Origin of the sequence: Accumulibacter sp. (assembly GCF_023806625.1) — a bacterium.
Lineage (GTDB): Bacteria > Pseudomonadota > Gammaproteobacteria > Burkholderiales > Rhodocyclaceae > Accumulibacter.
This window is the reverse complement of sequence record NZ_JAMTDX010000041.1, coordinates 57,672-107,322: the sequence shown is the minus strand read 5'-3', so window position 1 is coordinate 107,322 and position 49,651 is coordinate 57,672. Positions and strand designations below refer to the sequence as shown.

Sequence of the window (49,651 nt, the reverse complement as noted above, 5' to 3'; positions counted from 1 at the left end):
GCGCAGCTTCATGCCGATCCACGCCGGGTCGAGGACGCGCATGTCGAACGAGAGCAGCTTGGTCAACCCGTCGAGCGCACGCGGATAGTTGCCCGAGAGCCACACCGAATAGGGACGAGTCACGCCGTCCGGGAGGGTGATCTCCTTGAGCCCGAGGACGAAGTCTTCGCCGGTCGCCGGGTTGAAGACGTCGACGGTCCACGACAGCGTGCCGTCGGTGCCGGTCTTCGGCTCCTTGAGGCTGAACATCGCGTCGAGCACTGGCGTCGGGCCCTCGCGGCGGAAGGCCCCGAGGCGTTCGACGCGGTACTGGATCAGCTGAGCCATCGCAGCGACGACCGAGGGCATGCGCTTCTCCTCGCCGTGCGGCGGGAAGGGCATCGCAAAGCCGTCTTCACCGGGTGTCCGGGCCAGCGATTCGAGCTTGAGCGCGAGCCAGCCGTGGTCGTTGGCACGCATGTCCATCGACAGCGTCTTGGCCACGGCGCCGAGGCCGCGCGGCTGCTCGGGGCCGTTGACCCAGGCTTCGAAGGGCCAGTAGCGCCCTTCCTGTTCGATGTGCCCGACGAACAGGGCGAACTTGCCGTGTGTGCCTTCGATCATGTAGGTCCACGCCATGTTGCCTTCCGGCAGACTGGGCCGGTTCGGCCAGCGCAGGCTGGCGAGCACCGGCGCGGGCAGCGTCTTGATCGTCAGCCGGCGATTGGCGTCGCCGAGGACGAAGTCCTGCGGTTGCTTCCGGTCCTCGGCCTGCTTCTGTGAGTCGACCGAGAGCACGGCGCCGAGCACGGCGTTCGGCCGGTACGTCGCGAGACCCTTGAGGCCTGATTTCCAGGCACTCAGGTAGAGGTCCTGGAAGTCGTCGTAGGGATAGTCCGCGGGCACATTGACGGTCTTCGAGATCGACGTGTCGATGTACGGGGCGACTGCGGCGACCATGTCCTTGTGCGCTTTCGCCGAGATTTCGAGGGCGGTGACGAAATATTCGGGCAGCTTGTCGACGTCGCCGCCGAGGTGCCGGAACAGCCGCCAGGCGTGATCCTCGACGGCGTATTCCTTGAGCGTGCCGTCGGCCATCCGCTTCTTGCGGTTGTAGGTCCAGGAGTACGGCGGCTCGATGCCGTTCGAGGCGTTGTCGGCGAAGGCCAGCGAGATCGTCCCGGTCGGCGCGATCGACAGCAGGTGTGAGTTGCGCACGCCGTGCCTGCGGATTTCGCTCTTGATGTCCGGCGGCAGGCGTGAGGCGAAGTTGCCGCCCGAGAGGTAGAGTTCGGCGTTGAACAATGGGAAAGCCCCGCGCTCGCGGGCCAGTTCGACCGACGCGAGGTAGGCGGCGTCGCGCATGAATTCGGCGATCCGGGCGCCCATGGCCAGCGCTTCGGGGCGGTCGTAGCGCAGGCGCAGCATGCACAGCGTGTCGCCGAGGCCGGTGAAGCCGAGCCCGATTCGCCGTTTGCTGGCCGCTTCCTCGCGCTGCCGTGCCAGCGGCCAGGCGGTGACCTCGAGGACGTTGTCGAGCATCCGCGTCGCCACCTGGACGACTTCGGCGAAGGCGGTGAAATCGAACTCGGCGTCTGCCGAGAAAGGCGCGCGGACGAACAGCGTCAGGTTGATCGAGCCGAGGCAGCAGCATCCGTACGGCGGCAGCGGCTGCTCGGCGCAGGGATTGGTCGCCTCGATGACTTCGCAATAGTAGAGGTTGTTGTCGCGGTTCATCCGGTCGAGGAAGAGGATTCCTGGCTCGGCGTGGTCGTAGGTCGACTTCATGACCTGGTCCCAGAGGTCGCGAGCACGCACGCGCCTGTAGACCCAGACGCCGTCGTCGCGCAGGTAGGCACCCGCGCGCTTCATGTCGGCACCCGGCTCGGCGCGGTGCGTCAGTTCGACCTCCTGGTCGGCCTCGACGGCGCGCATGAACGCGTCGGTGACGGCGATCGAGACGTTGAAATTGCTCAGGTCGCCGTGGTCCTTGGCGTGGATGAACACTTCGATGTCCGGGTGGTCGCAGCGCAGCACGCCCATTTGCGCGCCCCGGCGGGCGCCGGCTGATTCGACGGTTTCGCAGGAGCGGTCGAAGACGCGCATGTACGACACGGGCCCGGAGGCGCGCGACTGCGTGCCCTTGACCAGCGCGCCGATCGGCCGTATCGACGAGAAGTCGTAGCCGACGCCGCCGCCGCGGCGCATCGTCTCGGCGGCTTCGGCGAGCGCGCTGTAGATTCCCGGCTTGCCGTCGACGACCTCGACGACCGAGTCGCCGATTGGCTGCACGAAGCAGTTGATCAGCGTCGCAGCGAGCGTCGTTCCGGCCGCCGAGTTGATCCGCCCGGCGGGGACGAAACCGTTCTCCTGTGCCCAGAGGAAGCGCGCCTCCCAGTGGGCGCGCTGCTTCTCGTCCTCGGTGGCGGCTAGCGCGCGAGCGACGCGGCGGCGCACGTCATGCACCGAGGTCTCGTTGCCCTTGGCGTACTTCTCGACGAGCACCTCGGTCGAGATCTCCTGTTCGGCGAGCGGTGCAATTCCCGAAGCTTCGGCAATCTCCGACAGGGGCAACTGCTGGACGAGCTGACTCATTTTTTCTTTTCCTCCGCGACTGGTTTCAGGGGACGCCCGGCCTGGCTGCTCGCGAGACTGCTGGCGTATGCGGCGTCGAACAAGGCGCAGACTACTATATCTAGTGGTCAGATGCAACACGATCACTAGATATAGTTATCCTCAGCCGCGCGAGGCGAGTCCTCGAAGGTTTGGAGTCACCGCTGGGCGCTGCCCGGGGGCGGCGCTACGCCACCGGCCCGACAGGCGCATGGCAACGCCGTCTCAGACAGCCGTCTGGCGCTGGCGCGCGTCGTGGGCGATCAGCGCGGCGATGACGCACGAGGCGATGCGCGTCTCGGCAGTGTCGGCCCGGCTGGTCAGGACGATCGGCACTCGGGCGCCGAGGACGATCCCCGAGCTGAGCGCGTTGGCCAGGTACTCGAGCTGTTTGGCGATCATGTTGCCCGATTCGAGGTCGGGAACGACGAGAATGTCGGCGCGGCCAGCGACCGCCGAGTTGATCCCCTTGGTCTTCGCGGCGACCATCGATACCGCGTTGTCGAAAGCCAGCGGGCCGTCGAGCAGGCCGCCCTTGATCTGCCCGCGGTCGGCCATCTTGCACAACGCCGCGGCGTCGAGCGTCGACTGGATCTTCGGGCTGACCGTTTCGACCGCCGAAAGGATGGCCACCTTGGGCTCGGGAGTGCCGATCACATGCGCCAGGTCGATCGCGTTCTGAATGATGTCGACCTTCTCGGGCAGCGTCGGGGCGATGTTGATCGCCGCGTCGGTGATCATGATCGGCCGCGGGTAGGTCGGCACGTCCATCAGGAAGACGTGGCTGATCCGCCGCTCGGTGCGCAGCCCGGCGCTGCGCGAGATGACCTCGGCCATCAGTTCGTCGGTGTGCAGGCTGCCCTTCATCAGCGCTTCCGCGTCGCCGCTGCGGACCAGCGTGACGGCCATCGCCGCCGCCTCGTGGCTGTGCCGGACACTGACGATCCGGTGCTGCCCGAGGTCGAAGCCGTTCTCTTCGGCGACGCTGCAGATCTTCTGCTCGGGCCCGACGAGGATCGGCCGGATCAGGCCGGCCTCGGCCGCGAGCAGCGCACCCTTCAGCGATTCGCGATCACAGGGATGGACGACGGCCATGTCGATCGGCTCGAGCCCGGCGGCGCGTTGGACGAGTGCCTGAAGACGCGCGTATTTGTCGGAAATGGTGATCTCCGGCATCGCCCCGCGCTTGGCGCGGATCTTCTCGACCGGGGCAAGGACTTCGGCGCTACCCGAGACGACCAGCAACTGATCCTGATTGTGACAGGCGCAGTCGAGGATGATGTGGTGGTTGTGGTCGAACTTCTGGCGAACGGTGATCGTCACGGTGACCGTGTCGCCGATCGAGATCGGCCGGGCAAAGTGCAGCGTTGACTCGATGAGCACGGTTCCCGGCCCGGGGAACTGGGTGCCGAGTGTCGTCGACAACAGCGACGCGGTCCACATCCCGTGGGCGATGAAGTCCTGGAACAGGCCGCTGCGCTGGAACTCGGCGTTGGCCAGAGCGGGGTTCATGTCGCCGGACATCAGCGCGAACAGCTTGACGTCCTCGGGACGCAGCGTGCGCATCAGCGACGAGGTGTCGCCGACGCTGATCTCTTCGTAGGTCCGACTTTCGAGATATTCGAGAGGGGTCTCAAAGCGCATGGTCGTTCTCCGAAGTATGCTGCTCCTCTTCGCCGGGATCTCCAGCCGCCTAATCGCACGGAGATCGATCGCACGAAGGGAGCAGCGCGCATTATGCTGCAATGCACCAGAAATGCCTACGCCCGGCAAGGGCGGTCCGGCGCGAAGCGACAGGCGAGGCGTCAACGCCGCACGCGGCAACGGCGGAGGTTGACCTGCGTCAGCACACGCTGCCCAAGAGACGCTAAGCTTGACTTGCGATGGCCGGTGGCCCGTGGCAGACGGGCAACCGCCCCATGCGCTGTGGATGACGATCGTGGACACTCTGGAAGACGGGCCGACGTGCGACCAGGACAGGCTGGCCGACCTGCTGCAGCCGGTCCTCGCGCGTCACGGGTCCGACCCGCTACGGCTGCTGCAGATCCTCCGCGATGTTCAGGACGATCTCGGCTACCTCCCGCCGGCCGCCCTGACCTCGATCGCCCGGGCCGTCGGGCTGCCTCGGGCACGCGTCGAAGGGGTCGCCGGATTCTACGCCTTTCTGCATCTCGTCCCGGCTGGCCGATACCGGGTGCTCTTTTCAGACAACATCATCGACCGGATGCTCGGCAGCGAGGAACTGCTCGACCGGCTCTGCAACCGGCTGTGGATCGAACCCGGCAAGGTCTCCGAGGACGGTCTGGTCAGCGTCGACCGGACTTCGTGCACCGGGATGGGCGACCAGGGACCGGCGCTGCTGGTCAATGGGCGGCCGCTGACCCGGATGTCGGCGGAACGCATCGACCGGCTGGCCGAACTGATCCGCGCGCAGGCGCCGCTCGAAGACTGGCCGGCCGAGTACTTCGCCGTCGAAGACAACATCCGCCGCCGCGACGTCCTGCTCGGCACGCGCTGGCCGGCCGGGGAAGCGATCGGCGCGGCGATCGCCCGCGGCGAGGAGGCGCTGCTCGCGGAGATGAGCGCGTCGAACCTGCGTGGCCGGGGCGGTGCGGGGTTCACGACCCACGTCAAGTGGGAGTCGGCAAGACGAGCACCCTGCCGCGAAGGCTCGCGCGCGCGCTACGTCGTGTGCAATGCCGACGAGGGCGAACCTGGCACGTTCAAGGACCGCGTGCTGCTGACCGCCCATCCCGACCTGCTCTTTGACGGGATGACCGTGGCCGCGCTGGCGATCGGCGCGTGTCGCGGCCTCGTCTATCTGCGCGGAGAGTACGCCTACCTGCTGCCGGAGCTGCGTGCGACGCTCGAGGCACGAAGGCGCAGCGGCCTGCTCGGCGAAGCGATCTGCGGCAGGCCGGACTTCACCTTCGACATCGACATCCATCTCGGCGCCGGCGCCTACGTCTGCGGCGAGGAGACGGCGCTGCTCGAATCGCTCGAAGGGAAGCGCGGCGTACCGCGGAACCGCCCGCCGTTCCCGGTCAGCGAAGGCTATCTCCGACAGCCGACGGTAGTGAACAACGTCGAGACGCTGTGCAAGGCGGCTGTGATCGCCATCCGCGGCGGCGACTGGTTCGCCGGCCTGGGGACCCGGCAATCGACCGGCAGCAAGCTGCTGTCGGTCTCCGGTGACGTGGACAGACCGGGGATCTACGAGTATCCGTTCGGCGTTCCGGTCAACCAGGTTCTCAAAGACTGCGGCGCCAGCGATGCGCAGGCGGTTCAGGTCAGCGGGCCTTCCGGGACGTGTCTCGCGAGACACGAGTTCTCGCGGCGCATCGCTTTCGAGGACGTGCCGACGGCCGGCGCGATCATGGTCTTCGCCGGGCATCGCGACATGTTCGAGGTGGCGCGGAACTTCGCGCACTTCTTCGCGCACGAAAGCTGCGGCTTCTGCACGCCGTGCCGCGTCGGCACGGCGCTGGTGGCCCGGTGCATGGACAAGATCGCCAACGGCCACGGGTCGCAGTACGAGATCAACGAGATCTTCAGAATCCACCGCCTGCTCCACGCTGCGAGCCACTGTGGCCTCGGACAGACGGCGTGCAACGCCTTGTTTGACACGCTGCACAAGTTCCGACCCGCGTACGAGCGGCGGCTCCGCTCGCTGGATTTCGAACCGGGTTTCGACCTCGACCGCGCACTCGCCGCCGCCCGCCAGATGACCGGCCGCGACGACCCGGCCGCGCACTTCGAGCCGACACCGGCCGGGGGCCGGTGATGGATGCACGAAGTCTGTCGATCGACGGCCTGCCAGTGCCTTTCGACGACGGGCAGACGATCATGGATGCGTCATTGGCCGCGGGAATCTTCATTCCGCACCTCTGCCATCATCCCCAGTTCACGCCGCAGGGCAGCTGCAAGCTGTGTACCGTGCGCGCCAACGGCCGTTACGTCTCGGCATGCACGATGCCGGCCAGCGAGGGCATGGAAGTCGAGAGCAACACGCCGGAGCTCAACGACAAGCGACGGACGATGCTGCAGATGCTCTTCGTCGAGGGCAATCACTTCTGCCCGTCGTGCGAGAAGAGCGGCGACTGCCTGCTCCAGGCACTGGCCTACGAGCTCGAGATGCTCGGCCCGCACTTCCCGCAGTTCTATCCCGACCGGCCGGTCGACGCCTCGCACCCCGACGTACTGCTCGACTTCAACCGCTGCATCCTCTGCGAACTCTGCGTGCGCGCCAGCCGCGACGTCGACGGCAAGAGCGTCTTCGCGCTGTCCGGGCGGGGAATCGGCAAGCACCTGATCGTCAATGCTGAATCCGGGCGGCTCGCGGATACGGACTTCTCGCTGGCCGACAAGGCGGCGCACGTCTGCCCGGTTGGCGTGATCATCGCCAAGCGGCGCGGATTCGCGGTGCCGATCGGCCAGCGGCGCTTCGACGGCGAACCGATCAGCCGACGAGTGGACTGGCTGGCACGGCGCCGCGCCGACGACGAGGAAGAACAATGAGCAACAGCGAGCCGAGCGTCCGGCCAGCCACCCGCCGATGCCTGGCGACGACCTCGCTGGCCGGCTGCTTCGGTTGTCACATGGCGCTTCTGGACATCGACGAGCGCCTCTTCGAGCTGATCGAGCGGGTCGACATCGATCGCTCGCCGCTGACCGACATCAAGCGTTGCGGCCGCTGCGACATCGGCCTGGTCGAGGGCGGCATCTGCAACGCCGAGAACGTGCATGTACTGCGCGAGTTTCGTCGTCAGTGCAAGCTGCTCGTCGCCGTCGGCGCCTGCGCGATCAACGGCGGGTTGCCCGCCCAGCGCAACCACCTCGACCTCGGGCAGTGCCTCCAGGAAGTCTATCTGACCGGCCCGGGAATCGTCCATGGGCAGGTTCCAGACGACCCCGAGCTGCCGCTGCCGCTCGACAAGGTCCATCCGGTCCACGAGGTCGTGCGCGTCGATTACTTCATTCCCGGCTGCCCGCCCTCGGGTGACGCGTTGTGGAAGTTCATCACCGACCTGCTCGACGGCAGAACGCCCCGGCTCGGCCACCCGCTGCTGCACTTCGACTGAAGCGCGTGCTCATGGACGCCACTTCTCCGAGGACCCTCGAAACCGCTCCGCCGGGCGACACCGAGCTGCGCCGCGTGTCGATAGACCCGCTGTCGCGCGTCGAAGGGCACGGCAAGATCACCCTCCTGCTCGACGCCGACGACCGGGTCCAGCAGGTGCGCCTGCACATCGTCGAGTTTCGTGGCTTCGAGAAGTTCATCCAGGGCCGACCGTACTGGGAAGTACCGGTGATGGTCCAGCGGCTATGCGGAATCTGCCCGGTGTCTCACCATCTGGCGGCAGCCAAGGCACTCGACCACGTCGTCGGCGCCGAACGCCTGACGCCAACTGCAGAGAAGGTCCGCCGGCTGATGCACTATGGTCAGATCCTCCAGTCGCACGCACTGCATTTCTTCCACCTCGCTTCGCCCGACCTGCTTTTCGGCTTCGCCAGCGACGCGACGCGGCGCAACATCGTGGGCATCGCCGCAGCGTATCCCGAGGTCGCCCGTCAGGGCGTGCTGCTGCGCCGCTTCGGACAGGAAATCATCCGCCTGACCGCGGGCAAGCGGATCCACGGCACCGGCGCGATCCCGGGTGGCGTCAACCGCGCCCTCGGTGACGAGGAGCGCGCTGCCCTGCTCGCCGAGATCTACACGATCATCGGCTGGAGCCGGCAGTCCGTGCACCTCGTCAAGCGACTGCACACGGCCGACCCCGAGCTCTACGACGGCTTCGGGACGACACCTTCGAACCTGTTGTCGCTGGTCGGCGCCGGTGGCGCCCTCGATTTCTACGACGGGCGGCTGCGCGCCCGCGATGCCGGAGGGAAGCTCCTCGTCGACGGCTGTGCGGTCCGGAACTATCCCGAACTGATCGGAGAGGAGGTCAAGCCGTGGAGTTACATGAAGTTTCCCTTCCTCGCCGCGCTCGGCCCGGAGCGCGGATGGTACAAGGTCGGACCGCTGGCCCGTGTGCAGAATTGCGATTCGATCGCCACGCCACTGGCCGAGGCCGAGCGACGCGAGTTCGTCGACCACGGCCAGGGCCGGCCGATTCATGCGCCACTGGCCTACCACTGGGCGCGAATGATCGAGATGCTGCACGCGGCGGAAGCGATCAAGAATCTGCTTCACGACGACGAACTGTCGGGCAGCGAGTTGCTGACCGCCGGCCCGCGCCACCATGAAGGAATCGGGGTCATCGAGGCCCCGCGCGGCACGCTGATCCACCACTACCAGGTCGACGACGACGATCTGGTGACCATGTGCAACCTGATCGTGTCCACGACGCACAACAACCAGCCGATGAACGAGGCGATCCGCGAGGTCGCGCGCCGCCACCTCGACGGCCGCAGGCTCGGTGAGGGCCTGCTCAATCACATCGAGGTGGCCATCCGCGCCTTCGACCCCTGCCTGTCCTGCGCGACTCATGCCCTCGGCCGCATGCCACTCGAAGTCGAGCTCGTCGATTGTCTCGGGCAACGGATCGCGCAACTGCGCTCGTCAGGCTGAGAGGTTGTGAAGAAATCGTCGCGAGCAGGCCTAGATGCAAGGCGCGAGCGAGCGAACGACGAGACATATCAGATGGATAGGCGAGGAGTGAGCGAGTGAGCAACGCCGCAGATCGGTCGCGCAGCAGATTTATTCACAACCTCTGAGCGCCGCCCGAGACGCAGATGGCACGTGCGCCGGTCGTCGTTCTCGCCTGCGGCAACCCCGGCCGCGGCGACGATGCACTCGGTCCACTGCTGCTCGACCGGCTGCAGAACTGGCTCGACGAGCGCGGATTGGCCGGGGCTTTCGAGTTGATCGCCGACGTCCAATGGCAGATCGACAACGCGCTCGACCTCGCGGAGCGCAGTCTTGCGCTGTTCATCGACGCCGGACACGAGACGCCCGCGCCGTTCGTCTTTGCACCGGTTCGCGAATGCGCCTCGACGACACCGCTGACGCACGCTCTCTCGCCCGGCGCGCTGCTCGGTGTCCTGCGTCAGATCGGCGAGGTGGCGCCCCCTGCGTTCGTCGTGTGCGTCGCCGGCCAATGCTTCGCGCTCGGCGCGGGACTCGGCGCAGCGGCGGCAGACAACGCAAACCAGGCCTTCGCCCTGCTCGTCGACCTCTGTGCCGATCCGTGCCATGCACGCTGGCAGGCACTGGCGCTTCGTTACTCGGCAGCGTCCGGGGGGTGACCACGCTTCTGCTGCCAACGCCGGATCAGCATCTGCAGGCGACCGAAGGTCCACTGGTCGTTCACCAGAAAATTGGCCACGCTGGCGATGATGATGGCCAGCACGTTGGCCAGCAGATAGTGGAAGTGCCGCGCAAACAGATGGGTCAGCACGAACTGCAGACCGATCCCGAGCCAGCAGGCGATCGAGTACTGCCCGAACTGGAGGAGGATCGACGTCGTGACGTGCTGGCGGCGGTCGAACCAGGTCCACCGGCGGTTGAGCAGGAAGTTGTTGGCCGTCGAGAAGAAGATCGCCGTCGCCAGCGAGAGATTCAGGCGCAGCACCGGCGATTCGATCTTCCGAAAGACGAACTCCTGGGCAATGTACAGGACGACGACGTTGACCAGCGTGCCCGTCGCGCCGACGATTCCGAACTGGACGAAGCGGTGCTGGACCAGGTAGCCGATCACCGGCAGGCGGCGCAGCCGCTCGAAACGACGAGTCATCCGTTCCACCTAGCCCGCCACGCCGGATCGGCTGACGACGACGCGCGCCTCCGACAACACCTGCTCCGGAGTGATCCGCCTGAGGCACTGATTGTCGCCATCGCAGGGCGAGTTGCGATGGTTGTACGCGGTCAGGCACGGAGAACAGGCGAGAGTCAGGTGAAGACAGCTTGCATGGTCCCCGAGCGGCCCGTAGAGCAGCGGCGTCTCGGGCCCGAACAGGGCGACCGTCGGCACCCCGGTGAGAGCCGAGAACTGTGCCGGTCCGCCGTCGTTGGTCACCAGCAACGCAGCGTAACCCAACAGTACGACGAGTTCGCGCAGCGATCGAGTGTATCCGGTCAGGTCGATGCAGTCGGCTTCGCCGACTGCGCCGGCCAGCGATTCACCGAGCGCCTTGTCCGCGGGCAGTCCGATGATCGCGACGACGTAGCCATCGGCGAGCAGCCCGACGATGACTGCACGCCAGCTGGCCTCCGGCCACGCCCGGATTGGCAGGATACCGCCACTCGGATAGACGAGCGCGAGACGACGCTCCGAAATTCGCGGAAAATCGCCGAGCAGCCGCGTGAAGAACGCCTCGGCTTCGCCCGGCGCGAACATCGGCCGCGGCGCCTGAAGCTCACGCTGATCGAGGCTTTCCTTGTCCAGCGGGTGCGTTTCCGACTCCAGGGCTCTGGCCAGGGTCAGGAACTGGAACGACAGGTGACGGTACGGGTTGTAGAGGACCGGCCGGCTGATGAACGATCCGCGATAGAGCCCCTCCTGCGTGTGCCGGTGAAAACCGGCGTGGAGCGGAGCGCCCGAAGCCCAGGCCAGCAGGCTGCTGATCCGTGCGAACAGTTCGCAGTCGATCACCGCATCGGGTCTGAGTCGGCGCACCTGGCGGATCGCTTCGCCAAGAGTGCGGGCGAGACCGGCAAGCGAACGGTCGTCGATGGTGATCACGTTCCCGGGCGGAACGGTGCCCATCAGGTCAAGAATCTGGCGGTTCTTCCCGAACAACATCACGTGCACTGATGCTTCGGGGTAACGCGCCCGCAACAGTGCGAACATCGGCTGGGCAAGCACCAGGCTGCCCATCTCCGAGAGCAGGATGACGACGATCGCGCGCAAGGGACGCTGCGCCGCCCTTCGCCCGAGCAACCGGGTGACGAGCGAAGCCGCCGCGCAAAGTGGTACGCCGACATAGCGATCGATCGCGCGCTGCAAATCGATGTTCATGGCCTTTGCTCCGGAAGCCGATAGCCATAGACGACACGAGCGTAATAGGTCCCGACGACGACGCCCCCTCTCTTTGCGGTCAGGACCTGCACTGGACCGAGGCGCGTCGCGGCAGCCACGACACGCGGATCCTCCACGTCTTCGCGCCTGGGCGAGACGGCGATCAGGTCCTGCCCCGCAAACGCCTCTCGCGAGAACCAGAATTCGTACATCACCGCGTTGTCGTCAAAGAAAAGGTGACGGCTCGCCGTATCGCGGCTACCGTCACCTCGCGGATCATAATACGCGAGTTCGTCGGCCGTGTTGTGCCGATCCAGGCCGACGACGGCGGGGTGACGCCCGGTCTCCTGAAACACCGCCTCCTCGATGGCCAGCACCTGCGCGCGCAACTCGCGCCAGTCCACCTTGAGGTAATGATTGAGGACCCGTACACCGGCAACTCCCCAGACAGGGTAGTAGAAGAAGCCATAGGCGTAGACGACGATCAGTACACCGAGCAGCGGTGGCCAGCAGCGGATCAGCAGGCGGTCGAGCGCCTGGGCAGCGAGCCCTGGGAGAGCCGTCGTCGCCGCCAGCACCGGCAACAGGGCGAGCCAGATCGGCCCGGTCCAGTGGAATTTCGTTTCGGCACGCAGGCTCGCGACGGCGAAGACACTCAGCGGAATGATCGTCATCGACAAGAGGAATCGCCGTTCGCGCGCGTCGATCGCCGCGACGGGAGCGCCCCGGCCACGTCCTGGTCCATCAGCAGCCTGAGTGGCGACCGGATGCAGAAGTCTCCAGAAGGCCAGCACACCCAGCGGAGTCAGCAGAAGCAGCACGTAGGCGAGGAACTCCGGGAGGCTGAATTCGACGGTCCGCTCGGCCAGACGGCGCGAGCCCTGGAAACTGAACGACGCCCAGTCGTGCTGCAGGTTCCAGATGATCACCGGCGAGAAAGCGAGCAGCGCGACGAGCACCCCGCACCAGGGCCAGCGCGAGCGCAGCAGGGGTCGCGACTGGGGATCAACGAGAATGAACACGAAAGCGGCAGCCGGAACGAGGACCATCGAGTACTTCGAAAGCATGCCGATGCCGATTGCCGCCCCGGCTCCGATCCACGCCCGCTGGCTACCCGAAAACAGTGCGCGGTGCAGCCCATAGAGGGCAGCCGCCCAGGCAGCGGCCAACGGTGAGTCGGGCGTCACGAACACCCCGACGATGAAGAAATAGGGAAGTGTGGCGGCGAGCAAGGCGGTCGCCGGGACAGACGTGCGGCCGGCCACGTCGCGCGCAAGCGCGACGGCGAAGCCGAGCATGACCGCCCAGCAGATCACCGCTGGCAGGCGAACGAGGAATTCGCTCTTGCCCAGGGCAAGCGAGGCGGCGATCAGCCAGGCGACCATCGGCGGATGGTCGAGGTAACCGATGTCGAGATGCCGCGAGTAGTTCCAGTAATAGGCTTCCTGCGGAAGCAGATTGATCTGCCCGATGAACACCAGCCGCAGCACCAGCAGGTAGGCGATCGCCAATACCGCAGCCCGTGTCCAGACGACGGCACCCCGTCCGTCGGACATCGTGGCGACGGCGAGCACCAGACCCAGCGAGCCGAGCAATGCGCCGGGAACGATTGCCAAGGCCGCCGGCAGATGAGGCCCGGTGAGCGACAGGACGCCAGCGCGCAGCGGATAGGCCAGCACAACGGCCAGGAGCATCAGCAGACGCGGACGGGGAAAAGGCACCCCGCGGAGCACAATCAGCCCGGCCAGCAGAGATAGCGCAAAGGCAACCGCCTGCGACAGTTCCAGCGACCCGACAACGAACTGCAAGATGCCGAATGTCGTGCTGTCGACGGCAGCCGAGACGACGCCAGCGACCAGCCAGCGCCGATCGACGCCTAGGAGAGCCCCGGGAACGCCCATCGCCGCTCAGCGCCCGCCCGAACCGGCCTGGCCGCGGCTTTCACGCGCATCGCAACAGAAGGCTTCGTCCTTCCCCCGAATCACTCCGGCTTTCTCTCGGCAGGCGACCGAGGCGAGAAGCAGGCCCAAGCCAGTGATCTCGGTGGGCGATTCTGGCTGCTCGTCTGGGCCCGACAGACCGGCATCGGACCGGCCTAGTCGGGCCTGCCCGACACGCGCGATTTGAATCCCGCACCTGCTGCAAACTTGGGCACGATCGTCTGCGGAATGACGATCCTGGCGCCGGTCTTGGGGTTCTTGCCCTCACGCGAAGCACGCGCGCTGGACTTGAATGAGCCGAAGCCAACCAACGTCACGGTCTCTCCCTGGGCGACGGTGTCCATGATGGTCTCGATCATCGCATCCAGCGCCTTGGCGGACGCCGCCTTGGAGAGTTCGCTGCGCGCGGCGATAGCTTCGATCATTTCAGACTTGTTCATGGCTTCTCCTCAGGTCGATGAATGGCCTTCCCCGGATGCGAATTCTGGCATTTCGCGGCCGCCAAGGGAAGAGGGCTGGCGCGGAATCCGGAGCACGGAATTCTGGCACGCTTTTCTCCCGGGCCAAACAAGTATCTGAGCGAATAAACGGATTTTTAGTGCGCGTCGACCATCGAACAGCCTAGCAGGCGGCCCGCCCAGCGTCGGCGAGCAACGAGCGCAGGAATCGCCCGGTGTGGCTGGCATCGATAGCCGCCAGCTGTTCGGGGGTCCCACTGGCCAGGATGCGCCCCCCGCCAGCGCCGCCTTCCGGACCCAGGTCGATCAACCAGTCGGCAGTCTTGATCACATCCAGATTGTGTTCGATGACCACGACGGTGTTGCCGTGATCGGCCAACCGCTGGAGGACACCAAGGAGCATCTCGATGTCCTGGAAATGCAGGCCGGTGGTCGGTTCGTCAAGGATGTACAGAGTTCTCCCGGTATCGCGCCGCGACAGTTCGAGCGCCAGCTTGACGCGCTGCGCCTCTCCGCCGGAGAGGGTCGTCGCCGACTGACCGAGCGTGATGTAGCTCAGCCCGACATCGACCAGCGTCTGCAGCTTGCGCGCGACGACCGGGACGGCATCGAAGAACTCTCTCGCCAGCTCGACGGTCATCTGCAGGACATCGTGGATGTTTCGGCCCTTGTACCCGATCTCCAGCGTCTCGCGGTTGTAGCGCCGCCCGTGACAGATGTCGCAGTTGACGTAGATGTCGGGCAGGAAGTGCATCTCGACCTTGATCACGCCATCGCCTTGACACGCCTCGCAGCGCCCTCCCCGGACATTGAACGAAAAACGCCCGGGGCCGTAGCCACGCGAGCGCGCCTCGGGAACTCCGGCAAACAGTTCGCGGATCGGTGTCAACAGCCCCGTGTAGGTCGCCGGATTCGATCGCGGCGTACGGCCTATCGGGCTCTGGTCGACGTTGATGACCTTGTCGAAATGCTCGAGGCCGGCGATTCGCTCGTGCCCCGCCGGTTCGGCGTTCGCCGAGTAGAGGTGCCGGGCAGCCGCGAGGTACAGCGTGTCGTTGATCAGCGTCGACTTCCCGGAACCCGAGACACCGGTTATGCAGGTGAACAAGCCCACGGGAATCGTCGCCGTCACGTCCCGGAGGTTGTTGCCGCATGCCCCGACGATCTGTACCACTCGACTGGAATCGACCCGCCGGCGAACGGCGGGGATAGCGATGCGCCGCCGCCCGGCGAGATAGTCGCCGGTCACCGAGGCGGGATTCGCGGCGATCGTCGCCGGTCTGCCCTCGGCAACCACGGCCCCGCCATGCGCGCCGGCGCCGGGACCCATGTCGACGACGAAGTCCGCGCTGCGGATCGCCTCCTCGTCGTGCTCGACGACGATCACCGTGTTGCCAATGTCACGCAACTGCCCGAGTGTGCGCAACAGGCGTTCGTTGTCGCGCTGGTGCAAACCGATCGACGGCTCGTCGAGCACGTACATCACTCCGGTCAATCCCGACCCGATCTGCGAAGCCAGGCGAATGCGTTGCGCTTCCCCGCCGGAGAGGGTCTCGGCCGAGCGATCGAGCGACAGGTAGTCCAGACCCACGTCGATCAGGAACTGAAGACGGTTGACGATCTCCTTGAGCACCCTCTCGGCGACCAGCGCCCTGTTGCCGGGGAGCTGCAGCGCCAGGAAATGGGCACGCAGAGCAGCGATCGGCTGACGACTGATTTCGTGCAGCGTTCGCGCATCGTCTCGCGTGCCGACGCGCACGTTGCGCGCTTCCTCGCGTAGCCGGCTGCCACCACACGAGGGACAGGTCCGGGTGCTGATCAGCCGGGAAAGTTCCTCGCGGACAGCTGGCGAGTCGGTCTCGCGATAGCGCCGTTCGAGGTTGACGACCACTCCCTCGAAAGGGTACTCGCGCAGCGTCGGCCGGCCGCGCTCATCGACATGACTGAACGCCACCGTCTCGCGACCGGATCCATAGAGAATCGCCCGCTGCACGTTTTCCGGCAGTTCGCGAAACGGCGTCTCGAGCGTGAAGCCATGGTGCGCGGCCAGCGATCCGAGCATCTGGAGGTAGAAGGGATTGCGGCGGTCCCAGCCGCGGATCGCGCCTCCGGCCAGCGACTGCGCCGGGTCGCTGACGATGCGCTGCGGATCGAAGAACTGGATGACTCCCAGACCGTCGCACTGCGGACACGCGCCCATCGGGCTGTTGAACGAGAAGATCCTCGGCTCGAGTTCCTGGATCGAATACGCGCATGCAGGACAGGCGAAGCGGGCTGAGAAACGGTGCTCGCGTGAATCGTCGATTTCGAGCGCGCTGGCCCGGCCGTCTGCGTGGCGCAGCGCGGTCTCGAACGATTCGGCTAGGCGCTGACGAACATCCTGCCGAACCCTCAGCCGGTCGACGACCACATCGACGGAGTGCTTCTGGGTTCGGGCGAGCTTGGGCAAGGCGTCGATCTCGTGGACCTGTCCGTCCACCCGCAGGCGCGCGAATCCCTGCGCACGCAACTCCGCGAACAGCTCGACCTGTTCGCCCTTGCGATTGGCCACCACGGGCGCGAGGATCATCAGGCGGGTGCCTTCCGGGAGGGCGAGCACGTGGTCGACCATCTGCGACACGGTCTGAGCGTCGAGGGGCAACTGATGCTCTGGGCAGTAAGGTGTGCCGGCTCGGGCAAAGAGCAGGCGCAGGTAGTCGTGGATTTCGGTAACCGTGCCTACGGTCGAGCGAGGGTTGTGACTCGTCGCCTTCTGCTCGATCGCGATCGCCGGCGACAGTCCATCGATCAGGTCGACGTCGGGCTTTTCCATCCGTGCCAGGAACTGGCGCGCGTAGGCCGACAACGACTCGACATAGCGCCGTTGCCCTTCGGCATAGAGGGTATCGAAAGCCAGCGACGACTTCCCCGAACCGGACAGGCCGGTGACCACGATCAGCTGGTTGCGCGGCAGATCGAGGCTGATGTTCTTGAGGTTGTGCGTGCGGGCACCGCGGATCCTGATCGTACCCGTTTCGTCCATGAGCAGCTCGCCGGGAAGCATGAGCAAACCTGCTAATATACGGAATCTCGCAGCTGCGCAGCAAATTCCATGACCGCCCTGATCACCGACCGCATGAGCCGTGAAGAAAGGCGCGCCGGCATCAGCCTGGCGGCGGTCTTCGCCCTGCGCATGCTCGGCCTGTTCCTGATCCTGCCGGTCTTCGCGATCCATGCCCGCGAGCTGCCTTCGGGCGACGACGCCGCTCTCGTCGGCATGGCCCTGGGAGCCTATGGGCTGACCCAGGCCTGCCTGCAGATCGCCTACGGCGCCGCGTCCGATCGCTTCGGTCGCAAGCCGGTGATCGTCGTCGGGCTGCTGCTCTTTGCGGCGGGGAGCTTCGTTGCCGCCGGCGCCAGCGACATCTATCTGGTGATCGTCGGCCGCGTGTTGCAGGGAAGCGGAGCCATTTCCGCCGCGGTGACCGCACTGGCGGCTGATCTCACGCGCGAACAGCACCTCACCAAGGTGATGGCGATGATCGGTTCGTCGATCGGTCTGATGTTCGCGCTATCGATGGTCGCCGCGCCACTGCTCTACTCGCTGGTCGGCATGTCCGGGATATTTGCCCTGACCGGCGTCCTCGCCCTGCTGGCCATCGCCCTCGTCCTGAAGGTCATCCCTGCAGCGCCCATGGTTCCGCGCCAGCCCGCCTGGCCGAGTTTCATCGAGGTGCTCACCGACGGCCGGCTGCAGCGCCTCAACTTCGGCGTCCTGGCGCTGCACCTGATGCTCACCGCGATGTGGGTCGTGTTGCCGGCTGAGCTGGTCCAGGCAGGCGGCCTGCCGGTCAGCGACCACTGGCAGGTCTACCTGCCCGCGCTGCTGCTCTCCTTCTTGGTCATGGTTCCGGCGATCGTCCTGGCCGAGCGCTTCGCCCACGTCAAACTGGTCTTCAATCTGGCCATCGGGATGCTGATCGTCGTCGAGGCCGGATTCGGGCTGTTCGCCAACGGACTCCACAGCCTGTTCGTCTGCCTGACGCTGTTCTTCACTGCATTCAACGTGCTCGAAGCGATGCAGCCTTCACTGATCTCGCGCATCGCCCCGTCCCACGCCAAGGGCGCGGCACTCGGGATATACAATACGACGCAGGCAATCGGGCTCTTCCTCGGCGGCGTCATCGGTGGCACTCTCGCCAAGAACGCCGGAGCACTCGCCGTCTGGACGGTTGGAGCGGCGCTGGCAGCGGTCTGGCTGATCCTCGGATTGACCCTACCGGCAAGCGCCCTGCGCAGGCCCGAAGCAGCCGGACAAAAGCACCTATAATTTGATCGCTCTCTTCCAGCCCACCAGTACAGGGGGAACACAGCATGGCTTCGGTAAACAAGGTGATTCTCGTCGGCAATCTCGGAGCCGACCCGGAAACGCGTTATCTGTCCAGCGGTGACGCGGTGTGCAACATCAGGATCGCCACCACTGACCGGATTCGCGACAAGAATTCGGGGGAATACCGCGAGAACACCGAATGGCACCGGATCGTCTTCTTCGGCAAGCTGGCCGAAACGGCCGGCCAGTACCTCAAGAAGGGTCGCCAGGTCTATGTGGAAGGACGGATCCGGACCAACAAGTGGCAGGACAAGGATGGCAACGAGCGGTACACGACCGAGATCATCGCCAATGACATGAAGATGCTCGGCAGCCGGGAAGGACTTGGCGCGCCGGCGTCCGCGGAGAGCGAATATGGCGGCGCAATGCCCTCGTCAAGCGCCGGCGGGGCCGGCTCTTCGCGCCCGACGCCGGCGAAGAAGACGCCGAGCTTCGAGGACATGGACGACGACATTCCCTTCTGAGGCGCCGAAGCGCGCGCCGCACCACGCCTGATCCGAGGCTCGGCTGCTGCCGACCGTCAGTCTGCGAAGTTGCTTTCGGCGAAGCGCCAGTTCACCAGGCTGTTGAGAAAGGTTTCGACGAACTTCGGACGAAGGTTCCGGTAGTCGATGTAGTAGGCGTGCTCCCACACGTCGATGCACAGCAGTGCCTTGTCGCCGGTGGTCAGCGGCGTTCCCGCGGCGCCCATATTGACGATGTCGACGGCACCATCGGGCTTGCGGACCAGCCAGGTCCAGCCCGAACCGAAATTGCCGACGGCCGAGGCCTGAAAGGCTTTCGCGAACTCGGCATAAGAACCCCATCGCGTATTGATCGCAGCGCCCAGCCCACCGGCCGGCGCGCCCCCGCCGTCGGGCGTCAGGCAGTTCCAGAAGAAGCTGTGGTTCCAGACCTGCGCGGCGTTGTTGTAGATGCCGCCCGGCGGCGCTTTCCTGACGATTTCTTCGAGCCCGAGGGCCTCGTAGTCGGTACCCTTGATCAGGTTGTTGAGATTCGTGACATAGGCCTGGTGGTGCTTTCCGTGATGGTATTCGAGCGTCTCCTGGGACATGTGCGGAGCGAGCGCACCGATCGCGAAGGGCAGTTGAGGCAGCTGATGTTCCATCTGAGGTTCTCCGTGAGACTGTCTGGTGAAGGGACTGAAAAAGGCGCTGGACATGCCGGAAATCCCGTCTCGCGCATGGACGGGATTCTATTCGCCGCTCGTCGCAGTGACAACGCTGGCACCGCTTCCGAGGATAGTCTCGTCATCGGAAACGGCGAGCACCGACACATCGGCGCGACCACGCTGGAAGAAGACAGCGATCGGCTGTCGAGGTTCCAGAACCCGGCTCTCGCGAACGATCCGTCCCTGAGCGTCGAAGACCAGGCAATAGCCGCGATCGAGGACTGCCCGCGGGTTGAGGTGAGCGAGCCCAGCGGCCAGCCGGGTCACCTGCGACGACTTGCCGAGCAGCGTCTGCTGCCTCGCGCCGCGCAGTCGCAGCGCGAGTCCGTCGAGCACGCCGACGAATCGGTCCGGGTCGGGACGCACGCGGAGCAGGCGTTGGCCGAGATCGACGAGCCGGCCACGCGCGCTGACCCCGGTCTGGAGCAACCCGGCGCGCAGGCGAAGCCTGAGGCCGTCGAGACCGTCCCGACGTCGGGCAAGGTACTGCGCTGGCGCCTGCAGGCGATGCGCCAACCAGTCGAGCTGCTGGCCGCGCGAAATCAGCTGCTGCTCGAACTGGCGGCGTAGGGCGAGCCGGCCAGCGGCCACACGGGCCAGCAACACGGCCCGTTCCGGAGCGGCCAGCTCGGCTGCAGCAGTCGGCGTCGGCGCCCGCCGGTCGGCCGCGAAATCGGCGATCGTGAAGTCCGTTTCGTGCCCGATCCCGCTGATCACCGGAATCGGGCAAGCGCGGATCGCGCGCGCGACAGCCTCGTCGTTGAACGCCCACAGATCCTCGACGCTACCCCCACCCCGACAGAGAATCAGAACCTCGCACTCGGCCCGTTGGCCAGCCCGGCGGATCGCCTGGGCGATCTGCTCGCCGGCTCCGTCGCCCTGAACCAGCGTCGGATAGACGACGATGCTCACCTGCGCCGCCCGCCGCTCGAGCGTACTCAGCACGTCTCGCAACGCTGCCGCCTGGGGCGAAGTGACCACACCGACACGGCGCGGGAAAGCAGGCACGGCGCGCTTGGCCGCGGCGTCGAACAGTCCCTCACGTTCGAGCCGCTCCTTGAGGCGGAGAAACTGCTCGTAAAGGTTGCCGATCCCCGCCCGGCGCAGCGTCTCGACGTTGAGCTGGAAATCCCCTCGTGCCTCATAGAGGGTGACCAGCACGCGCGCTTCGACGTGCTGTCCGTTCTCGAGCCTCCAGCCGAGCAGGTCGGCGCGGCTGCGGAACATCACGCAGCGGACCTGCGCCGCACTGTCTTTCAGAGAAAAATAGACATGGCCCGAAGCCGCGCGAGCCAGACCGGAGATCTCTCCGGTCACCCAGCACAGCGGAAACACCGCCTCGAGGCGCTGCCGGGCAAGGCGATTGAGCAGCGACACCGTGAGCACCGGCGCCTCGGCCAGCGACCCGGCGCCCACCGTGAAGAGATCAGCCATGCGCAGATTGTACAGGGAGCTCCGGGACTTGCCGCAAACGCCGGCGCAAGCTAAAGTGCCCGCCTGCGCAAGACATCCCGGAGGTCCCCGTGTTTTCGATCGTACAGGCTGCCGGCTGGCCCATCTGGCCGCTGCTTCTGGCGTCGGTCATTGCCGTGGCACTGATCATCGAGCGCCTCGTCACACTCAGACGCAGCAAGGTCGTTCCGCCGGGGCTGCTGCAGCGGGTGGTCACCGAGTACCGCCAGAATGGGGTGAACGTGACGATGATCGGTGAGCTGGAAGCCCATTCCCCGCTCGGCCGGGTGCTTGGCGCGGGCCTCCGGAACGTCGGCAGCTCGCGGGAGATCATGAAGGAGGCGATCGAGGAAGCAGGCATCGTCGTCTCACACGAACTCGAGCGTTATCTGACGACGCTCGGCACGATTGCTTCGATCAGCCCACTGATGGGTCTCTTCGGCACCGTTGTCGGGATGATCGAGATCTTCGGCTCGCAGGCGCCGTCCGGCAGCAACCCGATCCAGCTCGCCCACGGCATCTCGATCGCCCTGTACAACACCGGTTTCGGTCTGCTGATCGCCATTCCGAGCATGATCTTCTGGCGGCACTTCCGTGCACTCGTCGACGGCTTCGTCGTCGAGATGCAGCAGCAGGCGGTTCGCCTCGTCGAGGTCCTGCACGGCCAGCGCCGCGGCTGAGGAAGATCTGATGGACTTTCGTCGCGGCCGGATCAGCGAACAACCGGAGATCAATCTGATCCCGATGATCGACGTGCTGCTGGTGATCATCATCTTCCTGATGCTCACCACCACCTACGCGAAGTTCTCCGGACTGGAGATCAATCTGCCGACGGCCGACGCGAGCAAGCGGGCAGAACCGCCCAACGAGATCGACGTCACGCTGACCGCGAGCGGACAGGTCCTGATCAACAAGGTTCCGCTCGCGGTGGTCAATGTGCAGGCGATCGGCGAAGCGATGCGCCGCGCCGCAGGCGATACGAAGGAACCGGTGATCGTGATCAACGCCGACGCCAAGGCGAATTATCAAAGCGTCATCGACATCATGCAGGCTGCGCAGACGGCCGGTTATCCGCGGATATCCTTCGCCACCCAGTCGCCTCGCTGATGGCCGTCGCCGGCCTCGCTCGACGGCTCGTCGACGGTTGGTACGAGCAACGCCTGCCGGTGTCCCACTGGCCGCTCCTGCCGCTTTCGTGGACCTTCGCCTGGCTTGCCGCGCTGCGGCGTCTGCTCTACCGTTGCGGTCTGCTGGCCGGCGGTCGGCTGCCGGTCCCGGTGGTCGTGGTCGGCAATCTGACCGTCGGCGGCAGCGGCAAGACCCCGCTGGTGCTCTGGCTGGTCAGGAACTTCCGGGAGCGCGGCTGGCATCCCGGAGTGATCAGCCGCGGCTACGGAGGCGCGGGCCAGGGCATTCAGGCGGTGACGGCTGCTTCGCTTTCGGCGCTGGTCGGTGACGAGCCGGTGCTGCTCGCCCGGCGTGGAGGAGTACCGGTCTTCGTCGGCCGCGACCGCTGTGCTGCCGGATCCGCGCTGCTCGCTGCGCACCCCGAATGCGACGTGATCATCTCCGACGACGGCCTGCAGCACTACGGCCTGCAGCGCTCGCTGGAACTGGCCGTGCTGGACGGGCGCGGGGCAGGAAACGGCCGCCTGCTGCCTGCCGGTCCGCTCCGCGAACCCCTCTGGCGTCTCGCACAGGTCAGTGCCGTGATCTGGAACGGAATACCCGAAGCGCGCACAGAGAAGGCGGCCAGAAACACTCCGCGCTTCACGATGCGCCTGGTCGGTGATCGCTTCGTCGCCCTCGGTGGCCCGACGGAAGGGTTCTGCACGGCGCAGTCGCTGGCTGGCCGAAAGCTGTATGCGATCGCCGGAATCGGCGAGCCGAATCGCTTTTTCCGACACCTGTCCACCCTCGGGCTCAAATTCGAGGCGCACCCGTTCCCCGATCACCACCCGTACAGCGAGGCTGATCTGGCTTTCGCGCGCGACGGTGTGCTGCTGATGACCGAAAAAGATGCGGTAAAATGTTCCGCACTGGCTCTCGGCGAGGCTTGGGTATTGCCGGTCGACGCTGCGATCGGCGCGGAACCGGGCCAGTCCGGCCTGTTCGAGATGATTCTGGAGAGACTCGATGGACGCCCGTCTGCTTGACATCCTTGTCTGCCCGGTGTGCAAGGCCAACCTCGAATACCGCAAGGCCAGCCACGAGCTCGTCTGTAAACCCTGCCGGCTGGCCTATCCGGTGCGTGACGGGATTCCGGTCATGCTCGCCGACGAGGCACGACCGCTGTCGACGGATGAACTCTGAACGGAGTCCGCGGTCGGCGCCACCCTCCGCCGCGCTGCCCTTCAAGGTCGTCATCCCCGCGCGGTACGGCTCCACCCGCCTGCCCGCCAAACCGCTGCTCGATCTGGGCGGCAAGCCGATGGTCGTACGCGTGGCCGAGCGCGCCCGGCTCTCGGGGGCCGATGAGGTGGTCGTCGCCACCGATCACCATCTGGTCCTGGCCACCGCCAGGGATCATGGCGTGCACGCCGTGCCGACCAGCCCGGCGCATGCCAGCGGGACCGATCGACTCGCCGAGGTCGTCGATCTGTCAGGCTGGAGTGACGAGACCATCGTCGTCAATGTGCAGGGCGACGAGCCGCTGATCGATCCGGCGCTGATCGCCCGAACCGCAGAGCAGCTGGCCAGCAGCGGCGCCGACATGGCCACCGTCGCCCACCCGCTCGTCGAGGCTGCGGACTTTTTCAATCCGCACGTCGTCAAGGTCGTCGTCAGGGCGACAGGCGACGCCCTGTACTTCTCGCGTGCGCCGATACCCTACGCTCGCGATCACTTCGCTCATGAAGCGGGAGGCGAGACGCTGCCCGCGGAGATGATCGCCTACCGGCATGTCGGCGTCTACGCGTACCGCGCGCGTTTCCTCCGCCTCTACCGCACGCTCGCCCGCTCGCCGCTCGAAGGGCTCGAGGCTCTCGAGCAGTTGCGTGCCCTATGGCACGGTCACCGGATCAGCGTACTGATTGCCGAACACCGGCCGGGTGCTGGCGTAGACACCCCGGAAGACGCCCGGCGGATGCAGGAACACTTCGAAAAGGTTTGACCATCCGGGCGTTTGGCGGTAAGTTTCCGCCTGCCGATCACGACAACGTGCTGATCCGGCCTCGACGCTCGAATACAAGTCTCTGATCTAGAATACAAACAGCGCGTGACGATTCTCTCTGAAGGCGAACCATGAAGCTCATTCTGCTCGGCGCACCGGGAGCCGGGAAAGGAACCCAGGCACAGTTCATTCGTGAAAGATTCGGGATCCCGCAGATTTCGACCGGCGACATGTTGCGCGCCGCCGTCAAGGCTGGAACGCCACTCGGGCTCGAAGCAAAGAAGGTGATGGATGCGGGCGGACTCGTTTCCGACGAGATCATCATCGGGCTGGTCACCGACCGGCTGCGTGCTGCAGATTGCCAGGCCGGGTATCTGTTCGACGGTTTCCCGCGCACGCTGCCACAGGCCGAAGCGATGAAGGCTGCCGGCGTGGGGATCGACTACGTCCTCGAAATAGCGGTCGCCGACCAGGAGATCATCGAGCGGATGAGCGGCCGTCGGGTCCATCCGGCGTCGGGGCGGAGCTATCACGTCCGCTTCAATCCGCCGACAGTCGAAGGCAAGGACGACATCACCGGAGAGGATCTCGTCCAGCGTGACGACGACCGCGTCGAAACGGTCAGGAAGCGTCTCGAAGTTTACCATTCACAGACCAGGCCGCTGCTCGACTACTACCGGGACTGGGCGGCCAGCGGTGATCCCCGGGCACCGAAGTGCCGGACGATCGCCGGCGTCGGCAGCGTCGACGAGATCAGGCAGGCCGCTTTCGAGGCCCTGCAGTAACGACACCGGATGGCTGCGGCACGCTGGCTGACGAATCGGCTCTCGAATGGAGCGACGCGAGAGTATCTGAACGAGCTCGCCCAGCATGGCGGCGGCCTGCTGACACGCCGATTGACCGCGCGCGGGATTGCTGATCGTCTTGGGGAGAGGTTGTCGTGCGGCCAGGAAGAGCGCCTTGATCAGGTGTCGGAGCTGGCCCGGAAGACGCCTCGCTGGTCGCAGATTCGCGGTTCGCCCGGCTCGGGCAGAGTGTTCGCCGGGCGGGGTCCGGTTGCCGTTGCCGCCTGTGCGCCGGTCTCGCGCTCATGGCTCGAAGCAACGTAGCCGTTCCAGCCGGTCATCGTGATCAAGTCGCGGGGTCGTTCCCGAGTCCGGGTCGGCTTCGCAGGGTTCGGGTAACTCTTCTCAGAGAGGGAGGTTGTCTATGTCTTCTGGTTTGATCTTCGCGCTGGTCTGCGCGGTCATTGCGGTCCTTTACGGGGCGGCAATGACGAAATGGATTCTCTCGTTGCCGGCTGGCAACCCACGGATGCAGGAAATCGCCAAGGCCGTCCAGGAAGGGGCTTCGGCTTACCTGGCCAAGCAATACTCGACGATCGCCATCGTCGGGGTGGTGCTCTTCGTGATCATCTTCTTCGCCCTTGGCAAGCTGATGGCTTTCGGCTTCCTGATCGGCGCGGTCCTGTCGGGCGCCACCGGCTTCATCGGCATGAACGTCTCGGTGCGCGCCAACGTGCGCACCGCCGAGGCGGCACGCAGCGGCATCTCGGCAGCGCTCGGCGTGGCCTTCAAGGGCGGCGCGATCACCGGCATGCTCGTCGTCGGCCTCGGTCTGCTTGGCGTCGCCGGCTACTATGCGATTCTCAGGGGCGGCGGCGGTGATCTTCAGCACAGTGTCGAACCGCTGGTCGGTCTCGCCTTCGGCGGTTCGCTGATCTCGATCTTCGCGCGACTCGGTGGTGGCATCTTCACCAAGGGTGCGGACGTCGGTGCCGACCTCGTCGGCAAGGTCGAGGCCGGGATTCCCGAAGACGATCCACGCAACCCGGCGGTCATCGCCGACAACGTCGGCGACAACGTCGGCGACTGCGCGGGCATGGCGGCCGACCTGTTCGAGACCTACGCGGTCACCGTCGTGGCGACGATGGTCCTCGGTGCGATGTCGCTGAAGGGCGCCGTCGGGGCAAGCGACAACCTGATCATCTATCCGCTGGTTCTCGGCGGCGTGTCGATCATCGCCTCGATCATCGGCTGTTTCTTCGTCCGGGCGAGCGAGGGCGGCAAGATCATGAACGCGCTCTACCGCGGGCTCGCCGTCGCCGGCATCCTCGCGCTGATCGCCTACTACCCGGTGACCACGATGCTGCTCGGCAGCGGCGTCACCTTCGGTGACGGAACGGTGGTCACTTCGATGAACATCTTCTGGTCGGCGTCGGTTGGCCTGGTGCTCACCGGTCTGCTCGTGTGGATCACCGAATACTATACGGGCACCGACTTCTCGCCGGTCAAGCGCGTCGCCGAGGCCTCGACCACCGGTCACGGCACGAACATCATCGCCGGTCTGGCCGTTTCGATGAAGGCCTGCGCCCTGCCCGTGCTCGCCGTCTGCGCGGCGATCTACGTCACCTACGCGCTGGCCGGCCTCTACGGCATCGCCATCGCGGCGACCTCGATGCTCTCGATGACCGGGATCATCGTCGCCCTCGACGCCTACGGTCCGATCACCGACAACGCCGGCGGCATCGCCGAGATGTCCGGGCTGCCGAAGTCGGTGCGCGACGTCACCGACCCGCTCGACGCGGTCGGCAACACGACCAAGGCGGTGACCAAGGGCTACGCGATTGGCTCGGCCGGTCTGGCGGCGCTGGTCCTCTTCGCCGACTACACGCACGCCCTCGAGGTCCTCGGCGGCACCCTGAAGTTCGACCTGTCCGACCACATGGTGATCATCGGCCTCTTCCTCGGTGGCCTGATTCCCTATCTGTTCGGCGCCATGGCCATGGAAGCCGTCGGCCGGGCGGCCGGTTCGGTGGTCATCGAAGTGCGCCGGCAATTCAAGGAAATCAAGGGCATCATGGAAGGCAAGGCGAAGCCGGACTACTCGCGCGCGGTCGGCATGCTGACCGCTGCGGCGATCCGTGAAATGATCGTCCCGTCGCTGCTGCCCGTCCTCGTCCCGGTTCTCGTCGGCCTGCTGCTCGGTCCGAAAGCGCTCGGCGGCCTGCTGATGGGCACGATCATCACCGGTCTGTTCGTGGCCATCTCGATGACCACCGGTGGCGGAGCGTGGGACAACGCCAAGAAGTACATCGAGGACGGTCATTTCGGCGGCAAGGGATCGGACGCGCACAAGTCGGCGGTGACCGGCGACACGGTCGGCGACCCCTACAAGGACACCGCGGGTCCGGCGGTCAACCCGCTGATCAAGATCATCAACATCGTCGCGCTGATGATCGTTCCGCTGATGGTTCCTGCGTCGCCGGCCAAGCCCGCCGCCGCTGCTCCGGGACCGGTCGTCGCGGTCGTCGCCGTGCCGGTGGCGAAGGTCTACTTCGCTGTCAACTCGGCCGAGGTACCGCCCGACCTCGGCAAGACGCTCGAGGTCATCGTCGCGCACGCGAAGTCCAACCCGGCTTCACGGCTGGCCATCGCCGGCTTCCACGACACGACTGGCAGCCAGGCGGCGAACGAGGAAATCGCCAAGAACCGCGCGAAGGCCGTTTATGACTCGCTGAAGAACGTCGGTATCGCCGAGCAACGCATCGAACTGAAGAAGCCGGAAGTCACCACCGGCAGCGGCGACCCTGCCGAAGCGCGCCGGGTCGAGGTCAGCGTGATCGAGTAGTGCTCACCCGGCCGCGACTTCAGGGTCGCAGCCACGACTGGGCAACGAAACGGGCCGCCATGCGGCCCGTTTCCTTTTCCAGCACCGGGAGGCAGGCAGCTGCCTCCCGGCCGCTGGTCCCCAAAACGGCCGACGCACCGCCCTGTGCCGAGCATTCCAGCGCGCACCAGGACGCCCTCGCCGCCTGGCCAGGTTGCCCTTCAACCCGGCGGTCCGGGCGGGACAGCCTGGGGTCTCCTCGACGCCTTGCCGGCAAGACCTTCTCGAGGAGGAGAATCGGCCAGCGGAGAAGCGCCTGGCCGAGACGAATCCTGCTTCTCCCGGGCCAGTTCGGGAGAAGCAGCGGGTCGGGATCTACGCGAGCAGCGCGGGGGTGAGCGTGTAGGTTCCGGTCAGGCTGGCCTGATCGAGCACATGGCCCTCGATTGCCGCGCGCACCAGCTGACCGGTAAGCTTACCCTCGACACCGAGAGTCGCGACGTCGAGAGCGAAGACCGTGAACACATAGTGGTGCACGATCTCGTCGTTCCATGGCGGGCACGGACCGTCGTAACCGTAGTAGTCACCGCGCATGTCGTTGTCGCCGGCGAACCAGCCGGTGTAGTCGTTGATCCCCTGCCGCGACCCGTGGGGAGCATGTGGGCCAGCCTTGCCGCGTGGTGTCACCTCGTTCGAGAACTCGCCTTCGCCGATCCCGTTCACCGTCGCCGGGAGGTCGACGAGCACCCAGTGAAAGAAGTCTACTCTCGGCAGCGACGCGGGGACGGTGCGTCCCTCCTGGTTGACGTCGTCGCCGCGGCTCGGTACATCGGGGTCGTGACAGATCACCACGAAAGACCGTGTTCCGGCTGGTACCCCCGACCATGCCAGGTGGGGATTCCGGTTGCTCCCGAGGCAGACGTGATGGTCGGGGTCGTGAATGCAGAAAGCGCACTCGCCCGGGATCCTCTGACCCTCCTCGAAACTGCTGCTGCTCAATTTCATCGCCAATCCTCCTGAGTGTTCAATCGGCCGCGCTGCGCCTCAAGTCGCGGAGCCGGAATCCGGCAATCCATAGTGTAGCGAAATAGGCAACGGCTCCGCAGGCCACCACGACGCAGAGGCGCAGCAGCCGCTCGGTGAGGCCCCAGGTCAGCCAGCTGCTGGTCTCACCCGCGGTGACCACGAGCACCGCAGCGAGGACACCGAGCGCGATCGCCAGCCTCGCGTAGAAGCCGGGCCAACCAGGCTGCGGCCGATAGATCCCGCGTGCCCGCAGGCCGCGAAAGAGCAGCGCGGCGTTGAGAGTCGCTGCCAACCCGATCGCCAGTGCCAGGCCGGCGTGCTCGAGCCAGCCGATCAGCAGCAGGTTGAACAGCTGGGTGGCGACGAGCGTCAGGATCGCGATCCGCACCGGTGTGCGAACGTTCTGGCGGGCGTAGAAACCCGGCGCGAGAACCTTGACGAGGATCAGTCCGACGAGACCGACGCTGTAGGCGACCAGCGCCTCGCGGGTGCGCAACACATCCGACGCCGCAAAGGCACCGTGAAAGAAAAGCGTGCTGATCAGCGGCACGGCGAGAATGGCCAGCGCCACGGCGGCCGGTGCGGCAAGCAGAAAACTCAGGCGCAGCCCCCAGTCGAGCAGGCGCGAGTAGTCATCGTGCCGCTCGGCGGCGTGGCACCTGGCCAGCGAGGGCAGAAGGATCGTTCCGAGAGCCGCGCCGAGCATTCCCGACGGGAATTCCATCAGCCGGTCGGCGTAGTAGAGCCACGAGACGCTACCAGTGTCGAGGAAAGAGGCGAAGACCGTATTCAACAGCAGGCTGACCTGCGCGACCGAAACGCCGAGCAGGGCTGGCGCCATCAGGCGGAAGATCCGTCGTACCCCGTCATCGTGCACACTCAGCGAGAACCGGGGAAGCATCCCGAGCCGCCGCAGACTCGGCACCTGGAAACCCAGTTGCAGAGCACCACCAATGAACACGGCCCAACCGAGCGCCATCACCGGCGGGTCGAAGAAGGGCGCGGCAAACAGCGCCATGACGATGAACGACAGATTGAGCAGAACCGGGGTGAACGCCGGCACCGCAAAGCGGCTCCACGTGTTGAGCACGCCGCCGGCAAGCGCGACGAGCGACATGAACAGAATGTAGGGGAAGGTGATCCGCGTCAGGCTGACGGTCAGCGCGAACTTGTCGGGTTCGTCGATGAACCCCGGAGCCGAGATGAACACCAGCGCCGGCGCCAGAATCATTCCGAGCACGGTCACCACGAGAACGACGACGAACAGCAGGCTGACGACCCGGTCGACGAGCTGCTTGGTTTCTTCCGGTGATCGCCGGTTGCGGTACTCGCCGAGAACCGGAACGAAAGCCTGGGAGAACGCTCCCTCGGCGAACAGGCGGCGCAACAGGTTCGGGAGCTTGAAAGCGACGAAGAACGCGTCGGTGAGCAATCCTGCGCCGAAGGAGCGGGCGATCACGAAGTCGCGGACGAAGCCGAGAATCCTCGACAGCAGGGTCATGCTGCTGACTGTCGCGAGGGTCCTGAGGAGGTTCATGTTCTCGTCGATGCACTCAGACCGTGACCAGGCCAGATGCCTGCTGCGCGCGACAGTAAGCGGATCGCGACGCCAGCCTGAACCCGGCGGCCATGCTGCAGATCGATCGCTGGCTCAGCTACTGCGCGTTCGGCGCATCCGGATTGACCGCGATCCCGCGCTGCTGGAGCGCTCCGACCACGCTCCGGGCGTTCCTGTTGCCGGCATTGGCGAGTTTCTGCGTGCCGGCAGCGAGTGCGTCGAGTTGCCCGAGCAGCTTCTATGAGTTCGCGTGCGTCGCCTGCAGATTGCCGTGCAGGATGGCCTACGTGTGGCTTTCCTGAACCGGCTGACTCGCCTGAAGGCCGAACCAGACGAGAATGGCGATGGCGACCGGCAGCAAGCGGACGAAAGGACTGCTCTGCGTCTCCTCGCCTGCTTCTCCTCGCTCATCCCGCTGGCCTCTTCGCAGCAGACGACGGTGCGGCGCTCAAGGTGACCCCGCGCGAGGCGAGCAGCTCGCGCGGCGAGTTCGTTGCGGACCGGTCGATTGCTGCTGAACATCGGCGCGTTGACCGTCGCCAGGACGAGCGCGAAAGCACCCAACGCCACGGGCACACGAAACTGCAGGACGGCCATGGAGATCCTCCCGGGGGGCTCAGCGCGAGCGCGAAGACACGCCAAGCTGCGATGCCGGTGGCGAGTGTAGCATGGAAGCGCCGCGCGCCGCCGCACTACGGACAGACGAGCGGGAGAACTTCGCCGATGCGCGCCTCGCCAGCCTCGTCGGCAAGGCTATGCCAGAGGCGATGTTCGATGCCCTGCCGAAAGAGCGGTGCGGCACGGCACCCTGCCGCCTGGCGTCGTCGAGCGGATGGCGCAGGCCTTGGCGGTGATACTTCGGGCGCATGGGCCGCAGTTCAGTCGGCAGCAGGCGATGCCGCCGCCGACGGGCTGCCCGCGCAGCGCGCAGCACCGGCCCAAGGAGGCGGGGCGCCTCGGGGCTCATCGCCCGGGAGGCGCCCCTATTTGATATGCGCCCGACGGCGTGGCCCCAAAAGGCCGTCCGTGCGGATGGGACTCACCCGCGCCATCCTTCCTCCTCAGGCCTCGGCCCGCAAACCGTGGTCGGCGAGCATTTCCGAAAGCGGCCGCGATTGACGAGATCGCGGTGCGCCCGGAACGGCACCCGAAAGCGCCGCGCCATGAAGAGGACCGGAAAGATGTGGGACGAACGCACCGAGCGCGGGCAGTTGATCGAGCGCTCCCCGGCCGGTCGGGCCGAGAAAGGCGCGCATCACTTCGGGGTGCTCCGCATCCTCGAGCGACACGCCGCTGGGCCCGATCTCGCCGACCGCGTCGATCACGCGGTCCTCCGGCCACGGCCACTTGCGCTCCGTCGCCTCGGACTCGATCTGCCCGCTCAGGACATAGCCCGCGTGACGCAGGATGTCGTCGGCGCGGTGCTCGATCGATGCGGCCACACCACGGTATTCGACGGCCTTGCCGCCTTCGACCATCGTCACCGCCGGAAATAGCGACTCGTAGACCTCGACGGTCAGCTGACCACTGTCGCGGCAACGCTCGTACAGCTTCTCCAGCGTATGGGCGAGCAAGGGCAGCGCACCGTTGAAGCTCGTGTCCGTGGCCAGCCGCTCGCTGAGACCCTGACCGAGGTCGAGCCCGGAGCGCTTCGCGGGACCATCGATCACCTCGGCGAAGCGCTCGCTCGGCATCGGGTCGAGGGGGATTCCTTGGTAGTTCTCCTGCACGCCCGGGAAGAGCTGAAACAGATTCAGGAAGTCCAAGCGCATCGTGGCGAGCACGACGAGCGAGCTGCCGTCGCTTGTCGCGGCGACGAGCAGCAGCTTCAACAGCGCACGAGCTTCAGAGCCCTCCGCGGTCCCGAAGACCTCTTCGAGCTGGTCGAGTACCAGCAGCACTCGTCGAGGCAGGGCTTTGCTTCCCGTTGACGTCGTTGGCGAGATCGCGCGGTAGCCACGCGGGGCCTTGCCGTCGGTCGTAGATGTCGTGGGATGCGCCGAGGCTTTGTCCTGGATCGCTCGGGGCTCGGCCGAGCAGATCACCGAGCGCTCGAACCAGACCGTCCAGGCCCTCGGCGCCGGTGATCGGCCCGGCGATCACCCACTCGTGGTCGAGGCGCGGCAGAACGCCGGCCCGCGCCAACGAGGACTTGCCGCAGCCCGAAGCACCGAACACCACGATGAAGCCCCTGGCGCTATTGCCGAGGCGCTGCTGCAGGCGTGCCCGCACGCCCGCGATGTCGGCGTCGCGGCCGAAGAAGATTGCCGCATCGTTCGTGGTGAAGGGATCGAGCCCGGGATAAGGCCGCTCCGGCAGCGGGGAGTCGCCCGCGATTCCCGCCTCGCGCAGACCGCGCAACAGCCGCTCGAGGACCTGCTGCGGGGGAGCCCGCTCAAGGGGATGAACGGCAAGTCCTTGAGGAAATTCGGGACGCTCGAACCTTCCGCGGCGAGCAGGAACACCGGCTTGCCGCGCTCGCGCGCCATCATCGCCTCGGCCACGCACCAGGGCGACTCGATCCAGTGCAGGCTGCAAAGCGCGACCACGCCGCGGCACATGCGCAGCTTCTGGTAGAGCACGTGCTCCCACTCGGTACCGGCAGGACCGTGGGCAACCGCGCGATTGTCTGCTCTACGGGAAGCACAGGAAATCCAGCCAGCACTCGGCGAGTATCTGCGTTCTTGATGTCCATCATCAACCGGGAATTCCCGTTGACTTCTCCGGGCGCGTCGCATAGCCGGCGGCCCCTCGATGCCTGAGGTACGCAGAGCGCCGGCTGTCGGGCGTCGTGCGGGGCGCCAGAATGAGCGCTCCGGTCAGGCGGCATGAGCAGCCGGCTTCTACCCCGCGATCCGCTGGGGGAAATCGAAGGGAAGTGGGACGAAGCGAAAGGAGTGGCCGAAACGCGCCTGCCCGACGAACGTCCGTTCAACGCCAGCGACCGCCGCCTCGTCCTGAAAAAGCTCGCCCGGAAAAGGCCCCGGGACCGGGTACAGGAACTCGATCGCCAGCCGGTGCACGAATTGCTGGCCGACACGCTCGGGGGGAGCGGTCAGCGACCCGCGCGGTCTCCATGCGGCCACCGAAGGCCGGCTGCCGTGGATCCAGGAACTCGCCGCTCTGCTCACCGCGCGCGGCGAAGGCAGCGATGCTCTCTCGCACCTCACGAGAAGTCCCTCGCGACGCTGGCGACCCCGGCTGCGCTTACTCGGCGGGCAAATTGGCGGCAGCCGTCGAAAGCCGCCCCCGCACTTCGCTGAGCTCCTTTTCGACGTCGGCGTCGGCTGCCCTGCCGAGCGCCACGTTGATGGCGAGGAGGCGCTCGAGGCTGACCGAGAGGTCGCGCAGCGCCTGCGGGGGGTCTCCGAGCGCGGCGCGCCGTTGCCTGAAGCGTTGCACACCGGCTCGCGCGGCGCTCAGGGCCTGGTCGATCCGTCCGCCCTCGAGAGCGGTGTCGCCGTCGCGGACGAGTGCGACGGCGTCGTCGCGGAAGCTTTCAAGCTTGACGATGTCCGGCTCCGGCTCTGGCCCGGCGGCAGGCAGGACGGCGACGTACTCCCGAATGCTCCGCAGGTCGAGCGCCCAGGTGACGACCCCGGGGGCCATCGCTTCCGGCAACTGCAGGTAGAGCGGACGCTGACAGTCTCGCTCCAGGACGCCCCGCCGCTGGTTGAGGGCGGCCAGTGTTTGCCGCCGGGCGGCTTGCCACTCGGCGTCGCCCGGGCCTGCAGTCGGCTCGATCCACTGCGGGGCGCGCCAGTGCTTGTAGCGCTATCGTCGCCCGCGGCGAAGACCGCCCGGAGGACGGTGTCCATGGCCTGCCCGGCGGTTTCCGGGCGCACCCACTGCAACATGCGGGTAGTCAGGAGCGTGGCGTCCTCGACGCGCTGGCGCAGGCGCTGGCCAACGCGGCGGTCGTCGCCGAAGACGAGAAAGATGGCGAATCCGCGCTGCCAGTCCAGCAGCAACTTGAGCTCGGCCCAGGCGGCTTCGAAGTCCTGTTCTCCACCCCCGTCAGACATGCGCGCGGACGATCTCCGGCACCTGGTACCAGACCTCGCCGTTCTGGTAATCGAGGCCCAGCGAGTGGTCGAACAGCCGGATGATCGTCGGCAGATCCCTGGACAGGTCCTCGATGTGCTGGGCCGGACCGGGGCTGTCGTCCATGAAGCGCCTGAGCCAGGTGCGGTCCGAAGCCGTGGGCCATTGCAACGGTTGGGCCGCCTCGCCGAGGGCCAGCCGGACGGGCGGCGAGCCGGTATCGCTGACTGGCAACCCGACCTGGCTCAATGCGGCCTTGCGCGCCACGGCGCGGACCAGCCTGAAGAAGCGCCGGACATTGCCGCGCGACATCCAGGCGAGGTGCTCCATCACGTTTCCCGTGATTGCCTGCCGCCAGTCCGCGAAACGCTTGTCCACGATGGCGACCATGCGCGCGAGGCCGTCGGGGTTGCGCTCGCCGCGCCCGCCGCCGGCAACTGCGCTTGATGACCTCGAAGTTCGGCAAGGCGACCGACTGGGAAAAGCCGCCGCTGACGCCGTGCAGCACGGCATGCAGGTAGGGCGGAGCAGACGACGTCGGCCAGCGCGGCCATCAGGAGTTCCGGGAGGGTGAGCCGGGGATCGTTGGGGTTCAGGTACTCGCTGGCATCGCAATATAGTACGCTGCCGCGCCCTCCGCGCGGAGCTCGCCGACGAGGCGGTTGAGTTCCGTGGTCTTCCCGGAGCCACGCAAGCCGCTGAACAGGTAGCACGCTCCGGCCTCTTCGTCGTCCCACGCGATGTACTGCTTCAGGTTGGCGACGGGATCGTTTTCAGAGTCATCGGTCCGCCTGACGTAGTAGCCGCTGACGTCGGTGCCGCCGACAGCACTCTCCGGGAGGGCGTTGAAGAGACTGCGCCGCAGGATTTCGTCGGAGTTGGTCGGCATGGCTGGGGATCGAAGGGGTTTCCCGGGAATCGGTCAACATCTTGCGCCCGGTGATGCGGCGGCGACCTGGCGCGGCAGCCGGCTGCCAGCGATCCTACGTTCTGCGTTGCACGATTGAAAGCGGCCGGCCGCATTGGCTGCCAGCACGCCAGTGTAGCGACTCCGGTGTCGCCGCGGCGGCGAAATCCGCGCGGCAAGGCGGTCGATCAGTTCCCGTGGCGTCAGGATCGGGCTGAGGCGTCCCCAGCCACCGGCTGCGGAGTCGTGATGGCCGAGATGGACTGCCGAATGGTCTCGGTCGTTGCCCCCGATCCAACCCAGACGCCCGCGCAAACAGCCGACTCAGGAGTTGCGGCCCGCCGCCGCCGAATCGCGCGGCGGATCGTAGCCGCTGAGTTCCATGAAGCCGACACCGCTCTGCGAGCCACTGACCTTGACGGCGCCTTCCCAGTAGACGTTCAGCGTCGTCGTCCGGGCGTCGAACTCGCTCGCCCGGAGTACCGGTTCGATCTTCAGCTTGAGCTCCCGCGAAGGGATGCTGATCGTCCAGCTGACCGGATAGACGATCCCCGAAGCCGAACTCTTCCAGGTCGCCTGCGAACGGGCTTCGATGTCCGCTGCACCGAGCGCGTAGACCCTTCCCTCCCGCGCATAGGTGCCCATTCGCAGCACCGGGGTTCCCTGACGATCGGACAGTTCGAAGATCATCACGTCGGCGCCGTCGGCAAGCTGCAGGGCGAACCAGTTCCAGCGCAACTGCGCAGCCTCGAAGTCACCCCACTGGTGGTCGAACCAGACGTCGCCGCGGACCGCCTTGCTGACCCCGGCGATGGTCAGCGTGCCCGCCGCCGACATCCGCGGGCGGGACGTATAGTAGCTCTTCCCGGCAGCCCTGAAATCGAGCAGGCCAACGACCGGCGTAGCCGGCGCCTGGTGCAGCACGGGTGGCGACCGATCATCGAGATCGATGTTCAGCGAGAACTCCTTGCCCTCCATTCGTGCCGCGTGCCGCGCGCCCTCACCGCGCATCTGCCAGGCGCCGAAGTTCAGGGCGTAGCCGTCGCGCAGACCTTCGGAAGGACTCCCCGCGGTTCGCGCCTGTTCGGTGTACAACTTTCCGGTCTGGTGGTCGAGAAGCGATCCGTGGAAGACGGTGTGCGTCAGCGTTCCTTGGCGCAGGAAGGCCGCGACATGGAACGAGTAGCGCTCGCCGGCTTCGCTCTGCAGGTGTCCACTGTAATACCACCACTCGGTGAGCCGATCGTGAACGGCATCGTCGGCAGGCAACCTGACGGGCGGCATGGCCGCGGCGTCGCTGGTCTTCGGCGCATCGGCCTCGGCCGCCGGCCGAGCGGGTACCGTGCCCACCCTCTCCGAGCGGAAGAACAGCAGCCAACCGACGGCAATCAATCCGACCAGCCAGCCGCCGATGACCAGCCACCGATAACGCCTGAACCAGCGCGATGACCCGGGACGGGCCTTGCCCCGGCGGGAACGTCTCGAACCATAGGTGCCCGCGCTGCCCGTATTCATGAAAGCGATTCCTCTTGCTGCGTGAGCCATTCCAGGGTGGCCTCCTCGACAGCCTGGCGCTGGTCTGCCGAAGAGAATGTGTGATCAGCCTCGGCGAGGTCGATCCGGGTCAGCCGCGCCTCGCCAAGGAGGCCTGCCCAGCTGGCGCTCGTCGTCGTGTACTCGATGAACTCTCTGGCCGTGTAGTCGTGTCCGCTGAGGATCAGCAGCAGACCACCGCGAAATCGGCGCCAGCCGTCGGCCATGCGATCCTGGAACGATCGGGAATCCGGCTGGCTGGCCGGTCGTCTGCGCAGCGCGACGCCCAGCGTTTGCCACAGCTCGCGCAACGACCGGCGTAGATCGACGCGCGCGGCGAACAGCTTGGCCCAGAATGCGCGCTGCAGCAGGCGTTGACCGTAGTAGTGCTTGACCTGGGTCTGCGCCAGACTGGCCTCCGAGCGGACCCACGGGTTGAGGAGCACCAGTCCGGCCACGCGCGGATCGTTCGTCCGTTCGACATAGAGCAGGGCCGCCGAGGCCGCATCGCACAGTCCCCAGAGAACGATCCGTCGCACGGCCGGGCACGCTCGCTGGAAGGCGTCGATCGCCGCGGCAATGTCGTCCGAGACCTCTTCGAAGCTGCGCATCGCGCCGCCCGCGTCGCCCATCCCGCGGTAATCGAAGCGCATCACCGCGTAGCCGGCGGAGGCGAGACGCCGCGAGAGGAGCAGAAACTGGCGATGGCTGCCGACGCGGTACTGCGGACCGCCGACGACGACCAGGACGCCGCTCCGGCCGGGCGCTCGCCCGTTCCCGAGAGCCTCGGCATCAGCGGGCAACAGCGATCCGTCGTCGCCGCGCAGGCACGGACGAAAGCCCGCATCGGCGTCAGCAGCGCCGGTCCCTCGCGTCGCCTGATGGAGTCCTTGTGGCCAGGCGATGATCCCCGGCAACTGCTCGCCGGCGCACCAAAAGACCAGCGCCTCCTCGATGACGTCCATCACGCGACTCCGGCGAGAGCGCCGAGCGTCGTCTCGATCAGTTCAGGGCATTCGGCGATTTCGCTGGTCTGCCAGAACTGTGGTCCACCGACCAGGTGGCTGCGGGTGATCTGGCCAGCCGCGTGCCATTGCGCGAGCCGGGCTTGGGCGGCCGGGGAAAGCGTTGCCTCGGCCTTTCCGGAAATCTCGATCCACTCGACGCGGCCCGAGCGATGCGGCAGCAGGAGATCGGCTTTCTCGAGACCCGCGGCGAGAACCGAGGAGAGGAGGTAACCCGCCACCTCGACTGCCTGGCCGTCGCGCAAATGTGCACGGGCGCGCTCCATGACCCCCTTGCTCTCGCCGCCAAGCAGTTCTGCGGCAAGCTTCAGGCGCAGGAACTGCTGGAGGAACTGCTTGCCCGAGAGCACCGGCTGCCAGAAGAGCAGGTTCACCGGTCGGGACATGCGGTTGGCGGCATCGTTGGCCAGCAGGCAGCCCGTGCGCAGACCCCACAGCCATAGCGGAGCATCGGTTATCCGGCGCTCGAGCCAGGCACACGCCAGGTCCACGTCAGCCAGCCACGATTCCCAGGTCGCCTCGGCGAAGTCGCCCGAACTGTCGCCACAACCGAGCGGGTCGACCTGCAGCACGGCGTAGCCGGCGGCTGCGAGAGCGCGCGACTGCAGCGCAACCATCCGTCGCGACTTGTTGAGTTCCTCGGCGAAGGGGGGCACGAAAACGACGGCGCCAATGGGGACTGCCGGTCCGTCCGGCAGATGCAGGAGCGCGAAACGCCGGCCCGGACAGGCCGGCAGGAAGAACGCCTCCAGCGCCACGGCGAGTCCCTGTCAGGCAGCCAGTTTGCGACGCACGAAGTCGATCAGCGTGGCCAGCGACGCGAACACCGAACCATCGATTTCGTCGTCGTCGACGGTGAAAGCGAAGCGCTCCTCGAGGGTCGTGATCAGCGACACGACGGCCATCGAGTCCAGTTCGGGCAGCGCGCCGAGCAGCGGCGCGTCCAGCGCCAAGTCGGCCGCGCGCCCCTTGAGGCTCAGCACCTCGTCCAGGATGGCCACTACTTCGTTCCGGATCTCCATGCCCACGTTCGCTCCTGTCAATGGCTTGCCCACCGGGAAATCGGCCCGCGGGCATCGGCGGATTTGATTATACCGGCGGCGCAGGGGGCGCTTCGTGAGATCGATCACGGCCGCAGGCGCAGCCGGCAATGCAGAAGGTCCGTCTAGCGCGGGGCGGATTATCGGCTTTGGCTGCCGCTTCGCAGGCCACTTCCACCGCCCGGAATGCGCCGCCGCCCTGGTCAGGCCCTTTCCGGCGCGGCAAGCGCACGGCGCAGGGCACGCATCAGCCAGCCGATCACCGGCAGCCGCGCGTAGAGTTCTTCGGCGGCATCCCAGTAATCGCGGTGCCAGGTCACCCGGCCTTCGGCGTCGAAGCGCAGATGCGAGGCTCCGCGAATCACCTCGGTCGGGTTCCTCGGCGTCTTCGTGCTCGACCGGTAGTACATTTCCCAGATCAGCAGCGCGCCACGCTCGTCGACGACCCGGTCGACGACTACGAAGCGCGGTTCGCCAACCTGGGTGAACAGATGGGCGAACACCCGCCGGATCGCCGGCCTTCCGCAGACTTCATTGAACGGATCCTTGAAGACCGCGTCGACGGCGTAGTGATCGTCGATGCCGGCCACCGTCTCCGGCCGAAGATTCTCGTAGAAGTCGACCAGCGCGTCGACGGCCCGCCGGTTGTCCATGCCGGCCAGTGCTAGCCAGCGACGCGCTGCACAAGCGCGAAGTAGATCCGGTAGGGCAGGACGGCGAGCAGCTTGAGCAGCCGCGTGAAGCGTTTCGGATAATGGATCTCGAACGAAGAAGTGGCGAATCCGCCCACCGTCTCACGGGCTGCCTGCTCGGCACTGAGCAACGCCGGCATGGTGAAATCGTTGCCAGCGGTCATCGGCGTCTCGACGAAGCCGGGGTTGATCAGCCGGACACCTATGCCGCGCGGGCGGAGATCGAGATACAGCGATTCGGCGAAGTTGATCAGCGCCGCCTTGGTCGGTCCGTAGACGAGCGACCTGGGCAAGCCACGGTAGCCTGCGACGCTGGCCACGAAAGCGATCTGTCCGTGGCCCTGGCGGAGGAGTTGCGGCACGACACAGGCCGCGAAAGCGATCGCCCCGCCGAGATTGACGCCGATCATCTGCCGGGCCCTGGCAGGATCGATCTGCCAGGCGCGCATCGGCTGATAGTCTCCGGCAACGTAAATGGCCACGTCGATCCCGTCCCACGAGGCCACCAGCTGGTCGCAGGCGGCACGCACACTGGCCTCGCTGAGCGCATCGCAGGGCAGCACGAGCGCGCATCGACGGTCTTCGGCGACCTCGGCGAGGCGCGGGGCGCTGCGCGCCGACAGGGCAACCCTGGCGCCGCTTTGCAGCAGCAGTCTGGCCAGCGCGGCGCCAATGCCGCTCGAAGCGCCGAGCACCCAGACACGCAGGCCCCGCCAGTCGGTGATCCGCGGGTTCACCGATTCAGCGCCTGCTGAAGCTCAGCGTCACTTCGCCGAGCCGGAAGCCGAACTTGCTCATCACCGACCGGTTGAGCATGACCCGCTCGTCGATCAGGAACATCCAGTCGTCGAAGTCGACGTGCCACGTGCGACCGTCGACAGGCAGCGCCAGGACGTAGCGCCAGCGCAGGGCGTTGCCCGCGGCCTCACCGCTCGCTTCGCCGACGACGTCGTCGGCGCGACCGACGTAGCTCGACGGGCCGACGCGCGTGATCGTCCAGACGCGGCGCGACGTCGTTCCGTCCGACCACGAGAAGCTCTCGTCGAGAGTCCCGACCTCGGCGCCATCGCGTGTTTCCCAACGCGCGTCGATGCGCACCTGGAAGCGCTTGACGACCGCTCCCGAGCGGTCCTGGAACATTCCCCAGCCGTCCACCGTGCCGTCGAAATATCGGGCCAGGTCGAGCACCGGTTGCTCGGCACGGTAGATCCCGGGCGAGACACCGGTGCACGCGGTGAGCCCGAGAAGACCACAACCCAGGGCGAGGAAATGCAACGATTTCATCGGGATGGCTCCAGAAGGTCACGCCACCGCCAAGCCAGCGCGGCGGCCGCGAGCTTGAACAGCAAAGGCAGCAGACCATAGACGATGGCCAGGGGTTCGGCCCCTTCGGCGGCCCCCGGACGATAGCCGAGGGCTTCGACGAGAGGCAAAGCGAGCCCGGCGGCGAGCGCCAGGTTGAGCTTGGCGACGAGATTCCACCAGCCGAAGTAGGCGCCGGCCTGCGCCTGTCGCTCGCCCGCGGGGTCGGCGGCCGGTGAATCCTCGGCAAGGTCGGCGAGCAGCGCCGGCGGCAACGTCAGATCCGCGCCGAGAGCCGCCCCGGAGAGCAGGCAGACGATGAGGAACGGCCAGACGTCCCCGCTGCCGAGACGCCAGGCCCAGGCGAACGCAGCGATGGCGACGAGCATCGAGACGACCCAGCTGCGGACCCTTCCGCAGCGCCCGGCGAGACGGACCCAGAGCGGCAGGAAGAAGACTCCGCTCGCAAAATATACGGCGAGAAAGACGCCGCTCCACTCTTCCGCGTGGAGCACGTCGGCCACGAAGAAAAGGACCAGAGTCGCCGGCAGTGCGGCGGCCAGGCCGTTGAGCACGAAAGCCGCGAGCAGCAGACGGAAGCGGCCGTGGCGCAGAGCGTGGCCGAGTTCGCCGAGCAGCGCACGGCGCGGCGGAAGCCGCCCGGGCGTCGGCGGGGACCCAAACCAGGTCCACGCGGCGAAGACGAGGAGCAGCCCGGGAAACAGTTGCGCGAGACCGGAGATCCCGGCGACGAAGTCGCTCGCCAGCCAGGCTGGCACCGCGGCGGCGGCAATCACGCCGATCAGCCCGAAGCCTTCCCGGCTGGCGGTCAGTCGCGTGCGTTCGCCGGGTGAGCAGCCGAGTTCGGCCCCCCACGCCTGATGGGCGACGGTCGCCAGAGAAAAGCCGAAGTAGGTGCAGGTCAGCCAGAACAACAACCAGAGTGGCACCAGCGACTGCGGTGGGTGGAACAGAGCCGGAATGCCCAGCGCGAGAAACGGCAAGGCGACGACGACCAGGCGACGACGAGTTCCTGCCCGATCGACCCAGCCGCCGAGCAGCGGATCGATGCCGGCGTCGAAAAGCCTGGCGAAAAGCAGCAGGACGCCGAGCAGACCGAGGCTCAGGCCGGTGGCCTCGGCATAGAGACGCGGCAGGTGAACATAGACGGGGAGCGCAGCCATCGCCAGCGGCAGACCGAGGGCGCCGTAGGCGAGCATCTGCCCACGGGTCAGCGACAGCCCCGCGGAAACGGCGCCACTCATCCCGGCGGCCTCTCGAGCAGCGCTGCACGCAGACCCGGGTTACGCGTTCGCGGGTCGAGCCAGATGGAAAAGAAGTAGCGCGCGAAATCGGCGTCGGGCACTTCGCCGAGCAAGCGTTGGCGATCGTAGAAAGTCGCTCCCCAACCCGGGTAATGGACACCGAACAGCGTATCGCCGTCGCGCACGTCGGGAAAGACTCGCCCGAGCACCCCCTTCCATCGCTCGAGTTGCTCCTCGCTGGCACCGAGACGGCGCATCTCATCGACGCTCACCTCGACGAGCCGTGAGCGGGTGATTTCGCGACGGTAGTCGAGTTGCACCGCATGTGGCGAATCGCCTGGATCGCCCGAGCGGGCGGCGCCGGCCACCCAGAGCGTCGCCCGATAGAGCGGGATTCCGAGCCAGCGCATCTCGCCGCTTCCCCACTGTCGCCAGCTCGCTCCGGCGTCGCGCAGCGCGTCGGGGACGGCCTGAACGACAGCCGACCAGACCGTAAGACAGAGCGCCAGCCAGGCCCTTTTCATCGCGCGTGCGCCAGTTCGAACTGCCAGACGTCGGTGCTGCCGCTGTCGAATCCTGCCTGGCAGTAGGCCAGATAGAAGAGCCACAGTCGCCGAAAGCGCTCGTCGAAGCCCAGCGCGGCGATCGCCGGCCAGTTCTCGTCGAAGCTTGTCGACCAGTACTGCAACGTGCGCGCGTAGTCACGGCCGAAAGCGAACTCGTCGCCGATCGCCAGACCCGCTGCATCGGCGAGGCGCGAGAAGACCGCCCGGCTCGGCAGCATGCCGCCGGGGAAGATGTACTGCTGAATGAAGTCCGTGCCGCGACGGTAGCGCGGGAACAGGTCGTCCCGAATCGTGATGCCCTGCACGACCGCCCGTCCCGTGGGCGCGAGCGCGCGCGCGATGGTCGCGAAATAGGTCGGCCACCAGCGCTCGCCGACCGCCTCGATCATCTCGATCGACACCAGATGGTCGAACTTTTCGGCGCCCAGTTCGCGGTAGTCGCACAGTTCGATGCGCACCTGCCGGTCCACACCGGCGACGACCATGCGCTCGCGGGCGTACGCCAACTGGGCGGGTGACAGGGTGAGGCCGACGACCTCGACGCCTGCCTCGCGCGCGGCCGTCTCGGCAAAACCTCCCCAGCCGCAGCCGATCTCGAGCACCCGCTGGCCCGGCCGGGCAGCGAGACGCTGCAGCACGCGGCGGTATTTGGCCAGTTGCGCCGAGGCGAGCGAACGCGGTCCAGCGACCGAAAACAGGGCGCTCGAGTAGCTCATCGTCGGATCGAGCCACAAGCGGTAGAAGTCGTTCCCCAGATCGTAGTGGGCGATGATGTTCCGTCTCGCTCCGGAGCGGGTGTTGGCGTTCAGCAGATGACGCAGGCGGGCGCGGAGCAGAGGCCACCACTGGCCGTAGAGCGCCTTGGCGATCGCCGGACGGTTGTTGGTGAACAGCGTCAGCAGGCTGGCGAGGTCGGCTGTCTGCCACTGACCGTCGATCCACGTTTCAGCCAGGCCGACATCGCCGCGCTCGAGGATGCAGTCGAAGACCGGCCATTCACGGACTTCGAATGTGGCTTCGTGCTCACCCGAGGACCCGAAATGCAGGGCCTCACCGTCGGGCAGGCGGACGTTTAGGCCGCCGCGGTCGATGCCTTCGAACAGGGAAAGAAGCGCCCGGGCGCCGCGCGGCATGCGCCGGTGCTGCTCGACGACCGGCAGACGGAGTGTGCTCTCACTGACATTCATCGTGTGGTCTCCTCGGCAGGAGCGGGTGGTTTGGAAAAGAACGGCGCGCCCCTGACCCACAGGCGAAGCGCCTGCCAGTGGATGCGCACGACGACACCGATGGTCATCAGCGGATAGCGGCAGAAGGCCTTGAGCAACGGCCGGCTGGCCAGCGCTTCGGCATGGCCGGAGAGCGACGCGTGCAGCAGGTCTCCGGCCGGATCGGCGTGGTCGATCCGCACCAGGCGCCACTCGGGCCGGCCGTGGCTCTCGCCGCGCCAGTGGAAACGGAAGCGATAAGACCCCGAAACGGCCATGAACGGCGAGACGTGGAAGACCTTCCGCCGCTCGAGCACCTCGCCGTCGCGGATCGGCCGCCCGTCGTCATGGGCAAGCAGGTAATTGTGACGCTCTCCAAAGGTGTTGTTGACTTCGGCGACGACGGCCCGCAGTGCTCCGGCGCGGTCGTGGCAGAACCACAGGCTGACTGGATTGAAGACGAAGCCGAGCACCCTCGGGAAACACTGGAGGAGGATTTCGCCGTCGGCGGCGAGCCCCTCGCGGGAGAGCAGGTCGCGAATCCAGGCCAGCGGATGAGAGCCATCGCGCGCGCCGTGATCGCGGTAGTGGAAGCTGAACAGGTTCCAGCGGTTGACCGAGAACAGCGCGCACGGAACCTGCTCGATGGTGGTCAACGGCAGAAGGCAGAAGTACACCGGGTAGACGAAGCGATTGCCTACCGGCCGCAGGCGCCGATGCATGACCTGCCCGAAGAACAGACGCGCCGTGGACACGCTCACCTCGCGCTTGCCCCGACTCGGTGCAGCGCAACCCGCCCGCCGTCGCTGTCGGGAACGCCCAACTGCCACGGCGCGTGGCAGCCGAGCGCGTTGGCCACGCGCAGCGCCGAGCGCAAACCGTCCTCGTGAAAACCATAGCCGTTCCACGCACCGCAGAACCACACACCCGCGACACCCGAGATTCCCGCCAGTTCCTGCTGTGCGGCGATCGCCGGACCATCGAATACGGGATGCGCGTACTCGAAGCCCGCGATGATCCGCTCCTGATCGGGCTCGCGCTGCGGATTCAGCGAGACGATCACCGGTGTCCGGAAGGGCAGCGCCTGCAACCGGTTGATCAGGTACGAGACGCTGACCGGGCGCTGGTCGAGCTCGCCGGCCGCCGACAGGTAGTTCCACGCGGACCACAGCGCTGGCGAGCGCGGCAGCAGCGCCGGGTCGGTATGCAGAACCGCGCGATTCGGCGCATAGCGGATCGCCGAGAGCAGACGCCGCTCATCGGCAGTCGCCGAGTCCCCGAGGATGACCAGCGACTGGTCGCTGTGACAGGCGAGAACCACCTGGTCGTAGGTCTCCACTGCGCCATCGGTGATCACGCTCAAACCATCCGCCGAGCGCTGCACACGGCGAACCGGAGTCGCCAGGCGAAGGTCGTCGAGATGCGTGGTCAGACGCCGCACGTACTCCCGCCCGCCACCGACGACCGTTCGCCAGAGCGGCCGATCGAAAATCTGCAGCAGGCCGTGGTTACGACAGAAGCGCACGAAACTCGCCAGAGGGTAGTCGAGCATCTGACCCGCCGGGCACGACCAGATCGCCGCGGCCATCGGCAACAGGTACCACTCGACGAAGGACCGCGAATACCCTCCGCGATCGAGAAACGCACGCAGGGTCAGCGACGAATCCGGGTTCCGGTCGAGCCACGCGCCGGCTTCGCGGTTGAAACGCAGGATGTCGGCGAGCATCCGCCAAAAGTCCCGGCGCACGAGATTGCGCTTCTGCCCGAAGATCGTCGCCAGATTGCTGCCCGCCCACTCGACTCCGGCGTCCTCGATGCTCACCGAGAAAGACATCTCGGTTTCACTGCTGGCGACACCGAGGTGCGCAAACAGCGCGGTGAGCTGGGGATAGGTCTTCGTGTTGTAGACCAGGAAGCCGGTGTCCACGGGATGACGGATCCCGTCGACTTCGACGTCTACGGTGTTCGTGTGCCCTCCGGCATGGGCGGCCGCCTCATAGACGGTGACCAAATGCCGGCGCGACAGTAGCCACGCGCTGGCCAGGCCGGAGATTCCCGCACCGATTACGGCGATGCGTTGTCCAGGGGCACGGCTCATCACTCGTCTCCGAGGCGATTCTCGCCGGTGATCTCGGCGTAGGCCGAGTGGTTGTGAATCGACTCGAAGTTCTCCGAACTGACCTTCCAGCGCGCGATCCTCGGCTCGCCGAGCAGGCGCAGGGCGATGTCGCGAACGAGGTCCTCGACGAACTTGGGGTTGTCGTAGGCGCGCTCGGTAACCCATTTCTCGTCGGGACGCTTGAGCAAACCGAACAGCTCGCACGAGGCCTCCTCTTCGGCCAGACAGACGAGTTCTTCGGGACTCATCTCGCCGCGCAACTCCGCCGAGATCGTGATCTGCGAGCGCTGATTGTGCGCACCGTACTCGCTGATCTCCTTCGAACAGGGACAAAGGCTGGTCACCGGAGCAACGACTTCGAGAGTCTGGATCACGGCCTGTCCTTCTGCTCTGCCTACCCGCAGACGGACGTCGTAATCGAGCAGGCTCTCGACGCCCGAAACCGGAGCGGTCTTCCTGATGAAATAGGGGAAGACCAGTTCGATCTCCCCAGCCTCGGCATCGAGCCGCAGCAGCATGTCGTCGAACAGGCGCCTCAGGCGCGCAAGGTCCAGTGGAGCCCGCTGTCCTTCGATGAGTTCGACGAATCGCGACATGTGCGTGCCCTTCACCTCGGGTGGCAGAGCGACGGACATCGACAGGCACGCGACCGTGTGCTGGACACGCCCTGAGGCATCGAGCACGGCAAGCGGGTAGCGCAGGCCCCGGACGCCGACCTGATGAATGGCCAGTTGCCGGGAGTCGGCGCTTGCCTGGATGTCCGGGAGGAAAAAGACATCGGGTGCGTTCATTGAGCAATCTCCAGAATGTTCAAGTGGTCACGAGGCAAACGGCGGGAACTCCGGCTACCGGCCGAGGAACTCGTCGATGTGACCGAGCAGCGACTTGTCGTCGGGCTTGACGCGGCTGCTGAAACTGAGCACACGCTGGCCGCTGCGATCGATCAGATATTTGTGAAAGTTCCACTGCGGCGTCTGGCCGGTCACCCGGGCCAGTTCGACGTAAAGTGGATTGGCCGCCTGCCCGACGACCGACGTCTTGGCGAACATCGGAAACTTCACCCCGTAGGTGAGGCGACAGAACTCGGCGATCTCCTGATTGGTCCCCGGCTCCTGATCGCCGAAGTCGTTGGACGGGAAACCGACGACGACCAGTCCCCTCTCGCGGAGACGCTCGTAGAGCTTTTCGAGGCCGTCGTACTGCGAGGTGTTGCCACAGTAGCTCGCCGTATTGACCACCAGGAGTACCTTGCCGCGCCATTGGCAGAGCGACTCGGTCTGCTTTCCGATCAGGGACGAAAAGCGGTAGTCGAGGAGCTTCGGGCAGGGCTCGCTGGCCAGCGAGGGTGCGGACACGAGCAGTCCGGCCGACACGAGTGCGGCTGGCAGCGCTGGCACCCAGCGCAACCCGTCGACCGCCCCCGGGCTCCCGCCTGACACCGGCCGCTTCGTCCAGCCGCGCTCAGCGAGGACGACTTCGTCAGGAGCAGGAAGAGCCCGGGCGCCTGCTCTGCGAGAATCGGGTGACAACGCAAGGTGCCGTCGGCCAGCGGCCAGTGCCGCCACCCTGGCACAAGAGGTCAGGCACCTCCTCCGGAAAGCTTTCGACCAGCTCGACTGCTTCATTTGGACCCCAAGTTGTCCTGGACAATTACCAGATTCTTGGCTAGTATAGGCCTGACTTTGGAGGGTTGTCAATGTCTATATACGATTTTGTCCAGGACAAACTGAGTCCTCAGCCGGCCATGAGCATCAGCGCAGTGGAGCGTGAGACGGGTCTCGGAAAAGACACGCTGCGCGTCTGGGAGCGTCGCTACGGATTCCCGAAACCCGAACGCGACGGCAGGGGCGAACGCTGGTACCCGGCAGAACAGGTCGACCGCCTGCGTCTGCTCAAGCGCCTGATCGACTGTGGCCATCGCCCCGGCAAGCTGCTGGCGGCAAGCGAGGAGGAACTCGACAGGCTGAGCGACGGGCGCCGGCCCGAAACACCCGCCGGCATCGACGAGGGCGACGACGTTGCTGAACAGGTCATCCGCCAGATCAGGAACCACGACCTGCCGGGGCTGCGCCAGATTCTCAGGCAATCGCTGATGCGCCTGGGCATCGAGCGTTTCGTCATCGAGGTCGCGGCACCGCTCAATCAGGCCGTCGGCGAGGCGTGGACAAACGGGGAGCTCAAGGTCTTCGAGGAACACCTCTATACGGAGGAGATGAAAGGGCTGCTGCGGCAGGCGATCGCCAGCCTGCCCGCCGCGGTCAATCGGCCGCGGGTGCTGCTGACGACGGTCCCCGACGAACCCCACCTCCTCGGTCTGCTGATGGTCGAGGCTCTACTCACTCTCGACGGCGTCCCGTGCGTTCCCCTGGGCGCAGAGACACCTCTCGTCGACATCCGGATGGCCGCCCTCGCGCACCATGCCGACGCCGTGGCCCTTTCGTTCTCGCTGGCCTTTCCCGGACGAAGGATCGCCGCGCTGATCCGCTGCCTGAGGGATCTTCTACCGCCGCAGGTCGAGCTCTGGATCGGCGGTGCCGGCAGCCGCTGGGCGAGCAAGGTTGACAACGTGCACGTCCTGCCCTCACTGCCGCTCGCGTTGCTCGCCGTTCGGGAGTGGCGGGAACGGCACGCGGCTCAGGACTGAAGACGAAGAAACGAACCACCTCGGCAAAGCCCCTCTGCCGAGCGGCGGGCAACACTGCCGACGAACCTTGCCTCGACCAGCGCATTGCCTCCTGTCCAGACGGGCCCTGGGCAACCGTGAGACGCCGTTGGCCTTCTGCTCAGGGCCGCCTTGCCCGGGTCATCTCGCGCTTCCCTGGGGGGCCCGGCAGACCTTCGACGATGAACCCGACAGCCCGCAAGGTGCGCCTGACCTCGCCCTTCGCGCAGTACGTCACCAGCAGGGCCCCAGGGCGCATGCCTGCCCGAAGTCGTTCGAAGATTGCCGCAGTCCACAATTCGGGTTGAACGTTCGGCGAGAAGGCATCGTAATAGACGAGGTCGCATGAATCGAGCCGTGGCTCGAAATCTTCGAGCCTGGCCAGGCGCTTGAGCAGCGTGAAGCGACCGTCCAGACGGTGCGGCTGGTTCCACGGACAGCGATGCATCGCCGTAAACGCGTCTTCGGCCCCGGCCCGATGCAGGCCGCGTCCGTAGTCGAGGCCAAGAGCGAGATCGATAGGCAGTGGATACGCCTCGATCGCCGTATAGTCGACGGCGATCGCGCTCCGTAGGCGCCGCTCCCAAGTCAGTAACGCGTTGAGCCCCGTGCCGAAACCGACTTCGAGAATGGCGAGCCTCTCGCGGCAGGCCGCCAGTTGGTCGTAGCCGTGGCGAATGTACACGTGCTCGGACTCGCGAAGCGCGCCGTTCAGAGAATGGTAGGCCTCACCAAACGCGGGTGCATATACCGAAAGTGAGCCATCGGCGGTAGGGACAACCTGTCTCTCGAATGGGCCAGACTCGATCATGGTCACCGGTTTCCGGGGGTGGCCGCTCGGCCAGAGTCGTCCTGGGGAGTCCGCCGACTCTCTCCGCCAGCCCTGCCGCCCTCAATCAAGCCAATGAAAAATCGCGACTTTTCCTCTGTTCGCCAGGCCCTGGAGAGGCCGCCTCGGGCGCTTCGGCATGCGCCGGAGCTTGCTTGACGTCGACAGAGCAGCCGCCTAGAATCCCGGAGTTTTTGCACCCTGAGTGCCCG

Annotated in this window: 51 protein-coding genes and 1 pseudogene; 18 read left to right on the top strand and 34 right to left on the bottom strand. The window is 66.3% G+C overall.

The window, feature by feature from the left end; all coding sequences use genetic code 11:
• Nucleotides 1-2,574 (bottom strand): adenosylcobalamin-dependent ribonucleoside-diphosphate reductase (locus tag NFW05_RS07440; protein WP_295304407.1); only part of this gene is annotated, 2,574 nt, incomplete at its 3' end.
• 243 nt (nucleotides 2,575-2,817) lie between these two features.
• Entirely contained in the window at nucleotides 2,818-4,236 is a 1,419-nt protein-coding gene (locus NFW05_RS07435; RefSeq protein WP_295304404.1) for a bifunctional enoyl-CoA hydratase/phosphate acetyltransferase, read from the bottom strand.
• A gap of 304 nt (nucleotides 4,237-4,540) precedes the next feature.
• On the opposite strand from NFW05_RS07435, the gene NFW05_RS07430 reads away from it, so the two are divergent.
• The 5 genes from NFW05_RS07430 to NFW05_RS07410 all read left to right on the top strand — a co-directional run bounded on the left by NFW05_RS07430 (nucleotide 4,541) and on the right by NFW05_RS07410 (nucleotide 9,843).
• Nucleotides 4,541-6,376, top strand: a complete 1,836-nt coding sequence (locus NFW05_RS07430; RefSeq protein WP_295304512.1) for an NAD(P)H-dependent oxidoreductase subunit E — start codon at nucleotides 4,541-4,543, stop codon at nucleotides 6,374-6,376.
• A complete protein-coding gene (locus tag NFW05_RS07425; protein WP_295304402.1) occupies nucleotides 6,376-7,110 on the top strand; it encodes a 2Fe-2S iron-sulfur cluster-binding protein in 735 nt (244 codons plus the stop codon). Before NFW05_RS07430 ends, NFW05_RS07425 begins: the two co-directional genes overlap by 1 nt.
• Nucleotides 7,107-7,673 carry an NADP oxidoreductase gene (locus tag NFW05_RS07420; protein WP_295304399.1) on the top strand — a complete coding sequence of 189 codons (567 nt, stop codon included), beginning with the start codon at nucleotides 7,107-7,109 and terminating at the stop codon, nucleotides 7,671-7,673. Before NFW05_RS07425 ends, NFW05_RS07420 begins: the two co-directional genes overlap by 4 nt.
• An 11-nt stretch (nucleotides 7,674-7,684) precedes the next feature.
• Nucleotides 7,685-9,166 carry a Ni/Fe hydrogenase subunit alpha gene (locus NFW05_RS07415; protein WP_295304396.1) on the top strand — a complete coding sequence of 494 codons (1,482 nt, stop codon included), beginning with the start codon at nucleotides 7,685-7,687 and terminating at the stop codon, nucleotides 9,164-9,166.
• A 164-nt stretch (nucleotides 9,167-9,330) separates the two neighbouring features.
• Complete coding sequence (locus NFW05_RS07410; protein ID WP_295304393.1) at nucleotides 9,331-9,843, top strand: homospermidine synthase; 513 nt, start codon at nucleotides 9,331-9,333, stop codon at nucleotides 9,841-9,843.
• Here NFW05_RS07410 and NFW05_RS07405 read toward each other — a convergent pair.
• The 5 genes from NFW05_RS07405 to uvrA all read right to left on the bottom strand — a co-directional run bounded on the left by NFW05_RS07405 (nucleotide 9,819) and on the right by uvrA (nucleotide 16,975).
• Nucleotides 9,819-10,331 (bottom strand): GtrA family protein, encoded by a 513-nt coding sequence (locus NFW05_RS07405; RefSeq protein WP_295304391.1) that lies wholly within the window; start codon nucleotides 10,329-10,331, stop codon nucleotides 9,819-9,821. The two genes, NFW05_RS07410 and NFW05_RS07405, sit on opposite strands and share 25 nt — an antisense overlap.
• A gap of 9 nt (nucleotides 10,332-10,340) precedes the next feature.
• Nucleotides 10,341-11,555, bottom strand: coding sequence for a glycosyltransferase family 9 protein (locus tag NFW05_RS07400; protein ID WP_295304387.1), 1,215 nt, complete (start codon nucleotides 11,553-11,555; stop codon nucleotides 10,341-10,343).
• The gene (locus tag NFW05_RS07395) at nucleotides 11,552-13,456 is read right to left on the bottom strand and encodes a glycosyltransferase family 39 protein (protein ID WP_295304384.1); all 1,905 of its coding nucleotides are present in this window, start codon (nucleotides 13,454-13,456) and stop codon (nucleotides 11,552-11,554) included. Before NFW05_RS07395 ends, NFW05_RS07400 begins: the two co-directional genes overlap by 4 nt.
• 194 nt (nucleotides 13,457-13,650) lie before the next feature.
• A complete protein-coding gene (locus NFW05_RS07390; RefSeq protein WP_295304382.1) occupies nucleotides 13,651-13,935 on the bottom strand; it encodes an HU family DNA-binding protein in 285 nt (94 codons plus the stop codon).
• 181 nt (nucleotides 13,936-14,116) lie between these two features.
• Complete coding sequence (uvrA, locus tag NFW05_RS07385; protein WP_295304509.1) at nucleotides 14,117-16,975, bottom strand: excinuclease ABC subunit UvrA; 2,859 nt, start codon at nucleotides 16,973-16,975, stop codon at nucleotides 14,117-14,119.
• Between the two features lie 69 nt (nucleotides 16,976-17,044).
• Between uvrA and NFW05_RS07380 the strand changes: the two genes are divergently transcribed.
• Together NFW05_RS07380 and ssb are read left to right on the top strand one after the other, a co-directional pair.
• Nucleotides 17,045-18,262: an MFS transporter gene (locus NFW05_RS07380; RefSeq protein WP_295304379.1), complete on the top strand. Its 1,218-nt coding sequence runs from the start codon at nucleotides 17,045-17,047 to the stop codon at nucleotides 18,260-18,262.
• A 44-nt stretch (nucleotides 18,263-18,306) separates the two neighbouring features.
• Entirely contained in the window at nucleotides 18,307-18,786 is a 480-nt protein-coding gene (gene ssb / locus NFW05_RS07375; protein ID WP_295304376.1) for a single-stranded DNA-binding protein, read from the top strand.
• Between the two features lie 56 nt (nucleotides 18,787-18,842).
• Here ssb and NFW05_RS07370 read toward each other — a convergent pair whose 3' ends face one another.
• Together NFW05_RS07370 and xseA are read right to left on the bottom strand one after the other, a co-directional pair.
• A complete protein-coding gene (locus NFW05_RS07370; protein ID WP_295304374.1) occupies nucleotides 18,843-19,430 on the bottom strand; it encodes a Fe-Mn family superoxide dismutase in 588 nt (195 codons plus the stop codon).
• Between the two features lie 87 nt (nucleotides 19,431-19,517).
• Nucleotides 19,518-20,927, bottom strand: coding sequence for an exodeoxyribonuclease VII large subunit (gene xseA, locus NFW05_RS07365; protein ID WP_295304371.1), 1,410 nt, complete (start codon nucleotides 20,925-20,927; stop codon nucleotides 19,518-19,520).
• A gap of 89 nt (nucleotides 20,928-21,016) precedes the next feature.
• On the opposite strand from xseA, the gene NFW05_RS07360 reads away from it, so the two are divergent.
• The 6 genes from NFW05_RS07360 to adk all read left to right on the top strand — a co-directional run bounded on the left by NFW05_RS07360 (nucleotide 21,017) and on the right by adk (nucleotide 24,842).
• On the top strand, nucleotides 21,017-21,625 hold the full coding sequence (locus tag NFW05_RS07360) for a MotA/TolQ/ExbB proton channel family protein (protein WP_295304369.1): 609 nt from the start codon (nucleotides 21,017-21,019) through the stop codon (nucleotides 21,623-21,625).
• A 10-nt stretch (nucleotides 21,626-21,635) separates the two neighbouring features.
• Nucleotides 21,636-22,052 (top strand): biopolymer transporter ExbD, encoded by a 417-nt coding sequence (locus NFW05_RS07355; RefSeq protein ID WP_295304366.1) that lies wholly within the window; start codon nucleotides 21,636-21,638, stop codon nucleotides 22,050-22,052.
• Nucleotides 22,052-23,101 carry a tetraacyldisaccharide 4'-kinase gene (lpxK, locus tag NFW05_RS07350; protein WP_295304363.1) on the top strand — a complete coding sequence of 350 codons (1,050 nt, stop codon included), beginning with the start codon at nucleotides 22,052-22,054 and terminating at the stop codon, nucleotides 23,099-23,101. The genes NFW05_RS07355 and lpxK overlap by 1 nt, the downstream gene beginning before the upstream one ends.
• Entirely contained in the window at nucleotides 23,082-23,258 is a 177-nt protein-coding gene (locus NFW05_RS07345; protein ID WP_295304360.1) for a Trm112 family protein, read from the top strand. The genes lpxK and NFW05_RS07345 overlap by 20 nt, the downstream gene beginning before the upstream one ends.
• Nucleotides 23,248-24,057, top strand: coding sequence for a 3-deoxy-manno-octulosonate cytidylyltransferase (gene kdsB, locus NFW05_RS07340; RefSeq protein WP_295304358.1), 810 nt, complete (start codon nucleotides 23,248-23,250; stop codon nucleotides 24,055-24,057). The genes NFW05_RS07345 and kdsB overlap by 11 nt, the downstream gene beginning before the upstream one ends.
• A gap of 131 nt (nucleotides 24,058-24,188) precedes the next feature.
• Nucleotides 24,189-24,842, top strand: coding sequence for an adenylate kinase (gene adk / locus NFW05_RS07335; RefSeq protein ID WP_295304355.1), 654 nt, complete (start codon nucleotides 24,189-24,191; stop codon nucleotides 24,840-24,842).
• Nucleotides 24,843-25,021: 179 nt separating this feature from the next.
• Here the strand turns inward: adk and NFW05_RS07330 are convergent, their stop codons facing one another.
• Entirely contained in the window at nucleotides 25,022-25,192 is a 171-nt protein-coding gene (locus NFW05_RS07330; RefSeq protein ID WP_295304352.1) for a hypothetical protein, read from the bottom strand.
• Nucleotides 25,193-25,266: 74 nt separating this feature from the next.
• On the opposite strand from NFW05_RS07330, the gene NFW05_RS07325 reads away from it, so the two are divergent.
• Nucleotides 25,267-27,687: a sodium-translocating pyrophosphatase gene (locus NFW05_RS07325; RefSeq protein WP_295304349.1), complete on the top strand. Its 2,421-nt coding sequence runs from the start codon at nucleotides 25,267-25,269 to the stop codon at nucleotides 27,685-27,687.
• 354 nt (nucleotides 27,688-28,041) lie between these two features.
• Here NFW05_RS07325 and NFW05_RS07320 read toward each other — a convergent pair whose 3' ends face one another.
• Both NFW05_RS07320 and murJ read right to left on the bottom strand, forming a co-directional pair.
• Nucleotides 28,042-28,671, bottom strand: a complete 630-nt coding sequence (locus tag NFW05_RS07320) for a YbhB/YbcL family Raf kinase inhibitor-like protein (RefSeq protein ID WP_295304346.1) — start codon at nucleotides 28,669-28,671, stop codon at nucleotides 28,042-28,044.
• A gap of 19 nt (nucleotides 28,672-28,690) precedes the next feature.
• A complete protein-coding gene (gene murJ / locus NFW05_RS07315) occupies nucleotides 28,691-30,229 on the bottom strand; it encodes a murein biosynthesis integral membrane protein MurJ (protein WP_295304343.1) in 1,539 nt (512 codons plus the stop codon).
• Between murJ and NFW05_RS07310 the strand changes: the two genes are divergently transcribed.
• On the top strand, nucleotides 30,228-30,494 hold the full coding sequence (locus NFW05_RS07310; RefSeq protein WP_295304341.1) for a hypothetical protein: 267 nt from the start codon (nucleotides 30,228-30,230) through the stop codon (nucleotides 30,492-30,494). The genes murJ and NFW05_RS07310 overlap by 2 nt on opposite strands.
• Before the next feature lie 424 nt (nucleotides 30,495-30,918).
• Nucleotides 30,919-31,104: a hypothetical protein gene (locus tag NFW05_RS07305; RefSeq protein ID WP_295304337.1), complete on the top strand. Its 186-nt coding sequence runs from the start codon at nucleotides 30,919-30,921 to the stop codon at nucleotides 31,102-31,104.
• A gap of 207 nt (nucleotides 31,105-31,311) precedes the next feature.
• On the opposite strand, the gene NFW05_RS07300 is transcribed toward NFW05_RS07305, so the two are convergent.
• Both NFW05_RS07300 and NFW05_RS07295 read right to left on the bottom strand, forming a co-directional pair.
• Complete coding sequence (locus tag NFW05_RS07300) at nucleotides 31,312-32,196, bottom strand: hypothetical protein (RefSeq protein ID WP_363321713.1); 885 nt, start codon at nucleotides 32,194-32,196, stop codon at nucleotides 31,312-31,314.
• Nucleotides 32,096-32,611 (bottom strand): hypothetical protein, encoded by a 516-nt coding sequence (locus tag NFW05_RS07295; RefSeq protein ID WP_295304332.1) that lies wholly within the window; start codon nucleotides 32,609-32,611, stop codon nucleotides 32,096-32,098. The genes NFW05_RS07300 and NFW05_RS07295 overlap by 101 nt, the downstream gene beginning before the upstream one ends.
• A 42-nt stretch (nucleotides 32,612-32,653) precedes the next feature.
• On the opposite strand from NFW05_RS07295, the gene NFW05_RS07290 reads away from it, so the two are divergent.
• Complete coding sequence (locus NFW05_RS07290; RefSeq protein ID WP_295304329.1) at nucleotides 32,654-32,827, top strand: hypothetical protein; 174 nt, start codon at nucleotides 32,654-32,656, stop codon at nucleotides 32,825-32,827.
• A gap of 266 nt (nucleotides 32,828-33,093) precedes the next feature.
• Here the strand turns inward: NFW05_RS07290 and NFW05_RS07285 are convergent, their stop codons facing one another.
• From NFW05_RS07285 to NFW05_RS07195, 19 genes and pseudogenes are all read right to left on the bottom strand, one after another.
• Entirely contained in the window at nucleotides 33,094-33,336 is a 243-nt protein-coding gene (locus NFW05_RS07285) for a hypothetical protein (RefSeq protein WP_295304327.1), read from the bottom strand.
• 121 nt (nucleotides 33,337-33,457) lie between these two features.
• Nucleotides 33,458-33,859, bottom strand: coding sequence for a hypothetical protein (locus NFW05_RS07280; RefSeq protein WP_295304324.1), 402 nt, complete (start codon nucleotides 33,857-33,859; stop codon nucleotides 33,458-33,460).
• A gap of 408 nt (nucleotides 33,860-34,267) precedes the next feature.
• On the bottom strand, nucleotides 34,268-34,684 hold the full coding sequence (locus NFW05_RS07275) for a hypothetical protein (protein ID WP_295304321.1): 417 nt from the start codon (nucleotides 34,682-34,684) through the stop codon (nucleotides 34,268-34,270).
• 202 nt (nucleotides 34,685-34,886) lie between these two features.
• Entirely contained in the window at nucleotides 34,887-35,183 is a 297-nt protein-coding gene (locus NFW05_RS07270) for a hypothetical protein (RefSeq protein WP_295304318.1), read from the bottom strand.
• Nucleotides 35,184-35,312: 129 nt separating this feature from the next.
• Nucleotides 35,313-35,408 (bottom strand): annotated as a pseudogene (locus NFW05_RS07265) (transposase); the annotation flags it as partial.
• Between the two features lie 117 nt (nucleotides 35,409-35,525).
• Nucleotides 35,526-36,716 carry a lipocalin family protein gene (locus NFW05_RS07260; RefSeq protein ID WP_295304316.1) on the bottom strand — a complete coding sequence of 397 codons (1,191 nt, stop codon included), beginning with the start codon at nucleotides 36,714-36,716 and terminating at the stop codon, nucleotides 35,526-35,528.
• Nucleotides 36,713-37,699 (bottom strand): hydrolase 1, exosortase A system-associated, encoded by a 987-nt coding sequence (locus tag NFW05_RS07255; protein WP_295304313.1) that lies wholly within the window; start codon nucleotides 37,697-37,699, stop codon nucleotides 36,713-36,715. Before NFW05_RS07255 ends, NFW05_RS07260 begins: the two co-directional genes overlap by 4 nt.
• Nucleotides 37,699-38,517 carry a hydrolase 2, exosortase A system-associated gene (locus tag NFW05_RS07250; RefSeq protein ID WP_295304310.1) on the bottom strand — a complete coding sequence of 273 codons (819 nt, stop codon included), beginning with the start codon at nucleotides 38,515-38,517 and terminating at the stop codon, nucleotides 37,699-37,701. Before NFW05_RS07250 ends, NFW05_RS07255 begins: the two co-directional genes overlap by 1 nt.
• Before the next feature lie 12 nt (nucleotides 38,518-38,529).
• Nucleotides 38,530-38,781, bottom strand: coding sequence for an acyl carrier protein (locus tag NFW05_RS07245; protein WP_295304506.1), 252 nt, complete (start codon nucleotides 38,779-38,781; stop codon nucleotides 38,530-38,532).
• A 221-nt stretch (nucleotides 38,782-39,002) separates the two neighbouring features.
• Entirely contained in the window at nucleotides 39,003-39,452 is a 450-nt protein-coding gene (locus tag NFW05_RS07240; RefSeq protein WP_295304308.1) for a nuclear transport factor 2 family protein, read from the bottom strand.
• 11 nt (nucleotides 39,453-39,463) lie between these two features.
• Entirely contained in the window at nucleotides 39,464-40,228 is a 765-nt protein-coding gene (locus NFW05_RS07235; RefSeq protein ID WP_295304305.1) for an SDR family NAD(P)-dependent oxidoreductase, read from the bottom strand.
• Between the two features lie 4 nt (nucleotides 40,229-40,232).
• On the bottom strand, nucleotides 40,233-40,775 hold the full coding sequence (locus NFW05_RS07230; RefSeq protein WP_295304302.1) for a DUF3833 domain-containing protein: 543 nt from the start codon (nucleotides 40,773-40,775) through the stop codon (nucleotides 40,233-40,235).
• Nucleotides 40,772-42,058 carry an MFS transporter gene (locus NFW05_RS07225; protein ID WP_295304300.1) on the bottom strand — a complete coding sequence of 429 codons (1,287 nt, stop codon included), beginning with the start codon at nucleotides 42,056-42,058 and terminating at the stop codon, nucleotides 40,772-40,774. Before NFW05_RS07225 ends, NFW05_RS07230 begins: the two co-directional genes overlap by 4 nt.
• Nucleotides 42,055-42,582 (bottom strand): chalcone isomerase family protein, encoded by a 528-nt coding sequence (locus NFW05_RS07220; protein ID WP_295304297.1) that lies wholly within the window; start codon nucleotides 42,580-42,582, stop codon nucleotides 42,055-42,057. The genes NFW05_RS07225 and NFW05_RS07220 overlap by 4 nt, the downstream gene beginning before the upstream one ends.
• Nucleotides 42,579-43,811: a cyclopropane-fatty-acyl-phospholipid synthase family protein gene (locus NFW05_RS07215; RefSeq protein ID WP_295304295.1), complete on the bottom strand. Its 1,233-nt coding sequence runs from the start codon at nucleotides 43,809-43,811 to the stop codon at nucleotides 42,579-42,581. The genes NFW05_RS07220 and NFW05_RS07215 overlap by 4 nt, the downstream gene beginning before the upstream one ends.
• The gene (locus NFW05_RS07210) at nucleotides 43,808-44,590 is read right to left on the bottom strand and encodes a DUF1365 domain-containing protein (protein WP_295304292.1); all 783 of its coding nucleotides are present in this window, start codon (nucleotides 44,588-44,590) and stop codon (nucleotides 43,808-43,810) included. The genes NFW05_RS07215 and NFW05_RS07210 overlap by 4 nt, the downstream gene beginning before the upstream one ends.
• Nucleotides 44,587-45,927 carry an FAD-dependent oxidoreductase gene (locus NFW05_RS07205; RefSeq protein ID WP_295304291.1) on the bottom strand — a complete coding sequence of 447 codons (1,341 nt, stop codon included), beginning with the start codon at nucleotides 45,925-45,927 and terminating at the stop codon, nucleotides 44,587-44,589. Before NFW05_RS07205 ends, NFW05_RS07210 begins: the two co-directional genes overlap by 4 nt.
• A complete protein-coding gene (gene folE2, locus NFW05_RS07200; protein ID WP_295304288.1) occupies nucleotides 45,927-46,739 on the bottom strand; it encodes a GTP cyclohydrolase FolE2 in 813 nt (270 codons plus the stop codon). Before folE2 ends, NFW05_RS07205 begins: the two co-directional genes overlap by 1 nt.
• 54 nt (nucleotides 46,740-46,793) lie before the next feature.
• Complete coding sequence (locus NFW05_RS07195; RefSeq protein ID WP_295304285.1) at nucleotides 46,794-47,387, bottom strand: glutathione peroxidase; 594 nt, start codon at nucleotides 47,385-47,387, stop codon at nucleotides 46,794-46,796.
• Nucleotides 47,388-47,644: 257 nt separating this feature from the next.
• Here NFW05_RS07195 and NFW05_RS07190 point away from each other — a divergent pair, with 257 nt between their 5' ends.
• A complete protein-coding gene (locus NFW05_RS07190) occupies nucleotides 47,645-48,592 on the top strand; it encodes a MerR family transcriptional regulator (protein WP_295304282.1) in 948 nt (315 codons plus the stop codon).
• Between the two features lie 139 nt (nucleotides 48,593-48,731).
• On the opposite strand, the gene mnmD is transcribed toward NFW05_RS07190, so the two are convergent.
• The gene (mnmD, locus tag NFW05_RS07185; RefSeq protein WP_295304279.1) at nucleotides 48,732-49,421 is read right to left on the bottom strand and encodes a tRNA (5-methylaminomethyl-2-thiouridine)(34)-methyltransferase MnmD; all 690 of its coding nucleotides are present in this window, start codon (nucleotides 49,419-49,421) and stop codon (nucleotides 48,732-48,734) included.
• Nucleotides 49,422-49,651: the final 230 nt, after the last annotated feature.

What these genes read in the sequence shown, in the direction of transcription:
- NFW05_RS07435 (WP_295304404.1), bottom strand. Translation starts at nt 4,236, where the DNA reads ATGCGCTTTGAGACCCCTCTCGAATATCTCGAAAGTCGGACCTACGAA.
- NFW05_RS07425 (WP_295304402.1), top strand. Translation starts at nt 6,376, where the DNA reads ATGGATGCACGAAGTCTGTCGATCGACGGCCTGCCAGTGCCTTTCGAC.
- NFW05_RS07420 (WP_295304399.1), top strand. Translation starts at nt 7,107, where the DNA reads ATGAGCAACAGCGAGCCGAGCGTCCGGCCAGCCACCCGCCGATGCCTG.
- NFW05_RS07415 (WP_295304396.1), top strand. Translation starts at nt 7,685, where the DNA reads ATGGACGCCACTTCTCCGAGGACCCTCGAAACCGCTCCGCCGGGCGAC.
- NFW05_RS07410 (WP_295304393.1), top strand. Translation starts at nt 9,331, where the DNA reads ATGGCACGTGCGCCGGTCGTCGTTCTCGCCTGCGGCAACCCCGGCCGC.
- NFW05_RS07405 (WP_295304391.1), bottom strand. Translation starts at nt 10,331, where the DNA reads ATGACTCGTCGTTTCGAGCGGCTGCGCCGCCTGCCGGTGATCGGCTAC.
- NFW05_RS07400 (WP_295304387.1), bottom strand. Translation starts at nt 11,555, where the DNA reads ATGAACATCGATTTGCAGCGCGCGATCGATCGCTATGTCGGCGTACCA.
- NFW05_RS07395 (WP_295304384.1), bottom strand. Translation starts at nt 13,456, where the DNA reads ATGGGCGTTCCCGGGGCTCTCCTAGGCGTCGATCGGCGCTGGCTGGTC.
- NFW05_RS07390 (WP_295304382.1), bottom strand. Translation starts at nt 13,935, where the DNA reads ATGAACAAGTCTGAAATGATCGAAGCTATCGCCGCGCGCAGCGAACTC.
- uvrA (WP_295304509.1), bottom strand. Translation starts at nt 16,975, where the DNA reads ATGGACGAAACGGGTACGATCAGGATCCGCGGTGCCCGCACGCACAAC.
- NFW05_RS07380 (WP_295304379.1), top strand. Translation starts at nt 17,045, where the DNA reads ATGACCGCCCTGATCACCGACCGCATGAGCCGTGAAGAAAGGCGCGCC.
- ssb (WP_295304376.1), top strand. Translation starts at nt 18,307, where the DNA reads ATGGCTTCGGTAAACAAGGTGATTCTCGTCGGCAATCTCGGAGCCGAC.
- NFW05_RS07370 (WP_295304374.1), bottom strand. Translation starts at nt 19,430, where the DNA reads ATGGAACATCAGCTGCCTCAACTGCCCTTCGCGATCGGTGCGCTCGCT.
- xseA (WP_295304371.1), bottom strand. Translation starts at nt 20,927, where the DNA reads ATGGCTGATCTCTTCACGGTGGGCGCCGGGTCGCTGGCCGAGGCGCCG.
- NFW05_RS07355 (WP_295304366.1), top strand. Translation starts at nt 21,636, where the DNA reads ATGGACTTTCGTCGCGGCCGGATCAGCGAACAACCGGAGATCAATCTG.
- lpxK (WP_295304363.1), top strand. Translation starts at nt 22,052, where the DNA reads ATGGCCGTCGCCGGCCTCGCTCGACGGCTCGTCGACGGTTGGTACGAG.
- NFW05_RS07345 (WP_295304360.1), top strand. Translation starts at nt 23,082, where the DNA reads ATGGACGCCCGTCTGCTTGACATCCTTGTCTGCCCGGTGTGCAAGGCC.
- kdsB (WP_295304358.1), top strand. Translation starts at nt 23,248, where the DNA reads ATGAACTCTGAACGGAGTCCGCGGTCGGCGCCACCCTCCGCCGCGCTG.
- adk (WP_295304355.1), top strand. Translation starts at nt 24,189, where the DNA reads ATGAAGCTCATTCTGCTCGGCGCACCGGGAGCCGGGAAAGGAACCCAG.
- NFW05_RS07325 (WP_295304349.1), top strand. Translation starts at nt 25,267, where the DNA reads ATGTCTTCTGGTTTGATCTTCGCGCTGGTCTGCGCGGTCATTGCGGTC.
- NFW05_RS07320 (WP_295304346.1), bottom strand. Translation starts at nt 28,671, where the DNA reads ATGAAATTGAGCAGCAGCAGTTTCGAGGAGGGTCAGAGGATCCCGGGC.
- NFW05_RS07310 (WP_295304341.1), top strand. Translation starts at nt 30,228, where the DNA reads ATGTTCTCGTCGATGCACTCAGACCGTGACCAGGCCAGATGCCTGCTG.
- murJ (WP_295304343.1), bottom strand. Translation starts at nt 30,229, where the DNA reads ATGAACCTCCTCAGGACCCTCGCGACAGTCAGCAGCATGACCCTGCTG.
- NFW05_RS07305 (WP_295304337.1), top strand. Translation starts at nt 30,919, where the DNA reads ATGGAAGCGCCGCGCGCCGCCGCACTACGGACAGACGAGCGGGAGAAC.
- NFW05_RS07290 (WP_295304329.1), top strand. Translation starts at nt 32,654, where the DNA reads ATGAACGGCAAGTCCTTGAGGAAATTCGGGACGCTCGAACCTTCCGCG.
- NFW05_RS07280 (WP_295304324.1), bottom strand. Translation starts at nt 33,859, where the DNA reads ATGGCCCCCGGGGTCGTCACCTGGGCGCTCGACCTGCGGAGCATTCGG.
- NFW05_RS07275 (WP_295304321.1), bottom strand. Translation starts at nt 34,684, where the DNA reads ATGGTCGCCATCGTGGACAAGCGTTTCGCGGACTGGCGGCAGGCAATC.
- NFW05_RS07270 (WP_295304318.1), bottom strand. Translation starts at nt 35,183, where the DNA reads ATGCCGACCAACTCCGACGAAATCCTGCGGCGCAGTCTCTTCAACGCC.
- NFW05_RS07260 (WP_295304316.1), bottom strand. Translation starts at nt 36,716, where the DNA reads ATGAATACGGGCAGCGCGGGCACCTATGGTTCGAGACGTTCCCGCCGG.
- NFW05_RS07255 (WP_295304313.1), bottom strand. Translation starts at nt 37,699, where the DNA reads ATGGACGTCATCGAGGAGGCGCTGGTCTTTTGGTGCGCCGGCGAGCAG.
- NFW05_RS07245 (WP_295304506.1), bottom strand. Translation starts at nt 38,781, where the DNA reads ATGGAGATCCGGAACGAAGTAGTGGCCATCCTGGACGAGGTGCTGAGC.
- NFW05_RS07240 (WP_295304308.1), bottom strand. Translation starts at nt 39,452, where the DNA reads ATGGACAACCGGCGGGCCGTCGACGCGCTGGTCGACTTCTACGAGAAT.
- NFW05_RS07230 (WP_295304302.1), bottom strand. Translation starts at nt 40,775, where the DNA reads ATGAAATCGTTGCATTTCCTCGCCCTGGGTTGTGGTCTTCTCGGGCTC.
- NFW05_RS07225 (WP_295304300.1), bottom strand. Translation starts at nt 42,058, where the DNA reads ATGAGTGGCGCCGTTTCCGCGGGGCTGTCGCTGACCCGTGGGCAGATG.
- NFW05_RS07220 (WP_295304297.1), bottom strand. Translation starts at nt 42,582, where the DNA reads ATGAAAAGGGCCTGGCTGGCGCTCTGTCTTACGGTCTGGTCGGCTGTC.
- NFW05_RS07215 (WP_295304295.1), bottom strand. Translation starts at nt 43,811, where the DNA reads ATGAATGTCAGTGAGAGCACACTCCGTCTGCCGGTCGTCGAGCAGCAC.
- NFW05_RS07205 (WP_295304291.1), bottom strand. Translation starts at nt 45,927, where the DNA reads ATGAGCCGTGCCCCTGGACAACGCATCGCCGTAATCGGTGCGGGAATC.
- folE2 (WP_295304288.1), bottom strand. Translation starts at nt 46,739, where the DNA reads ATGAACGCACCCGATGTCTTTTTCCTCCCGGACATCCAGGCAAGCGCC.
- NFW05_RS07190 (WP_295304282.1), top strand. Translation starts at nt 47,645, where the DNA reads ATGTCTATATACGATTTTGTCCAGGACAAACTGAGTCCTCAGCCGGCC.
- mnmD (WP_295304279.1), bottom strand. Translation starts at nt 49,421, where the DNA reads ATGATCGAGTCTGGCCCATTCGAGAGACAGGTTGTCCCTACCGCCGAT.